Here is a 57,671-nt window from a genome sequence, read left to right as displayed (position 1 = left end):
ACTTTAGGAGGAATAACAAAATGAGCGAATTGTTTAATAAAAAAGATTATTTAAAGGATCTAATTATAAGATCCAAAAAAGATAATACAGATAGTATCAGAAAAGAGCTAAAAGAAGCTATAAGTAATCTCTCAGCAGATGAAATAGCTAAAGTTGAACAAGAATTAATTGAAAACGAATCTATAAATGTTGATGATATACAATCAGTTTGTGATGTACATTTAGAACTTTTTAGAGATTACATAAAACAAGAAGATATAAATGTTCCTGCTTGGCATCCAATTGATATTTTGATGAAAGAACATGATTTTTTGTTAGAAAAATCAGATGATTTAAGAAAAATAACTAAAGAAATTATCTCAAATAAAGCTGATTTAGATTTTAATAAATTAAAAACTCTTGGAAAAACCCTTGAAGATATTACAGATGCTGAAAATTATTTTATCAAAGAAGAAAACGTTCTATTCCCATATTTAGAAAAATATGGGATAGAACAACCCCCTGCAATAATGTGGAAAGAACATGATCAATTAAGAGAATTAATAAAAGAAATAAAAAGTATTTTAGACAAAAGAGAAATGAAATCATTAAACGATGATTTATTAAAAAAGATAGTTGTATTAAATGAAATGTTTGCAAACCACATTTATAAAGAACATTCTGTATTATTTCCTACTGCTTTAAAACTTCTAGAAGAACAAGAGTGGTACGAAGTTAGAAATCAGTTTGATGATTTTAAATACATAGCTCACAAACCAGAAAAACTTGATATAAAAAAAGATGAAGTAACAGAAGTTAACTCTGAAGGAATAAAATTACCTAGTGGTTCTTTTAGTGCAGAAGAATTAATGAGTATTTTGAATACAATACCTTTTGATATAACGTTTGTAGATGCTAATGATAGAGTTAAATATTTTTCTGAAGGAAAGGAAAGATTCTTTCCAAGAAGTAGAGCCATCATTGGAAGAAAGGTGCATAATTGTCACCCTCAAAAATCTGTTGATATTGTTGAAAAGATTGTTTCTGATTTCAAATCTGGAGAAAGAGATAACGCTGATTTTTGGATAAAATTGGGAGATAATTTTGTATATATAAGATATTTTGCAGTTAGAAATACAGATGGAGAATATTTAGGTACTGTAGAAATTACTCAAGATATAAAACCCATTCAAGAAATTGAAGGAGAAAAAAGAATTTATGATGAAAAATAATAATTTTGTGGAGGTGTTTTTATGAACATGTTTTGTTATCAATGTGAGGAAGCAGCGAAAAATGAAGGTTGTACAGTTGTTGGTATGTGTGGAAAACCAGCAGATGTAGCAAATTTACAGGATATGTTAATTTGGTCATTAAAGGGTCTATCATACTGGCTACAAAAAGGAAAAGATATTGGTATTGTTGATGAAGAAAAAGATCTTTATGTAGCTGAAGGTTTATTTTCGACAATAACAAACGCCAATTTCTCAGCAAAAAGAATTACAGAATATATAGAAAAAGCTTTAAGATTTAGAGATGAAGTTAAAGAGGAATTTTTAAGAAAATACGAAGAAAAAAATGGTTCACCTTTTTCTGAAGACGTCCCAGAAGCAGCAACATGGAATAAAAAGGGTGGAACTGAAATATATGAGTTAAAAGGTTCAGAAGTAGGAGTTCATGCAAAAGAGAATGAAGATATAAAATCATTAAAAGAATTTGTAACTTATGGTATAAAAGGTATAGCTGCATACGCAGACCATGCTTATGTGTTAAACTTTTCTAACGATGACATTTTGAATTTTATTGAAAAAGGATTAACTGAAACACTTAGAACAGATATTACAGTTGATGAACTAATTTCTCTTGTTAATGAAACAGGAAAAATTGCTGTTGATGTTATGGCACTGTTGGATGAAGCTAATACAAAGACTTATGGAAATCCTGAAATAACTAAAGTATTTACAGGAACACATAAAGCACCTGGTATTTTAATTTCTGGTCACGATCTTTTAGACTTAGAAGAACTTTTAAAACAGACAGAGGGAACTGGAATAAAAGTTTATACACATGGAGAAATGCTTCCAGCAAATGCGTACCCAGAGTTAAAAAAATATAAACACTTAGCAGGTAATTGGGGAGGATCTTGGTGGAGACAAAAAGAAGAGTTCGAAGATTTCGGTGGTCCAATATTAATGACTACTAATTGTCTTGTCCCTCCAAAAGAAAGCTACAAAGATAGAGTATTTACAACTGGTTTAGTAGGATTTGATGATGTTACTCATATTCCAAATAGAGCTGACGGAAAACCAAAAGATTTCTCAGCTGTAATAGAAAAAGCAAAAGAAATTGGAGATTTACCTGAAAGAGACGGAAAAGAATTAACAATAGGGTTTGCTCACAACCAAATAGCCCAAGTTACCGACAAAGTAATTGATGCAATTAAAAATGGGGATATAAAGAAATTCTTTGTAATGGCTGGATGTGATGGCAGACGTAAAGAAAGAGATTACTACACGGACTTTGCATCTCAATTACCAAAAGACAATGTAATTTTAACAGCTGGTTGTGCAAAATACAGATACAACAAATTAGATCTTGGCGATATAGGTGGTATACCAAGAGTATTAGATGCAGGTCAATGTAATGATTCATACTCATTAGCAGTCACAGCACTTAAATTAAAAGAAGCTTTTGAATTGGATGATATAAATGATTTACCAATAGAATACAATATAGCTTGGTACGAACAAAAAGCTGTTACCGTATTATTAGCTTTATTGTACTTGGGAGTAAAAGGAATAAAATTAGGACCTAAACTTCCAGCATTCTTATCAGAAAATGTTGCAAAAGTTGTTATTGAAAAATTTGAACTTTCAACAATAAATTCTGTAGAAGAAGATATAGAAACCATGACAAAATAAGAAACTATAACAATTGGAGCCTTAAATGGCTCCAATTTTTTAAAAGCTGTCCCAAAGATCTTTAATACTATTTTCTTGTTCTTTTATTATATCTAATATATTCGGATTAAAGTGTTTTTTATTTGTCCTATCTCCATCACTAAAAATTATCTCCATTGCCTTTTTATGGCTATAAGGTTCTTTATAAGGCCTTTTTGACCTCAAAGCATCATATACATCAACAACAGCAACGATCTGAGCTTCTATAGGTATTTCATCTTCTTTGAGACCATTTGGATATCCTGTACCATTGTACTTTTCATGGTGGTAAAGCGCTATATTCAAAGCAACCTTGAACTTTTCATCGCCCTCCAGTAGTTTTTTTGCATATACAGTATGTTTTTTCATTATTTCCCATTCTTCGTTAGTTAACTTTCCTTCTTTTATTAAAATAGAGCTTGGAACAAAAATTTTTCCTATATCGTGAAGAGGTGCAAAATCTTCAATTTCTAATATTTTTTCATTATCTAAACCAAGTTTATCGGCAATAAAAGAAGACAGCTTTCCAACTCTTAAAATATGGTTTCCAGTTACTTGATCATGAGCCTCTGCAACAGTTGCAAGTTTATTAGCAAAATTTTTATAGGATACCCTAATATCATCTCCATAATTTTTTGTTGATAAGTAAAGATCTATAATTTCATAAAAGAAATGAGCAAACTTTATGGTTTCTTCAGTAAACTCTTTATCCTTTTCTATTATATTTAAAATAATCGCTCCATATCTTTTATAATTTGAAATAATAGGTATGTAAAGAGAGTATTCTACGCGATAAATAAGACTTTTCAGTTCTTCATATTTTTCTTTTGGTATATCAGAATATTTTGTAGTTCTTGTTTCTTGATTGTTCCCTTGTATTATAGTAATAGTATCTAAACTCAAATATTTGTCTGAAACTATTTTCAAATTATTTATTTTTTCAATTTCATATCCTTTAGCATCTACAACTCTTATATATTCTTCGTCAGATCTAATTAATATACCTGTATCTGATTCAGGTATAAAATCAAATAATAAATTAAAAACTTCTGAAAATATTTCATCTTCTTTCTTATAATTTTTGAACTCTGTAACAATTTTTGTTAGTTTATTCATTCTCTCAATTAGAAGTTCGTTATTTCTATAGTATCCTTCAAGTTGTTCATTCATAATCTTTAAAACTTCAAAGCTTGAGTTTATCTCTTTTGTTAAATCTAAATATCTTTTAGAAATAGTATCTATTTCATTAATACCAGTATGCTCATAATTTAATTCCGAATTACTATCTTTGTTAAAGAAAGTCATGTCTTTTGCAATATCTGAAACAACATTACTCAACAAATTTATATTTTTATTAATTCTGTTCCTTAAAGTATTAAGATAAACTAAAAGTAAAATAAACGATAAAATTATAAAAAATAGAAAAATTATAATTTGATCGTTTTTAACAGTAAAACTTATGTATTTGTATCCATAATCTGATTCTATAGTGTAATAATAATCATCTTTTAAGACACCATTATTAATTACTATAGAATTATTTTCGATTGATCTTTTAAAATTATTTTTCATCTCTTCTGTTGGTTCTACATTTTCAAACAATGAGATATAATAAGAATTATAAATTGATATATCTGAAATTCGAAAATTCAATTCTTTCACTAACTCTTCATAAACTTCAGATATATTTTTAAAAGATATTCCAATTTCAAAGTAGTGCCCATTATCCAAATTCAAATAAGCGTAGAGTCTATTTCTACCAGTTCGAACTTCTTCTGCTATAGAATCGAGGTAAACTTCTCCAGGTTCAATTTGGTTTAGTTTTTCCCATAACAAAGATGTATTTGATATATCAACGCCTATATCTTGTTGATAATCAGATTCATAAATTATTCCATTCTCATTTATAAAATAGTAATTTATATCTTCAACTTTTAGATCCACTTCTGATTCTTTAACTTTAAACTTTATATCATCTATTAGATAGGCTATATTTGGAAAATTGTTATTATAATAATCATTCAAACTTTTTTCTAACAATTTATTGTAGTATTCTTCAGATTTGATAAAAATTTGATCTGTTTTTATAGATAAATAGTTTAAAAAAGTATTTATGTTTGATTTCTCCAATCTTTCATTCCTAATTATAAAAAAAAAGATCAAAGACATAATTATCAGGAAAAAGCTTACAATTAATATTACATTTATTTTTAATACTTTTGATTCTATAAATTTTTTTAAAGTCATGATAAAACCTCTTTTTGATTTTATATATAGTTAATTATATCATTTTTATAATCTCTACAAAGTTATTTGATATAATATTCCTAAAGGGGATGATATTATGGACGTTTTCTATAATTATCTTGAAACTAATGTTGGTGTTCCTACAGAAATAAGTGCTAATATTTTTTCTACCATACTTTTGTTTGTTATAATATTTTTATCAAAAGCAGTGATAGATAAAGTTATAGAAAAAAATGTTAAAACTATTAAATTAAAATATAACATTGAAAAAGGAATTAATTATTTGTTATACGGAATATCATTTATTGTTTTGATTAGAATTTGGTTTAATGGATTTCAAGGTTTTTCTACCTTTTTAGGCCTTTTTTCTGCTGGTTTGGCTATAGCTTTGAAAGATTTAATTGTTAATATAGCTGGATGGATATTCATTTTATGGAGATCTCCTTTTAGTATCGGAGACAGAATTGAAATTGATGACCATAAAGGTGATGTAGTAGACATAAGGATATTTAATTTCACTATAATGGAAATAGGTAACTGGGTTGACGCAGATCAACACTCTGGAAGGCTCTTGCACGTCCCAAATAAATTTATTTTTGATAAAACATTATCAAATTATGATATTGGTTTCAGTTTTATATTCCAAGAGAATAAAGTCTTAATAACTTTTGAATCTGATTGGAAAAAGGCAAAAGAAATTCTTTTGAATATTTTGAAACTTCATTTTAAAGAATTTTATGAAAATACTTCTGACCAGTTTAAGATAAGCGCAAAGAAATACTTTATAGATAATTCTAATTTCAAACCTGATGTTTTTACAACAGTTTTAGACTCAGGAGTTCTTTTGACTATGAGATACTACTGTAATCCAAGAGATAGGAGAAAAATGGACATGAAAATATGGGAATCTATTCTGAACGAATTTGAAAAGCACGAAGACATAGAATTAGCTTATCCAACATACAGAATATATAAAAAATAAAAGTAATGAGCCTTAAAGTGGCTCATTACTTTTAATATATTCCAAAAAATAATCTACTAATTTTGAATCAAATTGCTTATTTTTATTTTTTATTAACTCTTTTTTAGCGGAGTCTATACTTAAAGCTTTTCTATACGATCTATTTCTTGTCATAGCATCCCAAGTATCAACCAAGCATAATATTTTAGATTCTATTGGGATTTCTTTATCTTTTAGGTTATCTGGATAACCTTTCCCATCTATTCTTTCGTGGTGGTGTTTTACTATATAAGATATGTCTTTTAAATTATCAATCTCATTCAAGACCTCGAATGAATAAACAGGGTGATTTTTTATCAACTCATACTCTTCATAAGTTAACTTCCCTGGCTTATTTAAAATGTCTTGTGGAATAATTATTTTACCAACATCATGAACCATACCAGCCCAATAAATCCTGTTCAAAAACTCTTTATCATAACCTAAAAATCTACTGAAATCCTCTGCTAAATTGGCTACATTCTGAGAATGTCCTTTTGTATATGTGTCATGGTATTCCATCATTTTGATTAAAGATATTATTATCTGTCTTTGAACATTATTTTGAAATTCATTCATATCTTCAAATTTCAAGAATAAACTTATGAGTTTCGAATAGTAAACTGCTATTCTAAAAGACTCTTTGCTGAAAACATCATTTCCTGTTGTGTGAAAAATTAAGTTACCAACCTGTTTATTATTTCCATTTATAGGAATATAGAGAGACTCATTTTTTTTACTAAGTAAGCTATTTAAAGAGTTATTTTTTTCTTCTGATAAAGCATCTTGTTTAACAGTTTTTGTATTTTTTGATGTGAAAACATTATTATAAGTTATGTATTCATCTGTTTTTAGGTTTAAAGCATTTAATTTTTCTATATCTAGATTTTTTGATGATATGTATTTAACTCTTCCATCTTCTAAAACGCTTAAAACTCCAGAATAAGCCTCTGGTATTAAACTGTACAAATTATCAAAAACTTCTTTTAAGAAATCTTTTTCATTATCAAAATCAAGTATATCAGAAGTTTCATCCAACAAAAGGTTCATCTTATCTATTATCGCACTGTTTTCTGAATTTAAATTCTCTATTTCTTCGTTAAGCCCTTGAAGCTCTTCGATGTAAGCTAAAAGTTCCTCACTTAAATTATTAAAAGAGCTTTCAATTTCCGAAATTTCTTTTATTTTTGTACTGCAATCTATATTGGGAACTTCCATGTTGTTTGAAAAATGTTGCATTTTTCTATTCAATTTAAACAATGGGTTTGTTATTTTTTTATAAATATAGGAAACCAAAGGGATAATAATTAAAACTATCAAAATAGCTGTATATAAAAATGACTTTTTACTCTCCTCAAAATAAACCTTTAAATCTTTCTCATATGTTGTAGCTACTATCACCCAATCCCAAGGTTGAAAATATTTAACATAGCATATTTTCTTTCCAATTATTTCAGGGTTATTAGGATATTCCCAGTTATAATAATAATAACCTTCACCTTTGTTTTTTGCCAACTCTATCTGTTCTTGAACTATATAAACTGAATCATCTAACGAGTCTGTGACATTATAAACGTTTTGGCCTTCTAACCTTGGATGGGCTATTTCTTCACCTTCACTGGAATATATAATAAAATATCCATTTTCTCCAAGTGAATAGTTAGAGTCCATAGTTCTTGTACCATCTTCAAGTTTTTCTCCTAATAAAGCTTCTTTGACATGCTCTTTAGCCATTTCTTCATCTAAATCACGATTCAAAACAGCATCATACTTAATTTCGGCCAGAGTATAAGCATGCATTACTGCATTTTTTAAAATAAGTTCTCTTTGTATTTCCATCTGATTTTCTTGATATATGTTGTTAAATAATAATATTATTGTAAATAATATCGACAGTATAATGATAAAACTTCCAAATAAAATAGTTTTAATAGAAATTTTTTGTCTACTCAAGATAATCACCTTCAGAAAAAGTACCTTATATTAATATAAATTGTGGAAATAAAAAGAGTCATAAGCGTAATCATAAAACCATAAAAGAAGAACTTTTTAAAAGAAATATTATCTCCTTTAAATTGCTTTATCAGTGCAATTCCAATAATATTTGCAGATGCTCCGATTGGAGTTAAGTTGCCCCCCAAACAAGCTCCTAAAGCCAAAGAATACCACTGAGGGTTTAGACTGGTAAAAACTTCAGGGTTAATACTTTTTAAATTAGCTACTACGGGAATCATAGTTGCTGTATAAGGAATATTGTCTACAAATCCAGACAATATACCCGAAGTTACAATAAGAAAACTTGAAAACAACTGAGCAGATCTACCTGCAAAATCAACAAGCATCATAGATAGCTCATTCAAAACTCCAGTTTCTTCAAGTCCTCCAGTAACTACGAACAATCCAATGAAAAATAAAATACTTTCCCATTCTACCTCTTTTATAGTATTTTGTATGTCGTTCGGTTCCATTATCAAAAGAGCAAAAAAACCAGCAAATAAAGCTATTATAGAACTTTCAACTCCAAGTTGATGTTGAAAAATAAAAGCTATTATTACAGTTATAAGTAAAATTAAAGAAAGCCTAAACCTTTTCTTATCTTCTATTATCTTGGATTTATTCATATTATTTATAATTTCTGCTTGAAACTTTTTAATAAGCTGTTTTCGGAAGATGAAAATAAGAAGAATATCCATAGATATTAAATTAAAAACAGCTACTGGAAACATTACTCCAAAAAACTCACTAAATGAAAAATTAGCTGCAGAAGCAATCATAATATTTGGTGGGTCTCCAATAATTGTTGACGCTCCACCTATATTGGAAGCCATAATTTCCCCAAGAATATATGGGAAATAATCTATTTTTAGTGTATCTGTTATAGCAAGAGTTATAGGAATAAAAATAAGAATTGTTGTTACATTGTCAATTATTGAAGAAGTAATAGCTACTAAAGCCGTAAGTATTAGGAAAAGCCAAACTCCATTTTTCCCAAAGTAAGAAAGAGCCTTAATTCCAAAAAAAGTAAAGATTTTACTTTTTTTGATAGCATTAACAAAAACCATCATCCCAAGTAAAAGGAATATGGTATTGAAATCAAGATAATGTTCAAAGGGATACATCTGTGTTGGAAATATATTGAAAATTATTAATAATGTAGCTCCCAACATAGCCGCAATAGTACGGTTTATCTTATGAGATACAATCAAAATTAAAGTTATCAAAAAAACTAAAATTGATATTATTTGTTGCATGCTTTCACCTTGCTTTATCTTATATGTTTGGATTTCCTTTAGTATTAGTATAACACATTTAATCGATACATACTATATATCTTAAAAATTACTAAAAATTATAAATTATTAAGTAAAGATTTTTTTATTTTTTATTGTCTAAATGAATTCATTTTTGTTAATAATTACTATTTTATTTTTATTCTGTTACTATTTATTTCACATAATTTTTTTACTTTACATCTTTAACTTTCAACGTATCTAAAGCAATAAATAGCTTTTATGAGAAAATTATTAAATTAAAAAATTATTTTGTTAATATTATATTTCTTTAATTCATAATCCATATACTTACATATTTTAATACTAACGACATTCAAAATTTTATTAATAGTATATTAAACTAAATAATGTATTATGAAAATAGGGATATTAATTGATCTTGCTTTATTAAGTACGATTTAGATTGTTTACATACAAAAAGCTTCTTTTCTCATTTTCTTCTTTCTATAAGACAAAAATTATCAATAAAATAAAAATAAATCAACTTAAAAAATTTGATTCATGACCGAAGTCTTATGATCAATAATTTTTTAGTTAAGGGAGGTATATGATGGCCGAAGATAATGGTTACAAAATGGTGGTAAAAAATGTAATTAAAATATTCGGAAATAATCCTAAAAAAGTTATTCCTTTGTTGGAAAAGGGTATGTCTAAAGATGAAATTTTAAATAAAACTGGTAATACAATCGGTGTAAATAAAGTATCATTTAACGTTAAAAACAAAGAGATATTTGTAGTTATGGGGCTATCAGGCTCTGGTAAATCAACTTTAATTAGATGTTTAAACAGACTTATTGAGCCTACTTCAGGTGAAATATATGTAGACGGAGAAAATGTTCTTACAGCTAATAAAGAAAAATTAAGAGATATCCGAAGGCACAAAATGAACATGGTCTTCCAAAATTTTGCATTATTTCCTCATAAAACAGTTTCTGAAAATGTTCAATTTGGGTTAGAAGTTCAAAAAGTTGAAAAGGAAGAGAGAAGAAAAAAAGCTTATGAAGCGTTGGATATGGTTGGATTAAAAGGATATGAAGAACAATATCCAAAAGAACTAAGTGGAGGAATGCAACAAAGAGTTGGATTAGCGAGAGCACTTGCGACTGATCCAGACATTTTATTAATGGACGAAGCATTTAGTGCTTTGGACCCATTAATAAGGAGAGACATGCAAGACCAACTATTAGAGCTTCAAGAAAAACTACACAAAACTATTATTTTCATAACACATGATTTAGATGAAGCATTGAAATTGGGTGACAGAATTGCAATTATGAAAGATGGTCATATTGACCAAATTGGGACTGGAGAAGAAATTCTTACAAACCCATCAACAAAATATGTAGAAGAATTTGTACAAGATGTAGATAGAACTAAAGTAATAACAGCAGAAAATATAATGAAAAAGCCTATCGATAGGGCTTTTGTTAAAGACACCCCAAGAATAGCTGTCAGAAAAATGAGAAAAGCAGGTATTGATAGTATAGTAGTTACAGATAGAGATAGAACTTTACATGGGATAGTTACTATAGAAGATGCTTTAAAATATGTAGAAGAAGGTAAACAAGATTTAAAACCTATTATATCAGAAATTAAAAAAGTAAGCCCTGACACATCGATTATGGATATATTACCCCTTCACATTGACTACAATCATCCAATAGCAGTTGTAGATGAAGAAAACAAATTATTAGGAATAATAGTTAAAGTTTCTGTCCTTTCAGGAATCTTAGGGGAGGTAAACTAATATGATAGATTTAAAAATAGGATATTTTTTTGAGATAATAGTTAATTGGCTAAAAGATAATTGGGGAGTCTTTTTTGACGGAGTTGAAGCATTCATAAATTTCTTTATAGAAAATCTTGAAGGATTTTTCGGTTGGTTACCTTGGTATGTAACTTTAATTATATTAGCTTTGATAGCCTGGAAAATCGCCAGTAGAGGAGTAGCTATTTTTACAGCTGTTGGGCTCTGGGTAATATACAACATGAATTTGTGGCCAGAAACCATGGATACATTTGCTTTGGTTGTATCAGCTACTGTTATTGCATTGATAATTGGAATACCAGCAGGCATATGGGCATCCAAAAGTGATGGATTCTTCAATTTTATCAGACCTGTATTGGACTTTATGCAGACTTTACCAGCATTTGTTTACCTCATACCAGCTGTTCTATTCTTTGGTTTGGGTAAGGTGCCTGGTGCGGTGGCAACAGTTATATTCTCAATGCCCCCAGCAGTAAGATTCACTAATCTTGCTATAAGGCAAGTTCCCCAAGAAGTAGTAGAAGCAAGTGATTCATTTGGTGCAACCCCAATGCAAAAACTTTTTAAAGTTGAATTACCTATAGCAACTCCGACTATTTTTGCAGGTATAAACCAAACAATAATGCTCGCACTATCAATGGTTGTTATTTCAGCAATGATTGGAGCTGGAGGATTAGGTAAACAAGTATTAAACGGAATCACACAATACAAAATTGGCTTAGGTTTTGAAAGTGGTATAGCCGTTGTTATTTTAGCAATGGTATTAGATAGAATTACACAAGCTTTAGGAAAAAATAATAAATAGGAGGGATTTTGATGAAAAAGTTATTGGTATTATTAAGTGTTTTAGTTTTAAGTATTGCTATTTTTGCTGCAGGTACAGTTAAGATTGCTTATGTTAATTGGGCAGAAGGTATCGCAATGACAAACTTGGCAAAAGTTATTTTAGTAGATGAAATGGGATATGAAGTAGAAGATACTATGGCAGATCCTGGATTAGTTTACGCTTCATTAGCTCAAGGCGACCAAGATGTATTCATGGATGGCTGGCTACCAATTACTCATGAAAGTTACATGAACCAATTTGGTGACGAGCTAACAGACTTAGGATATAATTTTAAAGGTGCAAGAATCGGTTTAGTTGTACCAACATACGTTAATATTGACTCAATAACAGAACTGAATTCTGTTAAAGAAAAATTCGATTCACAAATAGTAGGAATAGACTCAGGTGCAGGCATAATGGCAGCAACTGAAAGAGCTATCGATGCATACGATTTAGAGCTTGAATTAAGAGAAAGTTCAGGACCAGTTATGACAGCAACATTGGCAGACGCAATTGACAACGACGAATGGGTGGTTGTAACAGGATGGTCACCACATTGGATGTTTGCAAGATTTGACGTTAAATTCTTAGAAGATCCTGAAGGCGTTTACGGTGCTGTAGAAAATATTCATTCTATTGCAAGAAGAAACTTCATAATTGACATGCCAGAAGTTGCACAATTCTTTACTCATTTCTTTATGACAGAATCTGAATTAGGAAGTTTAATGGGAGTTATAGCCGACAGCAACAACCCTGAAGAAGCAGCAAGACAATGGAAAGAAGAACATATGGATATTGTTGAAAAATGGATTCCTAATAAATAATTTATTTTTGATATGTCAAGAGCGGATGATAATTCATCCGCTCTTTTTTAATGTTCTGCTTAAAAATGCAATTATTAAAATTGTAAATATCGGTATTATATATGCAGCTCTAATGGCGTAATCTCCTAATAAGCCCATAAAATATGTAACTGCTATTCCACCTATGCCAGTTGAAAAATACATTATTCCACTGAATAAAGATATCTCTCGTTTTGGGATATTTCGATTTGAAGCTTTTTGAAGTGCTGGAAAAATAGGCCCCAAAAACAATCCTAAAAAAATATAAAATATCCAATTTTGAAAGGATAAAAGCATTATTAAAGAAACTAAAGCTGAAAAAGAAGTTAAGATTACAAGTTTTATCTCTCCAATTCTCTTACTTATTGTATCTGTAATAAGCCTTGCAAGTGTAAAAAATATCCAAAGCAATGAAATCAAAAACGCGGAAAAACCTTGACTGTATTCAAATCCATCAACAAAAAGATTTGAACTCCAAGTAACAATTCCTTTTTCTGTTCCTGCGTATAACAAAAAAATAATTATTGGAATTATTATCATCTTCTTCCCCATTATATTAGGTATCTCAGAAAAATGAATTGGATCGTATTCTTTGTTTTCAAATATCGCTTTTTTATAAACAATAAAACCTATGATAGCCATTATAAAAGCATGAAATATCAATAAATATTGTGGAGAAAAATCTCTATTTAAAAAAAATCCAATTATTATAGGGGATATTATTCCCCCAAATCCAAACATGCCATGAAAAAAACCATAATTTTGTAAATCATCCTCAAAATGTGTAAATATAGCGGTTAAAACCAATATAGTTGAACTCACGGACACGCCCAGAATAAATCCTGATAATGATAATAATACAAAAGATTTAGAATATGCAAACAAGAACATTCCCACAATACCCAATAGATATGAAAATAAAAAATATTTTCGAAAGTGAATTTTTGATAAAAGAAATCCTCCAAATATATTTGAAAACATAGCACCAGCTGAATTAAGAAGAGGTAATGCTGATGATTGAGAAATTGTAATATCGTAGTTTAACTGAAAATATTTCATCAATGGAGGTATGAAATTTGGTATCATTGAAGTAATTACCATTATAAACAACAAGATATTCCTGGTCTTTTTTTGAGTCAATAAATTCACCTTCCTTATTTTTTCGAAACTATTCTAAAATAATGAGATGTACTTAACAATAAGCAATTTTGAACATTTATTAAAAATTGTATGTTAAGTTTTTATTTTATAGATATATTTTAGCGTTTTTTATCTTATAATACAATTGAAATTTACATTTATAAAGTATTATATAATAATAATTTATAATTTTTGGGGGAGTTTATTTTGCAAAACAAAGACATTAGAAATTCTATAGCTGATATTTTTAAAAATATTAAAACCAAAAAAAAATTATCCAACATATTAAAAAGAAAGAATAACTACTATTTAAAAGACGATAGCAACGAAACAATATGTAAAATTTCTACATTAGATGAAACCTGTATGCTTTTTATAAAAGAAGGAAAAAATTGGTCGTTAATCTCAAAAGGGACTTTAAAAGAAATATTAAACTATTTTGATGAAAATAATAAAACAAGTAAGACAATTCTTTTCACAAGTGATCAAATAAAAAGATTAAATAGAGGAATTTATAGATATGTAGAATCAAAATGCCATTATATATCAAACAAAGATTTTGAAGCTAAAGCAAGGTTTGGACGAATCTATTTTGATTTCTATATTGATGACATTTTTAGAGTAAACATTTACGATAATGATTTCAAAGATTGTTCTTTATTCATACAAAAAGGCAAAGAATGGGAAAAATTAAAAACTGGAAATTTTGACAAAGTAATGAAATATTTAGATACTTATTTTAAAAATCATTATATCAATGATAAAATAATATAAGGCGATAAAATGAATAAATTTTATAAAACTACCCTTACAATAGCTTTGCCTGTTGCTGTTCAACAGTTTATTTCAACAAGTGTTAATTTCGTTGACACACTTATGATAGGCCAATTGGGAGAAAACAGTATTGCAGCAGTGGGATTATCTAACAAGATTTTCTTTTTATTCAACTTGTTATTATTTGGATTAGTTAGTGGGGGAGCTATATTTCTTTCACAATATTGGGGTAAAAGAGATGAGTTTAATATATCAAAAACAACATCTTTAATAACTGGTTTGTCAATTCTGTTCTCTATCATTTTTTTTATACCATCATTCTTTTTCACTGATAAGGTAATGGGAATTTTTACTCCTGATCATACAGTAGTTTTAATAGGTATAGAGTATCTTAGCATAATAGCTTTAACTTTTCCAGTCATGGCTCTTGTTTTTTCTTTTGAAGCGTGTTTAAAAAGTACAGAAAAAACTGTAATCCCTATGTACTCAAGTTTAATAGCAATGGGTACTAATATCTTTCTAAACTATATTTTGATATTTGGAAAGTTTGGATTCCCCACAATGGGAGTGAAAGGTGCAGCCATTGGGACTCTAATTTCGAGAATCCTACAGTTATTTATTTTAATTATTATAATGCTAAAAATAAATCATCCTGGCTTATTTAAAATTTATCATATAAAAGCTTTAGACCTTAAGTTTATAAAATATTTTTTTAGTTATACTATTTCCACAATTGGACAAGAATTCTTTTGGGGGTTGGGAATGACTACATACTCAATCGTTTATGCTCATATGGGAACTAATATAATAGCAGCAAGGAATGTTATGGAAACTATTGAAAATATTGCTTTTACAATATTAATTGCTCTTTCAAATGCGACGGCAATTTTAATTGGAAAACACCTTGGTTCTGACCATATAGAAGAAGCGATTTTAACAGCAAGAAAATTATTAAGACTGAATTTTATCATTTCATTTTTTGTTGGATTTGCAATCATTTTGTCTTCAAAATACATAGTTTTGTTATTTAATGTTTCTCAAGAAGTTGAAAAACTTATATTGACGTCTCTTTTAATAGCCGCTTTTTCCATACCCGTCAGAACGATGAATCTTATGAATGTAGTGGGAATTTTAAGAGCTGGGGGCGATACAAAATTTTCTTTTTTTGTTGAAGTTGGAACATTGTGGGGCATAGGCATTCCTCTGGTAGCAATAAGTGGCTTAGTAATAGGTTGGTCTTTCCCAATAGTATACACTATCTCTCTAATCGAAGAAATGGTAAAAGCCTTTATTTTTATGAAAAGATATTACTCGCAAAAGTGGGCAAGAAATATTGTTGATACAATATAAGGGAGCTGATTTAATGAAAGTACAAAAAATAGTAACCGAGCAATATGGAACAAATTCTTATATAATTGATAATAAATATGTCGTAGATCCAGGGATTGGAATCGGGAAACACATAAAAAATAAAGTTGATGTCATACTAACTCATGCTCACTTTGATCATCTATTGGGGTTAAACGAGTTAAATTATGATAAAATATACCTTCACCCTGGAGATTTTGAAATGATTAAAAACGCAGAAATTAACTTATCCAAAATAATTGGTGCTCCAATTGAAATAAGGGAAAATTTATATGACATACAAGATGCATTTGAAACTATCCATACCCCAGGACATACAGAAGGTAGTGTTTTAATTTTTATGAATAATCATATTTTTTCTGGAGACACCGTTTTTTATAATTCTGTAGGAAGAACTGATTTGCCAAGTGGTGATCAATATAAATTGGAAAACTCCATAGAAAAAATAAAGAAAATTTTTAAGACAAAAGACAAAAATATTATAATTCATCCAGGTCATATGGAAGAAACAAATATAGAAAGGATTTTAGAAGAAAATCCATATCTATTCTAAACAAAGGTGGTTTTTGTAATGGAACAACTTAATATAGAAAAATTGATAAACGGTGGTTATGGTTTGGGATTTAAAGACGGGAAAACATATATGATAGAAAACGCCTATCCAGATGAAATAGTTGAGATTGATATTCTAAAAAACACTAAAAACATTGTTTTTGGAAAAACTAAAAAAGTTGTCAAACAATCAAAAGATAGAGTTTCATCCGTGTGTAACCACTTTCCAAAATGTGGTGGTTGTCAATGGATAAACTATAAATACGACAAACAAATAGAGGCTAAACAAAACATAGTAAAAGAACAGTTAAGAAGAATAGCAAAAATCGATATGGATATTGATTCGATAGAGCCTTCATTATTACAATATCAATATAGAAATAAAATGGAATTTTCAGTTTCAAAAGAAGAGGAATTGAAAATTGGTTTGAATGAAAAAAATTCATCAAAAATACTTGATATAGAAAATTGTCCAATTTCCCCAAACATATTTGATAAGGTGAGAAACAAGGTAAAAGGAATTATCAACACTTTAAAAATACCTGTTTATAATTATCAAACTAAAAAAGGGGTTATAAAACATATTATTTTAAGAAAATCATTTTCTCAAAATAAAACAATGCTCATCATAGTTACAAACAGTGAAAACGTACCAAACGAAAATGAACTCAAATCAGAACTAAGAAAATTACCTGTTGACTCAATAATTCACGTTATGAATTCTTCTGACAAAGTTAAATTAAGAGGCCCTTACAAAACCTGGAAAGGAGAAGGCGTTTTAATAGAAGAATTTGATGGGTTCACTTATCAAATTCCACCAACTTCCTTTTTCCAAACAAACTATGAAATAACTTCTAAAATGTTGAAACATATTTTAGATTATTTAAAACCGAAAAAAACAGATAATAAAAGCTTATTAGATCTATATTGTGGTGTAGGGTTATTTTCAGTGTATTTTTCTCCTCTATTTAAAGATGTTAAAGGGGTCGAATTTTCAAAAATTTCCATAAAAGCTGCAAATGCAAACAAGAATATAAACTTTTTAAAAAACGCCACTTTTTACGTTGCAGATGCTATTCAATTCCTCAATAAATCAAAAAATAATTTTGATTATATCATAATAGATCCACCAAGAGCCGGTTTAGGTAAAAATGGAGTGGAACTGCTATCAAAAAAAGTAAATAATTCTCTCATTTACATATCTTGTGATCCTTCAACACTTGCTAGAGATTTAAAAGGTTTAACAGAAAAAGGTTTTAAAATCAAATCTATAAAATCTTTTGACATGTTTCCTAACACTTTTCATGTCGAAACGATAGTTATATTAGAAAAATAAAGTGATAAAATTTACAGAATAATAACTTCTTAAAAAAGACAGATCTTTTTAGATCTGTCTTTTTTTATATTATTTTAACTTTATATTAACTTTTATATACTAAAATTATTTTACCCCCCTGTGGGGGGTAAAATAATAAGGAGGTTTTATTATGGAATACCTAACTAAAGATATGTCCTTAAAGGAAATAATGGAAAAAGATGACAAACTTTTTAAACAAATAACTAAATTTGGATTTGATATTTGTTGTACGAAGATGGACACCTTAGAAGATAGTTGTCAAAAAAAAGGCATCAACCTTAATTTAGCTTTAAATAAATTAAATAATATTGTTGATGATATAAACTACATAGAAAAATTAATAGAAGAAAATCAATAAACTTTGGCCTCATTTATATGAGGCCTTTTTATTTGAATTAAAATAACATTAGTGATATTATCAATATACATGAAGAAAAGGAGAGAATATTATGAATATAAAAAAGAAAATTATGGAAGAAAAAGACATTAAAAGAACACTCATGCGACTTTCCCATGAAATAACAGAAAAACATAAAGGCGTTGAAAACGTAATTTTAGCTGGAATAAAAACTCGAGGGGCGTTCATTGCTGAAAGAATAAAAGAAAATTTGATTAAAATTGAAAATTTTGAAGTACCCGTTATTAAATTAGACGTTACTCCTTTTAGAGATGATGAAAAAAAATCTGATACGGATACTTCAGAATTTAATATTAATGTAAACAATAAAATTGTAATATTAGTAGATGATGTTCTTTTTACCGGAAGAACAATTAGAGCTGCAATGGATGCAATTATTTCAAGAGGAAGGCCTAGTCAAATAGAATTGCTTGTATTAGTAGATAGAGGACATAGAGAGTTCCCTATAAAAGCTAATTTTATTGGGAAAAATCTTCCTACATCGAAAGACAATGAAGCAGTAGAAGTGAAAATGGCTGAAATCGATGAATATCCTGAAGAAGGGGTATATATTTACGATAACGTTTAATTATCTCTGTATTAACTTGATTTTCACTATTTTTTTGATATAATGTATTGAAAGATATTCATAGAGTAATTATTTGGAGGGAGGATATCCTATGGATTTTTTAAACAAAGTTACAGTGGTCCCAAGTTTACCAGAGAAAATCAAAGGATTAAAAGATTTATCAAAAAATATGTGGTGGACTTGGAATTATGACTCTCAAGAACTTTTTGAGGAAATTGATTCTGATTTATGGAAAAAAGTAAACAGAAATCCAGTAATTTTTTTAAAACAAGTGAGTCAAAAAAAGCTTGAAGCAAAATCAAATAATAAAAAGTTTTTTGAAAAATATGAAAAAGTGATGAAAAAATTTAATCAATACCTCAATGAAAAAAACACATGGTTCAATGCAACCCACAAAGACTATCCACAGGGAGAAATTGCATATTTTTGTGCAGAATACGGTATTCATGAATCTTTACCAATCTATTCTGGTGGATTAGGTATTTTGGCAGGAGATCATGTTAAATCAGCAAGTGATTTAGGATTGCCTTTTGTTGCTGTAGGATTTTTATACAGAGAGGGCTATTTTATTCAACAAATAGATAAAAATGGGCAACAACAATCACATTATGAAAAATTTGATTTTTCAAATTTTCCAGTAGAACCTGCAAAAGATTCTAACGGAGACGAACTATACGTTAACATCAAGATATTAGGGAGATCTGTATATGTAAAAGTTTGGAAATTAAATGTTGGAAGAGTATCTTTATATTTATTAGACACAGATATAAAACAAAATGATCCAGAAGATAGAAAACTAACTCATAGATTGTATGGTGGAGACCATGAAATGAGAATCAAACAAGAAATGCTCCTTGGCATAGCTGGTGTTAGAGTTTTAAGAGAGATGGGAATAAACCCTTCCGTTTGGCATATGAATGAAGGCCACGCAGCTTTCTTGGGACTTGAAAGGGTAAAAGAATATGTTCAACAAGAAAATCTAACTTTCAAAGAAGCCTTAGAAGCAACGAGAGCTGGTTCAGTATTCACAACACACACTCCAGTTCCAGCAGGAAATGATACCTTTGATTTTAATTTAATAGAAAAATATTTTAGTGATTATTGGCCAACATTAGAAGCGACCAGAGATGAATTTTTTGACCTTGGTAGAGAACAAAGGCCTGATGGATCTCAAGCTTTTTCAATGACTATTTTAGCCTTAAAAATGGCTGGTAGAGCAAATGGAGTTTCTGAACTTCACGGAAAAGTATCAAGAGGCCTTTGGAAACATGTTTGGGATGGCCTTGAGGCTGTAGAAGTACCTATATCTCACGTAACCAATGGAGTTCACAGTGAAACTTGGATTGCAAAAGAGTTACAAGATCTTTTTGCTGAAGAATTAAACAAAAATTGGGTTTCTGAATTAGATGATCCAGACATGTGGGCAAAAATAGACAAAATCCCTGATGAAAAATTATGGAATACCCACGTTGAATTAAAAGGAAAATTAGTTGACTTCATACATGAAAGAGTAAAAGCTCAAAGAGCCAGACATGGTGAAACTGTTGAGCAATTACAAGAAATCAAAACAATAGGAGATAAAAATATCCTAACAATTGGATTTGCAAGAAGATTTGCAACTTATAAGAGAGCTACTTTGATATTTAGAGACTTGGAAAGATTGGAAAAAATTTTAAACAACCCTGAAAAACCAGTTCAAATAGTTTTTGCTGGTAAAGCACATCCAGCGGATAAACCAGGACAGGAATTAATAAAAAGAATTTATGAAATTTCAAGAATGCCTCAATTTAAAGACAAAATAATAATTTTAGAGAATTATGATATGAATATGGCTAGACATCTTGTTTCAGGGGTAGACATCTGGTTGAACAACCCAAGGAGACCTCATGAAGCTTCTGGTACTTCTGGAGAAAAAGCTGGAATGAACGGAGCTATGAATTTCTCAGTTCTTGACGGTTGGTGGGTAGAAGGATACAATGGTGAAGAAAAAAATAAAAATGGTTGGGCCATAGGTGATAATAGAGATTATGAAGATACCGACTTACAAGATAGAATAGATAGTGTTTCCATATACAATACCTTAGAAAATGAAATTATACCAACTTATTACTCAGAAGATAAATCAAAATGGGTAAAAATAATGAAAAATTCTATTTCTTCTGTTGCTGAATTCTTCAATACATCAAGAATGGTTAAGGAATACACTCAAAAATTGTACATGCCCGCTGCGGAGCAAGGAAATAAGTTTAATAAAGATGGATTCAGAGTTACAAAAGATTTTGCTCATTGGAGAGATTTATTGGAAAGAAATTGGCAGTCAATTAAGATTAAAGTATTAACCGAACATAATACCGATGAACAATTAGAAGTGGGTAAAGAATTAAATATAGAAGCAGAAGTTTATTTACCAGGAATTGGACCTGATTCAATTGATCCGGAAATTGTGTTGGCAAGAATTCAAGAAAACGAAGTTACTAATTTAAAAACATTTAAAATGAAACTCATTAAAGAAGCACAAAAAGACACCTATATTTTTAAAGGATCATTTGAAATTGATGAAAGAGGATACTATGGCTACAATGTCAGAATTTCTGCAAGCCATCCATACATGCCACATAAAAATTATTTAATGGGATTAGTTAAACACCCGGCATTTTAATCAATAAAATAAAAACGACCTTTCAAACTAAAATTTGAAAGGTCGTTTTTATTATTCAAAGATTGGAAACCTCAAACCTGCTATGTATTCGTTATCTTTTTCATATTCACCTGAATAATCATCTATCTGCTCGCCTGATTCATAGTCTAAAACACTCATATAACAACTTCCATCCGGAGCTTCAGTAAAAATCGAAGGAAGATAATCTAATTCTTCTTCTGTTTTGCCTTCATCATCATCCATCGCAACTTCAGAAAGAACCGAATAGGCGTGTACTTTAGAGATTTGAGCTATGTCGTGTAAAAATAAGCTCAAGTTTTTAAGTTCTTCTTCTGAATCAACTTCGAAAGGGAAATATATTGGGATAATGTTGGTTTCTATATCATAGTAATCCATGTATTCTCTCAATTCTTTTTCATAATCAGGATCATTTTTTTTAACAAAATTCAAAAACTCTTCTTTCTTTTCTTCATTATCAAAACTCATCCAAAGTAAAAATACTGGATGAATGTGGTCATCGTGTAAAAACCCTTCTTCTTTCACGTTGTTTAAAAAAGTGTCGTGAAACTTTTTATAACCTTTAAATTCTTCACTCATTATTCTCCTCCAATTTTAAGAACATTTAGACCAGCCACAAGTCTTACAAGAAGTACAACCCGATTCCATTATCAAAGAATTCTTGTTCAAACAACTTGGGCAATATGTATTTCCCTCAGAATCTATGTAAACACCTTTCTCATATTTAAGATCATTAACATGGACAAATTTTTCTATCTCTTCTTTTGTTTTTGGTTTACCTGTTTTATATACCTCGTATGAATCTACTTCTTCTTTCCAGAGTTCTGCAAAATCTTCGATGGCTTTTTTAACTTCTTCGGCCAAATTCTTACAATAACCACCTTTAACTTTCTTTAGTTGTTCAATTATTTCATCTGATGAGACTCCTGCCCTTAAAGCGATAGAAGATAATCTTCCTATTATCTCAGTTGTCTCTGTCCCATCAGACAAGAAAACTTCAATGGCCTCTCCGTTGTCATCAAAAGAAAGTGTTATGTAAATAGTACTATCGTCAAACTTGAATTTTCTTGTAACACTTCTTAGAGTTTCTTTTCTTGGCCTTGCCCTTAGCTTATGTTTTTCATCTAAAACAAAGAAAGTGACTTTTTTGTCTTCTTTTTTATCTTTATTCTTCTCAAGTACTTGAGTTTGTAAGCTTCCATCCCTGTAGATGGTTATGCCTTTTATATTTAAATCAAGCGCTTTCTCATATATATTGTACACTTCATCAACAGTAATTTCTTTTTTCATGTTAATTGTTTTAGAACATGAAGCATCTAAATAGCTCTGAATAACGTGTTGAGCTAAAAGATGATCTTCAGCGCTTATGTCCATGGATGTAACAAAAATTTTTTTGTATTCATCTGATACATTTTTAATGTTTGTCAAACTTCCTTGTTCTATAATCTCAGCTTCCAAGTCTTCTGTTAAATCATCACCCATTTTATCTACCAAAATTGAATTGATATACGGTAGAGGGACTCTGTTGCCTTCTTTATCAGTCATATATCTTATATAAGCAAGCATAAAATTTGGTTCAATTCCAGATGAAGTATCTGCCAAATTAGAAATAGAACCTGTTGGTGCTACTGTGTTAGTTTGAACATTCCTCTTATATTTAATAGCTGTATTCAAAAAATGATCTCTGAGTTTTTGATTCCATAATTTTATATCTTCATCAAAATCATCTTCTAAAAGCGGCATTGGTATGAATCCTTTTGGATATTTTGATTTTTTAAAGTCTGGGAAATTGCCCCTTTTTTCAGCCAATTTTGAACTGGCAACGTGCGAAAAATAAGCCAATGATGCTGTAACTTTAGCCATAAACTTTCTTCCTTCTACTGAATTATAAGCTAAAGATTTTTTGTATAAAGCATCTGCAAGCCCCATTATACCAAGACCAATAAACCTCTGATTTTTAGATATTTCATCTATTTGAGGCAAGGGATAAACATTCATATCAATAACATCATCTAAAAATCTTGAAGCCCAATATACTATGTCTTCAAAAATATCCAAATTTCTGTCTTTTGGATTTCCAATGTCCACAAAGTCTATTAATTTGGCTATATCTATAGAACCTAAATTACAGCTTCCAAATGGCGGAAGAGGTTCTTCACCACAAGGGTTTGTTGCTTGAACAGGAGTTTCGTGCCCCATTGCATAATAATGATTGTGTTTTCCTAAAAATAGCAAACCAGGATCTCCAGATTTCCAAGCATTTTCACTAATTTTTCTTAAATATTCTTTTGCATTTAATTTTGCAGTTTTATCAGATTCTGGATGTTCAAGTGTTATTTCTTCATCATTTTTCAACTTATTTTTGAAATTATTCACATCATCTATATTTATAGAAATATTGAAATAATTTAGTACACTATTACCATCATTATCTTTTTTAGAATTAATAAAGTCCAAAACATCTGGATGATCGTATTTCATAACCGCCATTTGTGCAGCTCTTCTTGCTCCACCTTGCTCAATGGTAGAAGCAGAAGTGTTAAATACATGCATAAAGCTAATAGGCCCTGATGATTTGCCCCCTGTCCCAGCTATAGAAGTTCCTTTAGGTCTTAAAACTGAAAAGTCATATCCTACGCCTCCACCATATTTCATAATCATAGCAGATTGTTTTACAGCTTCAAAAATTCCGTCCATTGAATCATCCATAGGAACAACAAAGCAAGCAGAAAGCATGTTATGTTTACTCTTTGAGTCAAATATTTTTTTATAATCATCAAAACCCATATCCTTAGCTTCTTTTTTAAAAAGCTCTAAAGGCATTGCCTTCCCTGAATTAAAAATTGTCGGGCTATTAGGTAAAAAGATCCTTGATTTGATCATATTATAATATTTTTTCTCAATCTCTTGAATTTCTTTAACATCTTTAGTATATTTGACTTCTGCTGAAGCAACATGTCTGGCAACTCTTTTACTGACATCGTCCCAAGTTTCTTCCAAGTATCTACCTTGTCCATCTTTCATCAAATACCTATCTTTCAAAATTGTATTTGCGTTTTTTGAAGGTTTTACATTCAAATATTTGTTTATAACTCTTTCCATGAAATAAATCCTCCTTTAATAAGCTAACCGAAAAACAATAACTATATATACACATCATATATGATATCACATCTATATCTTGTAGTATAGTTAAATTTTTATTAAGTAAAAAAGAGGAATTATTCCAATAAATAAAAGCTTTTTCTCTAAAAATAATCAATAATTCTATTTTTTACCAAAATTAATATATCAAAACTATTTCATAAAATTTTCTATTTCGTCTATTTCTTTAATTATATCTTTAGAAAGATTTTCACAACCGTTTTCGGTGATCAAAAGATCATCTTCTATTCTAACTCCTATGTTTTCTTCGGGTATATACAATCCTGGTTCATTTGTGATAACCATGCCTGGCTCTAAAACAGCTTCTCTATCTCCTACATCATGTGTATCCATACCCATAAAATGCCCAATAGAATGAAAATAGTATTCAAAAATATCTTCTTCTTTTTCAATCAATCCTAATTTTATAGCACCTTCAGATAACTTTTTCTTAGATAATTCGTGTAGTTCTTTCAAAGAAACTCCTGGTTTCGCTGAATTTTCAACTTCTTTCATAGTTTCTAAAACAACTGTATAAACTTCTTTTTGCCTTTCTGTAAATTTACCATTCAAAGGAAATGTTCTTGAAACGTCTGCAGAATAATAGTTCCACTGAGCACCAAGGTCGAAAAGGATCATATCTCCATCTTTGGTTTCGGCATTATTGTCTTCATAATGAAGGATGGCTGCATTTTTACCTGAAGCAGCAATTGTTTTAAAGGCATAGTCTCTTACACCACTTTGCTTAAGAACAAAATCAAAGAAAGCTTCTATTTCATTTTCTTTCATTCCTGGTTTCATATGTTTCAGCATATTATAAATACCATTTTTAGTAATGCTAATAGCTCTTTTTATGTTTTCTATCTCTTTTTTATCTTTTATAATCCTTAAATCTGCTATTTGATGGTAGATATTTTTTATTCTCATACTTGGATATTTGCCTTTTATATCTTTTGCAAGTTCTAATGAGATAGTTGTAATGGGGTCATTCCAGCTTTGTTTTTCCAGATCTAAATAAATTTTTTCAAATTTTTGGTTCATCACCATACCAAGATCTTTTTCAAAATCGTTAATATATTTTATATCTTTTATCCCAGAAATTTTTTTTGCCTTTTCAGCTGACATTTTGTGGCCAACCCATTTTGCAATTTGGGGATCATCTTTTTCAATGTATAGTGATTCTGTTATTTTTTCCCCATTTTTTTGAACAAGTAAAACCATATTTTCTTTGTCTAACCCTGTTAAATAAAGAAAATTTTTATTTGGCGTGAATTGATATTTTTCATCTTTGGACTTGTACGGTGCAACACCTGAAAAAATCACCATTACCGATTTATCATCCATTGAATAAAATAGTTTTCTTCTTCTTTCTTTTAGGTATTCTATCATCTTTACTCCTCCTTAATTGAATATACTCTTATATCATTATATAATAAAATGTTAGTATATAAAAAGATGTGTCTACTTACTTAGGAGTGTTTTAATGAGAATATTAGGAATTGACCCAGGATATGGCAAAATTGGCTATGGAGTATTGGATAAAATAGGAAACAAGTTTAAAACTATTGATTTTGGTGTAATATATACTGATAAGGACAAGGAACTTCCTTTGAGACTGTATGAAATAAAGCAAAAAATAACAACATTAATAGAAAAATACAATCCAGATGAATCTTCCGTGGAAGATTTATTTTTCTTTAGAAACGTAACTACAGCGATACAAGTCGGTGAAGCCCGAGGTGTCATATTAGTAGCCCTCGTTGAAAACAAAATACCGATTTATGAATATACCCCGTTTCAAATAAAACAGGCTGTAACTGGTTATGGCAGAGCAGAAAAAGGACAAGTTGCCAGAACTTTAAAGTTATTGTTGAACTTGAAAAAAAATCCCACCCCTGATGATGCAGCAGATGCATTGGCAGCTGCTTTTTGTCACGGGAATTTCAGAGGTGTTATTTAATGACTATAAAAGAGTATTTTATGGAATATATTGGATATGTACCATTCGATATCGATGGAGAAGTTGAAACTACAGAATCTACAGTAAAGATAAAGATCAAAAACAACTTCAACGAAAGTTTAGAATCTTCACTGAAAAAGTTTTTCATGAGAAATCTTAAAAGAACCGTCGAAATAGAACCTATTGGTGATAATGACCTTGAATTTATAGTCAATAATTGGCAGAAGATCATCATAGGCCATGAATTAGACGATTATTTGAGCTTGCTTTTACCTGAATTGAAAGGCGATGTTCTTATATTCAAATCACATTCTAAATTGGTTATAAATAAAATGAGAAGCTCAAAAAACATACTTCAAGATTTAATAGTCAGACATTGTGGAATTAAAGCTGAGTTTTTATTAGAAATGGATAACACATTGAAACCAGATTTTGATGATACTTTTGGGCATGATTATATGAGCTTTGATACTTATGAAACTACTGAAAATCAGAAAATCGATAAAAAGAAAAATAGTAACAATATAAATAAAAAAGGTGATGTCATTCTTGGAAGAGACTTTAAAAAAATCCCCATTGACTTGGATAATGTACCGACAGTTGAAGGGAGTATTTTAGTCGTTAAAGGACAAGTATTTTTCAAAGATTACAATGAAAAGTCAAATATTAGCACTATTTTTATTACCGACAAAAAAGATTCTATAGTAGTAAAACACTTCTTCGATAAAGGCGAAATTCTGCATAAAAACATCAAAGTTGGAGATCATATAATAGCTGAAGGATCTTTGTTTTATGATAATTTTATGAACGATTTTGCAATAAAACCTTTTAACTTAAAAAAAATTAAACCAGAATTATCTGTAAAAGATGAATCAGAAGAAAAGAGAGTCGAACTTCATTGCCATTCAAATTTGAGTCAAATGGATGGAATAATGGAAGTTAAGGATATCATAAAAAGAGTTAAAGAATGGGGACAGAAAGCTGTTGCCATTACAGATCATGGAGCAATTCAAAACATACCTCAATTTTATGATATTGCTACAAAAGAAGGTATTAAACCGATTTTTGGTTTAGAAGGTGATGTAGTAGATGAATATATTGATATTATAAATATTTTCGGAAATGGAGAGCAAAGCATAAAAGATACAGAATACGTGGTTTTTGATTTTGAAACAACTGGTACTCAACCAGATATTAATGAAATTATTGAAATTGGAGCAGCAAAAGTTAAAGACGGTGAAATAATTGATAAATTTCATTCTTTGATAAAACCTAAAGAAAATATTCCAGAAATAACAACTGAAATAACGGGAATAACTCAAGAAATGTTGAATGACAAGCCCCCTATAGAAGAAGTACTACCTAAATTTTTGGATTTTATAGAAGGAGCTGTACTCGTAGCACACAACGCTATATTTGATTTTAGGTTTTTGAGATCTTGGGTTTCAAAATTATACAACAGGGTTTTCGAACAAACCTATATTGATACTCTTTCAATGGCTAAATCTCTTTTAACTATAAAAAGATTTTCATTAGATAAAGTTGTAAAAGCTTTAGGCTTAAGTGATTTCAACCATCATAGGGCTGATGAAGATGCACATGTTACAGCCCTTGTATTTATAAAATTACTGGATATGGCTTCTAACAGAGGAATAAAAAGATTATCTGATTTGGATAAATTAAAAAAATTCATAGATTATAAGAGAATTTTTGCAAAACATATGACAATATTGATAAAAAATAAAGTTGGCCTTAAAAATTCATATAAATTAGTTTCAAATGCTCATATAAAATATTTTTATGTTCATCCAAGGATTTTAAAAAGTGAACTAGAAAAAATGAGAGAAGGGCTACTAATTGGTTCGGGGTGTGAAAACGGAGAATTATCAGATGCTTTCATAAGAGGAGCAACAAAAGATGAACTAAAAGAAATAGCTAAATTCTTTGATTACCTCGAAATAATGCCAATTGATACAGTTGAAACCAGGGACGATCTATCGAAAGAAAGAATAATAGAAATGTATCGCACTATATACGAAATTGGAAAAGAGTTGGATAAACCTGTTGTTATGGTGTCAAATGCACATTATCTTGATAAAGAAGACATGAAGTTTAGACACGCCTTAAAAGTTGCAGATAAGAAAAAAGTGTACTATTCTAACAGACATATGAGAACAACTGATGAAATGTTAAAGAATGCCATGGAAATATTCGAAGATGAAGCTGTTGCAAAACAAATAGTAATAGATAATCCAAATCTCATTGCAGAAAAAATCGAAGATATAGTTCCACTTAAAAAAAAGCTAAATCCACCTAATATTGAAAATGCGGATACCGAAGTAAGGGAAAAAACTTATAAGAAAGCTCACGAAATATATGGTGAAAAACTACCAGAAATTATAGAAAAAAGAATTGAAAGAGAACTTGATTCAATTATAAAACATGGTTATGCAGTCTTATACCTTATGGCTGAAAGAATAGTTAAAAAATCAAATGAAGATGGATATCTTGTAGGTTCAAGAGGTTCTGTAGGATCTTCTTTGGTTGCTTACTTAATGGGAATAACAGAGGTAAATCCAATGCCACCTCACTATATTTGCCCAAAATGTAAAAAATCAATATTTTTTACTGAAGGAGAATATGGTTCTGGTTATGATTTGCCCGATAAAATATGCGATGATTGTAATGAAAAAATGATAAAAAATGGACAAGATATATTATTTGAAACTTTCATGGGGTTTGAAGGGGACAAAGTCCCAGATATCGATTTAAATTTCTCGGGAGAATACCAATCAAGGGCTCATAAATATGTTGAAAAGATGTTTGGAGAAGACCACGTTTTTAAAGCAGGTACAATATCGACTGTTGCTGAAAAAACTGCTTTGGAATACGCCCGAAAATATGCTGAAACAACTGATTTTGTTAGACAATGTGAGCAACAAAGAATAGCAAATGCTATAACTGGCGTAAAGAGAACCACTGGGCAACATCCAGGTGGATTAATGATTGTTCCAAAAGAATTCGAAGTTTTTGATTTCACCCCTATACAATATCCTGCTAACGACACAAAATCCGATATTCAAACAACGCATTTTGATTATCACGTTATTCACGATGATTTAGTAAAACTTGATGCATTAGGACATGACGATCCTACATTTATAAAGATGTTGGAAGATTTAACTGGTATAGATGCATTAAAAATACCAATGGATGACAAAGAAACCATGTCCATTTTTTCAAGCACAAAAGCTTTGAAAATAGATTTAAAGTCTGAATTGGACACAACAGTTGGAGCTCTTGGTATTCCGGAATTTGGAACGAACTTTGTTAGAAGAATGTTGGAAGATACAAAACCAAGTACTTTTGCAGAATTAGTAAGAATATCGGGATTGTCTCATGGCACAAATGTTTGGACAGGAAATGCTAAAAATATAATAGATAGAGGGGACGCAACATTAAACGAGGTTATCTCGTGTAGAGACGATATTATGAACTATTTGATTCATAAAGGTGCAGACCCTAAAAAGTCTTTCTTCATAATGGAAAAGGTAAGAAAAGGTAAAAGTTTATCTGAAGAAGACGAAAAACTAATGAAAGACTTAAATGTTCCAAAATGGTTTTTAGACTCTTGTAAAATAATTACATACCTATTCCCAAAAGCCCATGCTGCTGCGTATGTTAGCATGGCATTTAGGATAGCTTGGTTCAAAGTTCACAAGCCTTTGGCTTTTTATGCAACATACTTCTCAGTTAAAGGAGATGAATTTAATTTGCCAGTTATTTTAAAAGGGAAAAATTCTATTAAAAGACGCCTTATGGAAATAAAAGGTGAAAGAGACATAAAATTAAAAAGAGAAAGAACTGTTTTGGAAATAGCGTATGAAATGATTTTGAGAGGTTACAAATTTTATAATGTTGATTTATACAAATCTCATTCAAAAAACTTTCTAATTCAAAACAATGGTCTTTTGATACCATTTATAACAGTACCAAACCTTGGTGAAAAAGCCGCTGAAAGTATAATTGAAGATAGGAAAAATGGTAAATTTCAATCAATCGAAGAACTGGTAGCGAGAACAAATGTTAATAAATCCAACACCGAAGTTTTGAAAGAACTTGGAATTCTTAATGGATTGCCTGATAAAAATCAAATGTCGTTATTTGGAGGATAAAGATGGAAGGTTATGTCACTTTTTCACATTTGAATAAAGTAACTGAATTTCTCGATAATTTTTGTGGAACTATAGAACCTTCCACAAGAAATGCGTACTTCTTTTACGATAATGGCCTCAAAATTTATGCTTCTGACAATTGTGGAAGTATGGTGATGAATTTTACAAGGGACTTTTTACCTTTTGAAGGTGTTGCGATAATACCTATACAATATTTAAAAGGCTTAACCAGGGGTAAAAATAAAAAATCTGAAGAAATAGTAAAAATAGCTATAAACAAAGATCACGTGCTATTTACATTTGAGGAGATGAACTTATCGACTGAAATTAAGAAAGAGTCTTCTGTCCCATCTGTAATAAAAGAATTTGATAGTTTAAGCATAGATTCCCTCAACGATTTAATAAAAAAGATTGATTTCGTATCAGCATCTGCTAATGAAGACGACCTTATAAACATATTCACAAGAAGTAAAATGATAAAATTCAGCTATGTATCTGATTATTATTACATAGAATCTGAATTTTCAGAATCAAAAAAAGATTTTTCTCTATCTATACCCTACGTAACCATAAGACATGTGGTAAAATCATTAAAAAAATTAAGAAAAGATTCTAAAATTTCGATTGGTGTTAAAAAAAATAAATTAGTGTTATTAGCTCCTGGCGTGATAATAAACTTATGTACTCAAAAATACTACAATGATGTTTTAAAACTTGAAACATTCAAAATAATAGAGGAATTAAGGATCAAATCAGATCAGATTAAAAAAGCCTTGGACAAAATGTATATTTCTTTCAAAAAAAACAACGTAGCGTTCATCGTTTTGAGTACTAACGGTTCTTACATTTACAAAGAAGAAAATGATTCTCATCTTTCTTGGAAACTTGATATAAAAACTGAACACAAATATTTGGTACAAATTCATATAAGAAAGTTGAGATCTATATTAACAAGGATGCCTGAAAACCTTCTTTTTAAAATAACAGAATCTAAATTAATAATTTCCGATCTTAAAAGTAAGAAATTAGCTATATTTCAGATTCAAAAAATTTCAAAGTAGTGAGGTGCTAAATGCAAAATAGGACAAAAGGGCTAATTTTTTTATCTATAACTGTTATTTTATGGGGGATATCTTTTGTTGCTACTTCTGTTGTTGTTCAATTTATTCCACCAATTATTGCTGGGTTCATTAGGTTTATAATCGCATCAATATTCTTAATGATTTTGGTGAGAAAAAATGTTAAATATTCTAAAAAAGATTTCTTTTATTTGGTTATGTCCGGTTTTTTTGGAATTACAGCCTATTTCATATTCGAGAACACAGCATTGATTTATACAACACCAAGCAACAGTTCTCTTATAATATCTTCTACACCAATATTTTTTCTTTTAGTAAATGATATTATAAAAAGAAAATTATCTAATAAAATCAGATATTTGGGAACTCTTATTGCTTTTACCGGCGTTACTTTGCTTGTTTTAAATGGAAAATATATACTAAAATTGAATCCTATCGGTGATTTAATGATGATGATTCCAGTATTCAGTTGGATAGTTTACACTATTTACCTTGAAAAACTACATAATAATCATTCAAATTTGATTATAACAAGGGATATGACTCTTTTAGGAGCTATATTTTTTGCTCCTTTTGCAATTTTTGAATTTTTAAAAACTGATATGGGGATGGTTTACAATACCTGGTTACAACCTAACGTCATAATTTCTCTCTTGTTTTTAGGAATTTTATGTTCAGCGATTGGCTATATATTTTGGAATTATTCTGTGAAGATGGCTGGATCACAAACTACTATGAACGGAATTTACTTTATACCTGTTGTAACGCTAATTGCAGATTCATTAATACTTAAAAATTTTCCAAATGCCTTTACCCTAATAGGCGCAATTTTAATCATATCAGGAACTTACATAGCTGAAAAGAAATTTTAACAAAATGAATATAATCATATTATTTTCGAAAACAAAATCATATATAATATAAACAGTTGCAATTGCAACTGTTTATATTATTCTATATTACGACAATATTTATCCTATTTTCTAAAGGGGGAATTGTATGAAAAAAGCAAATGTTTTTATTGAATTTATAAATATTTTTAAATCTTTAAAACAAGATATGAATATGTTTTTGAAAAAAGATCCAACTGCTACTTCAAGTTGGTTTGTTTTTTTCACATCAATAGCTTATCATGCTCTAATATCTTATAGATTTGCACATTTTTTTAACGCACACAAGATGAAATTCTTAGGATATTTTATTTACGTATTCAGCAAAATTTTTCACCATGTAGACATTCATCCTTCTGCAGAATTAGACCCAGGGATAGTTCTTGACCATGGATTTGGTATAGTGATTGGAGAAACTGCAAAAGTTGGTTCTGGAACTTTAATTTACCATGGAGCAACTTTAGGTGCAAAAAATGTCACAAAAGGGAAAAGGCACCCAGAAGTTGGGAAAAATGTCATGATTGGGGCTGGTGCGAAAATCCTTGGACCCATTATTATAGGTGATGATTCAGTGATAGGATCAAATAGTGTTGTTTTAATGGATATTCCACCAAAATCAGTTGCAGTTGGAATACCAGCAAAAATCAAAAAGTTCAATTGCCCATCTTATAAATTCATAGATATGAATAAAAAGATAAACAACGATTTCGTAATCTAATAGGAGGTTATAACTATGATTGAATCAGCAATAGGAAACACTCCAATAGTAACTTTATCGAATATTATAGAACCAGGAAGAGTTTTTATCAAATTAGAAAAAAACAATCCTGCTGGTAGTGTTAAAGATAGACCAGCTTATTTTATGATCAAAGACGCTGAAATCAAGGGACAATTAGGGGATCATCAAAAGATAATAGTAGAACCAACATCTGGGAACACTGGAATAGCTCTTGCAGCTATAGCCAGAAGTAAAGGGTATAAAATATATCTTACAATGCCAGAAAGTATGAGTGTTGAAAGAAGACAAATTTTAAAATTATTGGGAGCAGAATTAATATTAACTCCAGCAGATAAAGGGATGAAAGGGGCAATTGAAAAAGCTGAAGAATTGCAGAAAAAATACAACGCATTTATGCCAAATCAATTTGACAACCCTTCAAATCCTAAAGCTCACGAATATACTACAGGGCCAGAAATTCTAAAACAAATGGATTTCAACGTTGATGCATTTGTGGCTGGAGTTGGCACAGGCGGAACCATAACAGGCGTTGGAAAAGTTTTAAGAAAAACTTTTCAAGAATGCATAAAAATTTTCCCTGTTGAACCTGCTAATTCTTCTGTTATTTCAGGCAACCAACCTGGAAAACATAAAATTCAGGGAATAGGAGCTGGATTTATACCCGGTAACTTGGAATTATCTTTATTGGATGAACCTATAAAAATAACAGATGAAGAAGCTTATGAAATGACAAAAAGATTAGCTAAAGAAGAAGGCCTTTTCTTGGGTATTTCAAGCGGTGCAAACGTAGCAGCTGCAATAAAAGCAGCAGACATTTTAGGTGAAAATAAAAGAATTGTGACTATAGGTTGCGATTCTGGAGATAAATATATTAGTCTATTGGGTGAATAACTCTTTTGTAAAGTATTTGTTATTAAATATTACATAAAAGATGTTAGTATATTTTATTGTAAAGACAAATAACCCAATATAGGAGGAATTTTTTAATGAGTAATAAAGAGTGTTCATTTTGTGGGAAACCACAGTCTGAAGCCGATGCTTTAATCGCAGGTCCAAACGGAATATACATCTGTGACGAGTGTGTTGAGCTTTTTGATGACTTGATTGAAGAAAACAAACATAAGAATAATACTAAAGAAGGAAAAGAACAAAAGAAAGAATTTAAACTTCCAACACCCAGTAAAATAAAAGAGTACTTGGATCAATATATCATAGGACAAGAAAGTGCAAAAAAATCAATTTCAGTGGCAGTTTATAACCATTATAAGAGAATATTTTCATCTCACAAACTAAAAGACGTTGACTTAGAAAAATCGAATGTATTAATGCTTGGGCCAACTGGAGTTGGTAAAACTTTAATCGCAAAAACATTAGCAGATATTTTAGAAGTTCCTTTTGCTATCGCAGATGCTACTCCCTTAACCGAAGCTGGTTATGTGGGAGATGATGTAGAAAATATAATTTTAAGACTTTTACAATCAGCTGATTTTGATGTTGAAAAAGCAGAACAGGGTATTATATATATAGATGAAATTGATAAAATCACCAGAAAATCTTCTAACCCATCTATTACCAGAGATGTTTCTGGTGAAGGAGTTCAACAATCGTTGCTAAAAATTGTTGAAGGAACTATTGCAAACATTCCGCCACAAGGTGGGAGAAAGCATCCTTATCAAGAGTTTATAAAAGTAGATACATCAAAAATTCTATTCATAGCCGGTGGAGCTTTTGATGGATTAGTTGATCTAATAAAACAAAGAACTGAGACTTCTTCTCTTGGATTTGGAGCCGAGATAAAATCTAAAGAAAAAGTTAGAGATGGAGAAATACTAAAAAAGGTAACACCAGATGACTTGGTTCATTATGGCATGATACCAGAATTTGTTGGAAGATTTCCTGTAGTTTCAACTCTTTCTGATTTAAACGAAGAAGATCTCGTGACTATTATAAAAGAGCCTAAAAATGCAATACTTAAGCAATATGAAGCATTACTTGATTTAGATGGTATAAAACTCACAATTACTGACGAAGCTTTATACGAAATTGCAAAAAATGCATTAAAAAGAGGAACTGGTGCAAGGGGTTTGAAAAGTGTTTTTGAAGATATAACCCTTGACATAATGTATGAAGCACCAGATTTAAAAGATGAAATAGATGAAATAATTATAGACGAGGAAGTAGTAAGAGGCGAAAAAGAAGTTATAAAAAAATATAAAAAAACTGCTTAAACAAAGGAAGGTTCAGATGAATGACCCAATAATCTTATCAATAGAAACATCATGTGATGAGACAGCTGTTTGTATTCTACAAGGTAAAAATAAAATTTTATCAAATATTGTTCTTTCTCAAATAAATATACACAAAGTTTTTGGGGGAGTTGTTCCCGAAATAGCAGCCAGAAAACATATAAAATTTTTGAACAATATTACTAAAGAAGCTCTTAAAGAAGCTAAAATTGAATTAAAAGATATTAATGCAATTGCTGTAACTAAAGGTCCTGGTCTTGTTGGGGCATTATTAATTGGTTTGAATTTTGCAAAAGCATTATCATTAAATTTAAATATCCCATTAATTGGTGTAAACCATTTAATGGGACATATTTATGCCAATTTTCTTTCCTCTCCAGATTTAAAACCACCTTTTGTAACTCTTTTAGTCTCTGGTGGCCATACTATGATCTTGGATACCAAAGATTATATGGATTTTGAAATTGTTGGACAAACAAAAGATGATGCTGCAGGAGAAGCTTTTGATAAAGTTGCAAGGATGCTTGAACTTGGCTATCCAGGAGGTCCTATTATAGATAAGCTGGCAAAAGTCGGCAAGAAAATTTATAAATTTCCAAAGCCTCTTTTCAACAAGGGATATGATTTTTCATTTTCTGGTTTAAAAACCTCTGTACTTTATTTTAAAAAAGATAATCCTGAAGCAAAGATAGAAGATATAGCTGCATCTTTTCAGGAATCACTTGTGAGTACTCTGATTCATAAAACTGTTAAATATGCAAAAATAAATAACAGAAAGAAAATAGTGATAGCTGGTGGTGTTGCAGCAAATTCTACATTAAGAGAAAAACTTAATGATTATAAAGAATTTGATATCTACTTACCAGAAATGAAATATTGTACAGATAACGCCGCAATGATTGCTAGAGCGGGTTATGAGAAATACATAAGAAATGATTTTTCTGATTTTGATTTGGATGCTATACCAAATTTGGCATTAAAAGAATTATAATTTTTTTGATATAATATTATCAAATCAATTAATGGGGGTTAGAAAATGAAAAATTTTTTGAAAATTGTGGCAACGTTTTCATTTTTATTGATTATTGCAGTGACTACATTAAATGCTGCTGATTGGAGTAATGAAAAAATTTATTTCATCATGATCGACAGATTTGAAAATGGTGACCCTTCGAATGACGTCCAAACAAAAAGTGGAATAGACTTTGGAATAGTAAACTCGAAATATAATGGGGGAGATATTCAAGGCCTAATTGACAGATTGGATTACATTAAAGAAATGGGATTCACCGCAATATGGTTGACTCCACCAATTGCAAATCAATGGTGGGACGGCTGGACTAATTACGGTGGTTATCATGGCTACTGGGCTCGAGATTTCAAAAAAATTGATGAGCACTTTGGTAACGAAGAGTTATACAAAAAATTTGTCGAAGAAGCCCATAAAAGAGACATAAAAGTTATACAAGATATTGTTACTAACCATACTGCTAATTATTTTGAGTTAGTTGATGGAAATTATGTTGTGAATGATAAACTCGTTCCAGGAAAACCAGTACAATATCCGTTTAATAATTTTGATTACAATGATCCAGAACAGAGAAAAGTTAATGCTTTTCATTGGGCAACTGAAGTTGAAAATCCAGATGTTTATAACACAGCTTACAACGAACTTGATGATATTAACACTGAAAACCCTGAAGTAATTAAAGTGTTAAAAGATTCACACACATACTGGATAGATTATGCGGGGATTGATGGTTTTAGAATTGATACCGCAAAATATGTTGAACCAGAATTCTGGAGAGAATTTTTGAATGGAGAAGAAGGTGTTTTTGAAGTAGCGGAGAAAAACTCTAAAGAAAACTTTCTTGTTTATGGAGAAGCCTGGATAGGAAGCAACCCTTACGAAAACTACGGAGAAAAAGAAATAGCAAAATATTATGATTATGGATATAATTCTATGCTTGATTTTCCATTACAAACAGAACTGAAAAGAGTTTTTAAAGAAGGGAAACCAACCAACTATATAGGATACAGATTAGAACAAAGGCAAGAAATTTTCGATCCTTCTACTCTTGTTACTTTTATAGACAATCACGATATGGATAGATTTTTGAAAAACTCAAATATAAATTCTGTTAAACAAGCGCTGGGTATTATATATACAATTCCAGGTATACCAACCGTTTATTATGGGACAGAACAATCGTTCATTGAAACAAGAGCAACTATGTTTGCAGAAGGCTTTCAAGCTGGTGGAATAGATCATTTTGACACATCAGCTCCAATGTTCAAATACATAAAAGAATTAAATGAATTAAGAGACAATCATCCAACGTTCAGAAATGGAAAGATAGATGTTTTATACTCAGATAATCTTGGCCCAGGACCATTAATCTATTCGATTAAAGGTGAAAAAGACTATCTAATAATGATAAATACAAATTCAAAAAGAAAATATGCAACTGGAATAGACTTAGGTTATGAAAAAGGTACAGTCTTAGAACCGGTTTATTTGATGAATGTTATAGATAAACCAATTACTTATGAAGGCGAATTCAACCTTTTATTAAATGGAAGCTCTTTTGGTATCTATGAAATAACTAACGCGACAAAAAGTATTAAAGAAAATGAAATAAAAGCTGAAATAACAAATTTATATGAAAAAAACTCTTTTAAAGAAAACTTTATTATAACAGGTACTGCATCGAATTCTAAAAAACTTAAAATAATAATAGATGGAAAAGAGCAGGCATATAAAGAAGTTGAGCTTAATATGAAAGAAAATGAAGATTGGCAGGCAGCGATCAACATAGCAGATTTCACTCCTGGTAAACATACTGTTTTTGTTAAAGCTTATGGCAAAATTCCTATTTACTCAAATTACTCAGATACTTACGAATTTGAAGTCGATATACCTTCTGTTGAAATAATATCAGTTTCGGATCCTATAGGTGATGACAACGGTCCTAATGGTAATTATACATATCCAAAAGATTTGACATTCAAAAGACAGATGGATATAACTGGAGCCAAACTTTCAAAAGTAGGGCAATTGTTGAAATTGACTATGAAAATGAGAGAAGTAACTGACAACTGGTCTCCTTCAAAGGGTTTTGACCATGTTACTTTCCAAATATTTATAGATGATCCAGATCAAGAAGGGATGAAAATATTACCAAATCAAAACGCAAAAATGCCTGAAGGAATGGACTGGAATTATGAAATATACGCCACTGGTTGGGGAATAACACTCCACAACACCAACGATGCTTCAGAAGAAAGACTTGGAGAAGGGATAACTCCTTCACCTACTGCTGATGTAAATAAACAGCTGAGTGAAATAACATTTTCAATACCTTATAGTGTTCTAAATACCAACGATCTTTCTGGATGGAAATTTTATATAACAACTTATGATTATGATGGAATTGAAGCTGTTTTGAGGCCTATGTCTCCAGAAGCACAACAATGGTCTTTTGGTGGCGGAGACGAAAATTCACCAAAAATTATGGATGATTTAATAATTGAAATAAAATAAAAATATTACCCTCTTATAATTATAAGAGGGTTTTTTAATAAAGTTATATGAGAGGTGTAGTATGTTCTTTTTGAAAAACAAAGTTGGTCTGGCCCCTTTGGCTGATTATTCAGACTACCCATTTAGAAAAATAGCGAAAGAATTTGGTGCCGATTTTACTTTTACAGAAATGATTTCTTCTGATGCATTGGCTCAAGGAATTAAAAAAACTTACAAATATTTGCCCAGAGAAGATGAAAAAAATATTGGAGTTCAATTATTCGGTCATGAACCCAAGAATTTTTCTGATTCAGCACGACTTCTAAAGGATAAAGCAGAATGGATAGATATTAACGCTGGTTGCCCGGTGAAAAAAGTAGTAAGAAGGGGTGCAGGAGCTGCTCTATTGAAAGACTTAGAACGACTCAAGGAGATCATCTACGCAGTTAAGTCGCAGGTTGATGTTCCCGTTGGAGTCAAAATAAGAGTCGGTTATGAAGAAAACAACGTTGAAAACATTGTACACTCTTTGAATGAGTCTCAACCGGACTACATAATCATACACGGAAGAACTCGTGAAGAGTTTTATTCTGGAAATGCAAGAAAAGATTATTTTAAAAAACTAAATTTTTCTCCCTTGGGTGCTTCTGGGGATATCTTCACTCAAAAAGATATTGATTATTATTTTAACGAACAAAATGTAGATTTTATGGTTATAGCCCGAGGCGCTATTGGGAACCCTTGGATTTTCAACAACACAGCTCCAACTATAGGCGAAATATACGAAACAACTTTAAAACATTTGAGTCTTATGGTTAAAGAATACGAAGAGGTCATAGCAATAAACAAGTTCAAAAAGTTTTTAGTGGCGTATACCAAGGGAATTTATGGTGCAAAAGAACAAAGAAAAAAGCTGTCATCTTTGAAAAGTGAGAAAGATGTAATTGAATATATGGATGAACTTATTGACAAAAATAAAAAGCGAATTTAATATAAATTCGCTTTTTATTTTATCAAGCCTCTTCATCAAATAATATCCCCTCTAAATCATTTAATGCTTTAGCAAGCTTAACAGAAACCTCAGAAGGTATTTGTCTCACTACTTCTTCTGTTTCTTTATTAATGATTTTTACAACAATCATATCAGCTTCCCTGTTCACTTCGAATCTTGCTTCACCCGTGAATAGCTTTTGAATTTTATCTAATTTATTTTTGAGAACATCAGTGATCTTGTCCATATCAACTTGTTTGTTCTCAATTTCTTCATTAGATTTTTTAAAGTCATTAGCGTCCGCAGGCTTTTGCTCTTTTGCTACAACTGCTTTCCCATGTTGCAGTTGAGACTGTTGAACATAGTTGGAATTAACATCCTTGATTTCCATAGTTCACCCCTCCTTGGATAATCATCATCATATTTTATATCGGTTAATAAACTTTAATTCTTTAATCCCCATTCAATTTCATCGAAAGTATTTTCATTTATAGAATAACTCATATTAACAAATGGTTTATTAAACCCATGATAATCTGAACCATAAGATACTAATAAATTTTTTCTATTAGCCAATTCATATAAATATCTTGAATATTCCAAACTATGACTGTAATGCATGACTTCCATTCCATCTAATCCGTAATGTTTCAGCTCATCTAACAATTTTTCTAATTGAGTGTTTTGTATTCTTAATTTTGCAGGATGTGCTAATATCGCTTTGCCGCCAGCCTTTTTAATCATCTCGATACTTTCTTTTGGTGAATATCTAATTCTCTCCACAAAACATTTTCTATCTCTCGAAAGAAGGCCATTCATTAATTGGGAAACAGAATTTCCATAACCCTTTTGTATAAGAATTCTTGCTATGTGCGGTCTTCCTATGGTAGTAGAATCATACTTTTCTTCAAGTTCATCAAATGATATGTTGAACCCCTCTTCCTCCAGCAGCTCTACCATTTTCTTATTTCTCAACTTTCTAAACAATTTAATTCTATCTAAGAATTCAATTAGTTCTTCATCATAAATATCTATCCCATATCCCAATATGTCCATGAGCTGTGGATAGACTACATTTATCTCAACTCCAGGTATATAATTTAATCCTAATTCTGAGGATAATTCTACAGCTTCATATTGGGAAGTAATAGTATCATGATCGGTTATAGAAAAAAGTTGTATTCCCATGTTTTTAGCTTTTTTGATCAAACTATCCACTGAAAAAGAACCATCAGAATGGGTAGAATGTACGTGCAAATCAATAAGTTTCATATAAATAAAACACCTTTCAAAAATTATTCTTTATAAACTGTGATTTTGTCTTTACCAGTATTTTTTGAATTATACAACGCTTCGTCTGCAAACGCGATTATTTTCTTATAATCGTTATTTTTTATATATCTTGAACTACAAATACCTATAGAAGTAGTAATTTCATAACCCAAAAATTTTTTTGAGTTTTCTTTTACCTTTCCTTTGATTCTTTCCAGCACGGTTAACGCCTCTTCAAAAGTAATTTTTGGAAGGATTAAAACAAATTCTTCTCCACCATACCTACCCAAAATATCCAAATTTCTAATATTTTGATTTATGGTGTCTACAAAGAGTTTTAACACCCTATCTCCTTCTTTATGGCCATAGGTGTCATTGACTTTTTTGAAATCATCCAAATCAAACATTGCAACAGCAAAACGAGAATCTTCTCTTAAAGATTTTAGATATTCTTCTTCCAATCTCAAATAAAGGTATCTTCTTGAATAAGCACCTGTAAGATAGTCTTTGATACTATTTTGTTGATAGATAATTCTGCTCAACGTTGCAGATAAATATTCGTCCAACAATATAATGGTATCAAAAATGCTCTCAAAGTAATTCAAATTTATCATCAAATTTTCGTTTCTCATATAGTACTTTATAATAAAATCGTTATATTTGGAAACGTAAAAAATTCCCAATGGCTCTATTGAAAAGACTTCTTCTGAAGGTACTAAGAAATCGTAGGATGTAGAAGATTGAGATTCAAACATATCAGTCTCAACCCTAAGGAACACGCTCTTAACGGGGAACTTGTTCTTCAAAAAGTTCAATGTTTTATCCAAAATTTCCTGTATATTGTCCAAAGAAATTATCATAATAGATACATTTATTATATCATCATAAAAATGATTTTTAATTTTCTTTTCCCCATCATCGTACAATAATATAGAAGAGTTGTTCTTAATAACATTGTAGAACTCTTCTTCTAATTTCTTCACTTTTTCAATTAAACCAAGATTTCTAAAATTTATAATGGCAAGTCTAAAATATTTAAAAGATTTCAGATATTCTTTTTGTACTAAAAAAAAGTTGGATATACCTTCATACAATATAGAAAGGCTTAGCCTGTACCCATTGTCTTTTAGAAGCTTAATTAGGTCAACTGTTTTAGTAATAAAAAGACCTTTTAATTCTTTATTCATTAAAAATTTTTCATTTAAAAGGTATATCATTTCTTCAAGATTTATCTGATTTTTAAAAAGTTCTTCTGTGTTTTCTATTATGTAATCTGGATCGTTAGAAACGAATACTTTGTTCAATATGTTTATATGATTCAATTCTGGATAAGACTCATTTATCACATTAATAATATCATATATCTTTTGTTTGTCTTTAAGTCTCAAATAGTAAAGAGAACTAATGTAATAATAGTAGTAATTAGCACGATTGTGTAGTCGTTTATTTTTAATATCCATAAAACTCTCTATAATTTTAATTTGTGAAAATATGTTCTCCATATCGTCAATATAAAAATAGTAAAAAGCCTTAAAACCATAGCATCTTAATTCAACTAATTTGTTGTTCAAGATATTGGAGTATTTTATGGATTCATTTATATTCATGAAGAAATCATCTATATTACCTTTATATAAATGCATATAAGCTTTATTCATATATATTTCAGGTAATTTGCTTAAATCGTTTGAGCTCTTAGAAAGCGAAATTGCTTCTTCTGTCAAGCTCTCATACATATAAGAATTGTCCAAATAATCATGAGCCATTAAAAGCGATATGTTTAATATATGCTTTTTTAAATTCCAATTTTTTGCTATAGCAAGTGCCTCACTATTATTTATCTGAGACTCTTTCCTGTTTATGGATTGCAAATAATATCCATAATCTGTTGCAAAAGACAAGTACAAATCAACAAATGCCAAGTTATTTTTATACTTTTCATAAAGAACCTGTATTTCGTTCTTTAAAGTCATTACCGATTTAAAATCTTCTTTCTTTGAATTAACAAGGATATTTCCCTTGATTATTTTTAAGTAGAAAATTTCAAAAGGATTTTTGGTTTCTTTCAACAAAATATTTATTTCATCTATAGTTTTTTCTGGTTCTACTTCTGCCAAAATTCTCAATCTATAATAGTTCATCCATCTTTTATCTATATATTTCAGATACTTTTTAGCTTTTGAGAAATTTCCAGAAAAGATCAAATATTTTATGAAGTATATAAAAATTGTGTCACTTTTTATTCCCATGTTATCTATTTCTTCATATGATTTTTGGATTATGTCTATATTTGACCAGTTGTTGTAAGCATCCTTTATCCTTTTGATATAATCATGAACAATCTGCTTTTCTTTTCCAACTTGTCTAAGATGCCAGATTTTCTTCTGAAAGCTGTAAGTTTTTTCGTATAAATGGCAATGGTATTTTTCCAAGGCTTGTTTATCGAACTTACTGTGAAACTGCTCCCAGTATTCTCTGTTGAAAAATCTGTAATAGCTGTTTTCTTTTTGAATTATTTTAGTAGACAATATTTCTTCTAAGTCGTAGTTTTTTTCTGTAATAGCTGAAAGAATTTTTATATCAGAAGATGTGAAAGAATTTCCCAACAAAGAAAGCTCGGATATATCTTTTTTTATTTCTTTTTTAATATTTTTCAGCTTGAGGCTTACAAAGTCGTTGAAATTGGTCATTTTCATATTCTCGCTATCCACGTACCATTCACCATTTTTAAAATAAATGTATCCATTAAAATACAATTCATTTATCAGTTCTTCTATGTTTCCTGGTAAGCCTGCTGAAGAATGATATATATTTTCAATAAAAGACTGATTTTTTTGAACGAATTCTTTACTCATCATAGAAGAAATCATTTCTTCAACTTCTGAAAATCCAAACTTATCTATTTTGATCTTATTAAACTCCTCAAAAATATCTTTTTCTCTCAAATTAGCATCATGTGTAATTATGACCAAATTGAAGTTCAAAGAGAAATTGGCTTTAGAACTCAAATCAATGAAATTGATAAAGTCTTCTTGAACTTCTTGGTAGTCGTCAATAATTATGACTATATTTTTTTTGTCGCTTTCCTGTAATTGATAAATTTTTTCAAGAATACTAAGCTCAACACTTTTTTGCTTAGAATCTATATTAACATATTTAGAAAGCTCTTTATCTAAATCATCAAGAGTTCTGGCGTTAAATATGGTGAAATTCCCCAATGTTTTCAATTTATTGGAAATATTTCTTATAAAACTCGTTTTACCTACTCTCTGTTTACCATAAATCAAGAATTTTGACATAGACTTTTTTTTAATCTCTTTGGCCACTTTATCCATTAAATCGGACCTACCTATATAATATGGCTGTCTTATATTAATCTCGTTGTTATATTCAAAAAAACTTTCAAAGTATTTATTCATGTCAGATACACAAACTACTTTTTTTGAAGAGATATGTGTAAAAAAGTCTTTTAATTTACTATCAACATTCATATCTTTTAAATAATTAAAAATATTTTGAAGAACTATAATCAAACTTTCTTCATTATTGTCTTTCAAATTAAAAATATTTTGTTTTGTGAGGTTTTTAAAAATTGGTGCAATATAAAAATAATTCTTTTTATCGTCAACATAAAAATCTTCCAAATCAATACAGTTTGGAGCAAAATTAATGTTGTGTATAAAATTGTCGAAATTTTTAATTAAAAAAGAAGTAAAACTAACTGTTATATCTTCTTTCAAATCTATTTTGCCTTCATGAAAATATGGATAGTATAGTTCTGGTTCTTCTTTATTAAGATCTATAATTTCAGGAAACAGTATTCCTGATGAATTAAGTTTTCTGAATTCATTTTCGTGTTTGGATAAAAGTTCTATATCCAAATAATGAATATCGCCAAGTCTTCTTAATCTATAAAATTTTCCTTCTATGAGTATTAAGAAGTCAGTAAAATTTATATTTTGATTTAATTTTTTTACAATTGTATATTCCATAAAAAAATCTCCCTCTGAGATAAAAAGTCAATATCTCTATATTATATAATAAAACTGTTGAAAACTAAAAACATGACATAACTGACTACCGCTGCTGCAGGCACTGTTAATATCCATGACATGTTAAATAGTATTTTTGAAACACTCTACCCCACAAACTCATTTTTCCCCCACTTTTATTTTAATAACATTGCATCTCCAAATGAAAAAAATCTGTAATTCTCTTTTTTGGCTTCTTCGTACGATTTCATTATTATCTCTTTGTCCGAAAACGCTGAAACAAGAAGTAGTAATGATGATTTTGGCAGATGAAAATTTGTAATGAGTTTATCCACAATTTTAAATTTATAAGGTGGATAAATGTAAATCCCTGTTTTCCCCATTAATTTATCATCAAGAGCTATTGATTCTAAAGTCCTAACAACTGTAGTACCTACGGCTACTATATTGTTGCCTTCTTTTTTTGCTTTTTTTATTTTTTCATAAGTTTCTTGTTTCACTTCGTAAAACTCTTCATGAATTTTATGATCTCTAATATCTTCTACATCTATAGGCCTAAAAGTCCCCAGCCCCACGTGCAAGGTTACTTCTTCTATTTGAATTCCCTTATCTCTTATCTTTTGAAGCAACTCTTCTGTAAAGTGTAATCCAGCGGTTGGGGCTGCAACAGCTCCCTCCTTTTTTGCATATTTCGTTTGGTATTTGCTGTCATCATCTATTTTTTTCGTTATATAAGGTGGAAGAGGTGTTTCACCAATTCTGTTAATCTCGTTCCAAATATCTTCACCAACAAATTCGATTATCCTTGAACCGTCGTTATTATGGTGTGTTACAATACCTGTTAGCTTTTCAGAAAAGAGAATTTCTGTATTCACTTTTATTTTTCCACCTGGCTTAACAAGACATTTCCAACTGTTTTTCTCATCTGTTTTTTCTAACAAGAGTATTTCAACCTTTGCACCAGTTGTTTTTTGACCATAAATCCTTGCTGGGATGACTTTTGTATTGTTAACAACCAAAACATCGCCTGGTTCTAAATAATCTATCACATCTTTAAAAATCTTATGCTCTATATCCCCTGTTTTTTTGTCTAAAACCATCAATTTACACTTATCTCTTGGTTCAGCCGGAGTTTGGGCTATCATCTCTTTTGGTAAATCATAGTCATAATCACTTATCTTATACATTAACAAACCTCCGTATATCGAATAACTTGTTTTTATCGAATTGGTACTCACTAAATTTATCATTAGATATCATATAATAATCCATTTTATTAGAAAGATAGGTTATAAGCTCGTCAGCGGGAGAATTGTAATAGACTCTCTTCTTTTCAGACAACTTTTTTAATATTTCCCTATCTTCATAATCTAAATGGTATTCGATGTTTTTATCAAAAACTATAACTGCCGGGAAAAACACCAATTCGTCGACATAAAGTGAATCCATCATATCCAATAACAAATCTATCTTATTTCTATTTTCATATCTTATAACATTACTTCCGTCAATGATTATTCCTTTAGGATTTGAACTATTAATAAGTTTATAATGGTAAAAAGATATATTCTTCAATTGCAAATTCAGCAACTGTTTTTCGTAATCATCAAAAGCTACAAAAATTTCTTTTAGCTTTCTGTAGTAAGACTTCTTGGTTTCCAAAACATCTATTGACAAAATCTCGTCTAAAAATTCTTGAATAAAAGGGCTCTTTTTGTCTAAAGGAACATAGTTCATAAGTGCATATAGATCTGTGTAATCTTTGAATTTAAATTTCTTCAGTATCACTTTTGAATCATAGAATTCTACACCAAACTTTTTTAGATATTTGTTGTAATTTCCAGGCGGATACTTTTGTGGATACAATATAAATTTCAAGGTCTGAATGGTTTCATCTTTTAGCTTATAAAAATTTTGTAGATCTTTAAACCTATTATCAGAAGGTTTTTTTAAAATATGCATCAAAAGAAACTGAAAATCATTTATGTGTTTTCTAACTATTTTCCTTTCAGCGTCTCTGCCCAAAACCCTAAAAACCCAAAACATTTTTCTATCATTTAATGTTTTGGGGTTTTTTAAAACAGTTTTAGCTCTATTTACCATATTTTTCATTTTTTGTCTATGTGTTTCAAACTCTTTTTCGTTTAAAATATTGTTAATGGTGTTGATTGACATTATGGATTAGCCCTTATTTCTAAAATGTCACCATCTTCAACAATTTCGTCTTTTCCAGCCAACTTTACCAGCCCTTTATCCTTAAGAGTTTGTTCTGACTTGTACTCAATCAAATCTTTGTATTTCATAACTTGAGCTTTTATAAAATTTTTAGAAAGTGCAGTATGAATGGCTCCTGCTGCTTCTTTCATATTTGTGTTTTTCTTTATTGTCCAAGCTCGGACTTCATCTTCTCCCACGGTAAAGTAAGAAATTAGCCCTATATGGTCGTAAACAACTTTAGATAACCTATCTATACCAGGACTTTTTATGTTCAACTCTTCCATAAATTCTTTCTTTTCTTCTTCATCTAATCCGTTTATGTCAGCTTCTATCTTTCCAGAAATTTCCAAATAAGCTAAATCTAAACGCTTAACTATATCAAGAACTTCTTCTTTTCCGTCATAATCATCGTTCATAAATTGGTCTTCATCTACGTTTACAACGACTATCATTGGCTTTAAAGTGAATAGAGATAAAGAAGATATTAATTTTTCCTCATCATCTGAAAGCTCTACATCTTTGGCAAACTTTTCTTCGTTCAAAACTTCGCTAATTTTCGTTATGATCTCATACTCTTTTTGTTCTTCTTTTGAAGCCTTATTTTTCTTTATAGAATTGTTTAACCTTTCGATTCTATTTTCTACAACTTCAATATCTCTAAAAATCATTTCAGAAATCAAAGTATTTAACTGTTTTAAGGGAGTTTCGTTTTCTTCTGGAAACGGCACTTGCTCATTCTCAAAAGCTCTTAAAACCAAAACCATTGCATCTACATTCTGAATCATTTGGAGTATTCTTGATTTTTCTTTTGCATCTGCTTTTGAATCAAAGCTTGGTATATCCACCAAATTTATGGTTGCATAAGTTGTTTTTTTGGGATTGTACATCTTTGAAAGGTTCGTTATCCTTTCATCTTTTACGAGAGCTACTTTTTCTTCTGCATCTGATTTGTAGCTTGGATCGTAATCTTGCTCTGTAAGCAGAGAAAAAATAGTGGTTTTTCCACTCATGGGCAATCCAAAAATTCCTATTTTCATCCTTCTACCTCCTGGGTTATCGAATCGTATATATCGATTTCATCATTTATTTTAATCTTTAAATCTCTTTTGGTAATATCGGCTTTAGAATAATCTATCCATATTTCAATATTTTTATCTGGTTTTAAATAATCCAAATAATCGGCCCATTCAATTAAATATATATCATTTTTATCCGAGAAAAGGTCAATATATTCGATTTCGTAAGGATCCTGTATTCTGTATAAGTCAATATGATGTATTCTGGGGTTTTCACCATAAATGTTTTCAATTGCAAAAGTTGGAGAAGTTACTGTTGAGTTTTTTACCCTGCTGCCTATAAAATATTTTGAAAAAGTTGTTTTTCCTGTTCCAAGATCTCCGTATAATAAAATGACATGCCCATTTTCAAGATTATCTGAAAGAGCTTTTGCTATTTTTGATAACTTTAACTCATCAATATTTTTAAATTCTAAAATAGCTCTTCCCCCTCAACCTTTTACAACATTTTTAGCTTCTTTTCCAGATAAAACGGCATCTATATCTTTTGCAACCATCATAGACATCTCATCTCTTGTTTCTTTTGTTGCACTACCAATATGAGGAGCCACTACAACATTGTCCAATTTTAGAAGCTTTTCATTGACTTCTGGTTCAAACTCAAATACATCCAAACCAGCAGCAGCGATTTCTTTCTTTTCCAACTTCTCTGCTAAGTAAGCTTCGTCTATGACTTTACCTCTTGATGTGTTGACCAATACAGAGTTACTTTTCATCTTGTCTAAATTCTCTTTGTTGAGCAAGTGATCTGTTTCAGGAGTAAGCGGTACATTTAAAGATACAAAATCAGAATTTTCTAAAATCTCGTCTATTTCAGCATATCTAATTCCATACTCTTCTTCCTTTTCTTTTGATAAGGGAGTTCTTTTATTGTATAAAACTTTCATGTTAAAACCTTTTGCCCTTTTAGCAACTGCGAGCCCTATTCGGCCAAGGCCTATAACTCCCAATGTTTTACCAAATATATCCTGTCCCATAAGCAATTCTGGTTTCCAACCGACAAAATTTCCTTCTCTTACAAATTTATCCGCTTCAACAATTCTTCTTGCAGCTGACATCATCAATGCCCAAGCAAGGTCGGCAGTAGTTTCAGTCAACACATCTGGTGTGTTGGTAACAACTATTCCGTTTTTGCTGGCACTTTTTACATCTATGTTGTTATAACCAACAGCATAATTAGAAATTATTTTCAGTTTACCTTTTCCAACTTCGATTACTTCTTCATCTATTTTGTCACTGAGCAAAGTAATCATGGCATCGGACTCAGAAGCGACTTTTTTTAATTCTTCTTTGGACAAATTTCTCTCTTCTGTATTAACCCATACATCATAATTTTTCTTCAAAAATTCAATTCCTTTTTCAGGTATTTTATATGTAACTGAAACCTTCATCATATCCCTCCTAAATTTATCTGATTTATCATTTTATTATATCATGAACATATTAGTATTTATATAAGTTAATATAAAAACAATTTAAAACTTACTATATTTTAAAAAGAGATGCTTGGCTTCTTTTAAGTTCAGAAACCAAGCACCTAATTGCTTATAACTTTTATTTATTTTTTGTAATTTTTATTTATTCAGCCATTTCTAATGCAATTTTCATCATATTTGTAAATGATTTCATTCTTTCTTCGCTTGTTGTAGCTTCTTTAGTAACAAGAGAATCTGAAACAGTTAAAAGACAAGCAGCGCTTTTCCCTGTAACTTGTGCATTTGCAAATAATGCAAAAGATTCCATCTCTACAGCCAATGCATTGTGTTCTTTATATATCTTCTTATAATCATCAGAATTAACTCTATAGAAAACGTCAGAACTATGAATTGTCCCTTTTGTTATATCTATATTTAAAGATTTTGCAGCTTCTTCCAACTTTTTGTTTAATTCAGCAGATGGTTTCAAAGTATCTTCTTTTATACCTGCCATTGCTTCTGCAAAAGAAGATTCACTGTAAGCAGCTTCAGCTAAAATAACATCGTAAAGTTTAACGTCATCTGTGTAAGCCCCACAAGAACCTACTCTAACTATGTTTTTTACATCGTAAAATTTAAAAAGTTCATAAGAATAAATGCCAATACTTGGCATTCCCATTCCGCTCCCCATGACACTAATTTTTTTACCTTTGTAAGTGCCAGTATATCCAAACATGTTTCTTACTTTGTTGAATAATTTTGGATCTTCTAAAAAATTTTCGGCTATAAATTTTGCCCTCAAAGGATCGCCTGGCATTATAACTGTATCAGCAATAACTCCCTTTTTGTCTACTTCAATATGTGGCGTTGGTATCATAAAAAAACCTCCTTAAATCTTTATTTATCTCTTACATATTATATATTATAGTATATTTTTGAATATTAAAAAAAGGAGTTATTACATTTTAAACTCGTAATATAAACAACATTTAATAATAACTAATACTTAATTATATTCTCTTATTATAGTTATATCTAAAATTAATATAAAAAGGAGGCTAACCTTGACTTTCAAAACCATAAAATCTTATTTTTTAATTACCGTTGGAATAATTATCAATTCTTTGGGATGGACTGCTTTTCTTATACCTTCTAAAATAGTTGGTGGAGGATTCAGTGGTATTGGCACTATTCTTTATTATTCAATGGGTATTCCTGTTGGTGTAACCCTTGCTGTATCAAACGCAGTGTTGATTCTAATTGCCATAAGATTAATTGGTGCACACTTTGGTATAAAAACTATTTACGGAATATTTCTTTCTTCTGGAGCGATGCTATTGTTTCAATCTTTAATAACAGAACCTCTTGTAAACGATGCTTTCATGGCTACCGTCCTTGGGGGATTTTTAGCTGGTGCTGGGGTTGGTATCTTCTTTTATCAAGGGGCCAGTTCTGGGGGAACGGACTTAATAGCTCTTATAATATCAAAATTTAGAGATATAGCTCCAGGTAGATTACTTTTTATGATGGATGTTGTTATAATAGGTAGTTCCTATATGGTTTTTCAATCACTTGAGACTATTATTTACGGCTTTGTCGCAATGGCTATAGCTGCTTATTCTATAGATATGGTGATCGAAGGTAGAAAACAATCAGCACAAATATTCATTATTTCAGATGAATATGATAAAATATCAGAAAGATTGGGAAAAGAATTAAGACGTGGTGTAACTATTCTGAATGGGAAAGGATGGTACACTAATAAAGATAAGAATATTGTAATGGTAATAGTAAGAAAAAATGAAATTCCTTGGGTTCTTGGAATAGTTCACGAAACTGATGAAAAAGCATTTACATCTATTTCTAATTCTATGGGTGTCTACGGAGAAGGGTTTGAAACAATGAAAAGAAAAAAGAAGAGGAGTTAAAATAGTTGCTAAAGTTATTTTTTATATTCTTTAGAATATCTGCTTTAACACTTGGTGGCGGATATGCTATGGTTCCTGTCATGATGAAAAGCCTCTCTTCTTCTAATTTATTAGAAAAAGACCAATTTGAAAAAATATTAGTGCTGGCCCAATCTTTACCAGGGCCAATCGCTTTTAATTTGGCTTGGCTTTCCGGTAAGCAAATAAACGGAGTCAAAGGAGCTATTGTTTCTTCTATAGCCGTTCTTACCCCGCCTTTTTTCGGTATAGTTTTAATATCCTCTATTCTAAAACAATATTCAGATAACCCTTATGTTTCAGGGTTTATAAAAGGGGCTTATGCCTCTTTAATAGGCATGATTGCAGGTCTATTAATACAAATTATAAAGGGTACAAAGTTTAAATTTTACAATATTTTAGTTATAGTTCTCGCAATAATAGCCATCTTTTTTTATTCTGATTTCACCATATTAATATTCTTCTTATCAATACTTTTCTTCTATTTGACAAACAAAGGTTATGATAAAAATGATTAAAATGATCTTTATTTTCTTCAAATTGGGATTCATCTCTTTTGGAGGTGGTTGGGCATCCCTTGGAATAATAAAGCAACAGATATTGGATAATGAGTTATTAACCGAAAAAGCCCTTCAAGAAGCTATCTCTATTGCACAAATGACACCTGGACCGGTTGCTGTGAATGTTGCAACATATGTTGGGTATTTAAAATATGGCTTTTTTGGTGCATTTTTAAACAACCTTTTTCTCATAATTCCACCGATACTTTTATTCTTTTTAGCAAGATATATAATTCATAAACTAAAAATAGATAAAAAGAGAGTTACTCAAGCCCTAAAATACGGAACAATTATACTTATTTCAGTTACTTTTATATCTGTACTTAACCCTGTTATTTCAGAAAGAGATATTTTCAGCGGAATAATAGCTTCCCTTGCTTTGTTCTTATTTATGAAGACTAAATTAGATCCAATTTACATAATCCTTGGGAGTGCCCTTGTGGGAATGTTCATTTTTTCTTAATTATAAATAAATATATTATTGTTACATTTATATTTAGTAGTATATTATTAAATATAAATGGAGGCTATAATGAAAAACAAAACAGCTTATTTCGCTATTTTTACATCTTTATTGGTTATATTTTCTTGGATCAGTATCCCTTTACCAATTGGAGTTCCAATAACGCTACAAACATTTGGAATATTTTTGATTTCTCTGATATTTCAAAAAGATTCTTGGAAAATTTTGTTGCTGTACCTGGTTCTTGGTGCAATTGGATTACCAGTTTTTTCAAATTTCACTGGAGGAATTGGAATAATTCTTGGTCCAACAGGAGGTTTCCTTATTGGTTTTTTAGCAGCTTCATTGGTTATGTATATTAAGAAAGTACCAAATATAATCCTTATTCTTTTAGAACTGATAATAATATATTCATTTGGTATATTTTGGTTTATGATTTCAACTGGGAACGATATTATGAAAACAGTAAGCATACTTGTACCAACATTTATATGGTTTGATATAGCAAAACTCATCTTAGCATTTATTACATTCAAAATTTTAAATAGATATATAAACTTAACTCAGGCTGATTAAGCCTGAGTTTTTTATGCTAAAATATACTGGATAAGGGGGATGAAATATGACAATGAAAATAACCAGGCCAAAAAAAGAAGATGAAAAAGAGATTTTAGAACTGTTTGAAACCACAATTAAAAAAGCTTTTAAAGATGAAGGCATCAAAGAAGACGAACAGGGAATGAAAGAAGAAATAGTATCAAAAAAACAATCTTTGAAAAAAGATTTCCAAACAAATGGAAGAGAAAGATATTTTCTTATCGCAAAAAAAGATAACAAAATAGTTGGTACTGTCTCTTTTGGAAAAAGCAACGATCTAATAAATAAAATTACAAATAATGAATATAAAGATATTTGGGAGTTGGCAACTGTTTACGTACTTCCAGAATACCAAGGAAAGTCAATAGGCAAAAAACTGTTCAACTCAATTATCCTTTCAATGATGGCAAGAGGAATAGAAGAATTCTGTTTGGATAGTGGTTATAAAAAAGCTAGAGACCATTGGACAAAAAAACTTGGTGAACCTACAATTGTTGAAAAAAACTATTGGGGAAAAAACGCTCACCATATGATCTGGAAGAGAAAAATTGAAGATATTTCTATTGAAATTTAAAAGAATAATGAACAAATGTCACCCTGAGCTTGCCGAAAGGTCTAACAAATATAAATTTTCGTAGAAAATTGTTCAAGGTTTTAGAAACTTAATTTCATGAAGTGAAATTTACTGTTCAGATTTCTCCATGCGCTACCGCTTAGTCGAAATGACAGAGAGCATAGTTATTTAGCAATATTTTTTCATCGGACATACTTCATACTATTTACAAATCATAAAAATAATCTCCTATAAAGATTATATCAAATCATTTGACTTACCTGGTAAACTTATTATATAATTATATATGAATATTTGTTCATATATAATTATAAGGAGGTAAAAATATGCCTAAACAAATTATTAAACTCGATGGCCTTGATTGTGCTAACTGCGCAACTAAAATAGAAGAAAACATAAAAAATATAGATACTGTTAAAAATGCAAACCTTAATTTTGTTACTAAAACAGTTACCGTTGAATCTGAAAATGATGAGTTAGATGAAATCAAAAAGATAGTAAATAAATACGAACCAGATGTGAAAGTATACAGAAAAGAAGATAAAATCAAATCAAACAACAAAGAGATAAAAATGAAAATTATAAAATTTTCTATCTCTGCAATTCTTTTTATACTTGGATGGATTTTCATAAATAGAGAAGTTTCTACTTATTTATTTTTATCTTCTTATATACTATCTGGTTATACTGTAGTTTTCAAAGCAATAAAAAATATAATAAATGGAAACTTTTTCGACGAAAATTTTCTAATGACAATAGCAACAATCGGAGCCATCGGTATAAACGAAATCCCCGAAGCTGCCGGAGTTATGATATTTTACGAAATAGGTGAGCTTTTTCAATCAATAGCTGTGGATAATTCAAGAAAATCAATAGCTTCTTTGATGGATATCCGCCCTGATCACGCTAACCTTATAGATGGCCATAGTATAAAAACATTATCTCCAGAAGAGCTAAAAATAAACGATGTTATATTGGTAAAACCAGGGGAAAAAGTACCTGTGGACGGAATAATATTAGACAAAGAAACAAAGGTAAACACAACTGCTTTAACTGGTGAATCAAAACCAAAAACTCTAAAAAAGAGCGAAGAAATATTGAGTGGATACATAAACCTTTCACATACAATAAAAGTCCAAGTAACTAAACCATACTCAGAATCAACTGTATCAAAAATATTGGATATGGTAGAGAATGCAGCTTCTAAAAAAGCAAAAACTGAAAAGTTTATAACAAAATTCTCAAAAATCTACACACCAATTGTCGTATTCTCTGCTATTGCACTAGCGTTTATTCCACCTTTATTTATAGGGAATTTTTCAGAATGGTTCTACAGAGGACTTTTATTCTTAGTAATATCTTGTCCTTGTGCTTTAGTTGTATCAATACCTCTTGGGTATTTCGCTGGAATCGGTACTCTTTCAAAAAAAGGAGTTCTTGTTAAAGGCGGGAACTATCTCGAAGCTCTTAAAAATATACAAAAAATAGTTTTTGATAAAACAGGTACTTTAACACACGGTGTTTTTGAAGTAAACAAAATCATAACAAAAAATGATTTCACAAAAGAAGAAATAATAAAATACGCAGCTTATTCAGAAGAACATTCAAATCACCCAATAGCTCTATCTATAAAAAAGTTATATAAAGATAAAATTAAAACAGATAAAATTAAATCCAACGAAGACATATCTGGACATGGAATAATTTCAGAAATAGAAGATAAAAAAATAATAATAGGCAATGAAAAAATCATGAAAAAACATAATATAAAATATGAAAAATCAGACGATTTTGGAACTATAATATATATTGCAATAAACAATTTATTTGCTGGATATTTTGTTATTTCAGACAAAATAAGAAAAGAAGCAAAAGAAACTATTAACTATTTAAACAAAAATCAAATAAAAACAATAATGCTGACTGGTGATAACGAAATATCCGCAAAACATATAGCAAAAGAACTAAATATAGACTCATACCATTCAGAACTTCTACCAAATGACAAAGTGAATATTCTTGAAAAAGAACTAGGAAACAAAACAACTGCCTTTGTAGGAGATGGAATAAACGATGCACCAGTTTTAACCCGATCAGATGTTGGAATATCCATGGGTGGTCTAGGGTCAGATGCTGCAATAGAAGCATCGGATGTTGTAATCATGGATGACAAAATAAACAAAATAATAGATTCAATAAAAATATCCAAAAAAACATCAAAAATCATCTGGCAAAATATTGTATTCATACTTTTAATAAAAATAGTCTTTCTATCCTTAGGAGCTACCGGAAATGCAAACATGTGGCAAGCGATATTTGCAGATGTGGGAGTTGCTCTACTTGCAATTTTCAATTCTTTAAGAATAAAATATTAATAATTCGAGAGAGTATTATATATGGTATAATTTTATAAAAATAATCAGGAGGTGATTTTAATGGATAAGTATAAAATCATCAGTATATTAAGAGATAATATTTCATTTATCAAAAATAAATATGGAATATCAAAAATTGGTATTTTTGGTTCTTATTCTAAAAACACCCAAACAGATAATAGTGATATAGATTTGATAATTAAATTTGAAAAACCTATAGGTCTTAAATATTTTGAATTAATTGATTTCTTAGAAGAAAAATTAGGGAAAAATGTTGACGTTATAACTGAAAAAGGATTAGAACAAATAAGAATAAAAAGTGTTTCTGACTCCATAAGGAATGAAATTACATATGTCTAATATAAACTAAAGGAGTCTGTAAAATAAATTGTGTAAAAACACCAAATTGGTAGTAAAAAACAAATGAAAAATGACAAAAAACGTCCCAACAAAAAATTAAAACAAGAAACTACTAAAATTATAACTCTAAAACTCATAAAAAATACACAAAGCAAAATGATAGTATATTAACAGTGAAAACTGCTTAGAATAAGTATTATTAAGTTTTTAGATTAGGATTAGAAGATATAGTCTTTAAGTCTATCTTCGAAAACAATGGACAGTTCAGCTATAATGAGGTTCCAATTATTGTATCTGGCTGTCCATTTTTTTGTGGCTTTTTGAGTAGCAAG

General features: G+C 29.9%; 46 protein-coding genes and 1 pseudogene. 30 read left to right on the top strand and 17 right to left on the bottom strand.

What is annotated here, in order from left to right; all coding sequences use genetic code 11:
* Window positions 1-20: 20 nt before the first annotated feature.
* Both BLS00_RS02570 and hcp read left to right on the top strand, forming a co-directional pair.
* On the top strand, window positions 21-1,211 hold the full coding sequence (locus BLS00_RS02570) for a DUF438 domain-containing protein (protein WP_091402573.1): 1,191 nt from the start codon (window positions 21-23) through the stop codon (window positions 1,209-1,211).
* Between the two features lie 21 nt (window positions 1,212-1,232).
* On the top strand, window positions 1,233-2,897 hold the full coding sequence (gene hcp / locus BLS00_RS02565; protein ID WP_218119788.1) for a hydroxylamine reductase: 1,665 nt from the start codon (window positions 1,233-1,235) through the stop codon (window positions 2,895-2,897).
* A 39-nt stretch (window positions 2,898-2,936) separates the two neighbouring features.
* Here the strand turns inward: hcp and BLS00_RS02560 are convergent, their stop codons facing one another.
* The gene (locus BLS00_RS02560) at window positions 2,937-5,162 is read right to left on the bottom strand and encodes an HD-GYP domain-containing protein (protein WP_091402571.1); all 2,226 of its coding nucleotides are present in this window, start codon (window positions 5,160-5,162) and stop codon (window positions 2,937-2,939) included.
* Between the two features lie 97 nt (window positions 5,163-5,259).
* Between BLS00_RS02560 and BLS00_RS02555 the strand changes: the two genes are divergently transcribed.
* Complete coding sequence (locus tag BLS00_RS02555) at window positions 5,260-6,144, top strand: mechanosensitive ion channel family protein (protein WP_091402569.1); 885 nt, start codon at window positions 5,260-5,262, stop codon at window positions 6,142-6,144.
* Window positions 6,145-6,156: 12 nt separating this feature from the next.
* Here BLS00_RS02555 and BLS00_RS02550 read toward each other — a convergent pair whose 3' ends face one another.
* Window positions 6,157-8,115, bottom strand: coding sequence for an HD domain-containing phosphohydrolase (locus BLS00_RS02550; RefSeq protein WP_091402567.1), 1,959 nt, complete (start codon window positions 8,113-8,115; stop codon window positions 6,157-6,159).
* Between the two features lie 11 nt (window positions 8,116-8,126).
* Entirely contained in the window at window positions 8,127-9,413 is a 1,287-nt protein-coding gene (locus tag BLS00_RS02545; RefSeq protein ID WP_091402565.1) for an ArsB/NhaD family transporter, read from the bottom strand.
* Between the two features lie 592 nt (window positions 9,414-10,005).
* On the opposite strand from BLS00_RS02545, the gene BLS00_RS02540 reads away from it, so the two are divergent.
* Genes BLS00_RS02540 through BLS00_RS02530 form a run of 3 tightly spaced genes read left to right on the top strand, consistent with a single transcriptional unit; the run spans window position 10,006 to window position 12,873 of the window.
* Window positions 10,006-11,202, top strand: a complete 1,197-nt coding sequence (locus BLS00_RS02540) for a quaternary amine ABC transporter ATP-binding protein (protein WP_091402563.1) — start codon at window positions 10,006-10,008, stop codon at window positions 11,200-11,202.
* Between the two features lies 1 nt (window position 11,203).
* Window positions 11,204-12,028, top strand: coding sequence for an ABC transporter permease (locus tag BLS00_RS02535; protein WP_091402561.1), 825 nt, complete (start codon window positions 11,204-11,206; stop codon window positions 12,026-12,028).
* A gap of 11 nt (window positions 12,029-12,039) precedes the next feature.
* Entirely contained in the window at window positions 12,040-12,873 is an 834-nt protein-coding gene (locus tag BLS00_RS02530) for a glycine betaine ABC transporter substrate-binding protein (protein WP_091402560.1), read from the top strand.
* A 33-nt stretch (window positions 12,874-12,906) separates the two neighbouring features.
* On the opposite strand, the gene BLS00_RS02525 is transcribed toward BLS00_RS02530, so the two are convergent.
* A complete protein-coding gene (locus tag BLS00_RS02525) occupies window positions 12,907-14,031 on the bottom strand; it encodes an MFS transporter (protein WP_091402558.1) in 1,125 nt (374 codons plus the stop codon).
* A gap of 207 nt (window positions 14,032-14,238) precedes the next feature.
* Here BLS00_RS02525 and BLS00_RS02520 point away from each other — a divergent pair, with 207 nt between their 5' ends.
* From BLS00_RS02520 to glgP, 7 genes are all read left to right on the top strand, one after another.
* Window positions 14,239-14,805: a hypothetical protein gene (locus BLS00_RS02520; RefSeq protein WP_091402555.1), complete on the top strand. Its 567-nt coding sequence runs from the start codon at window positions 14,239-14,241 to the stop codon at window positions 14,803-14,805.
* A gap of 9 nt (window positions 14,806-14,814) precedes the next feature.
* Entirely contained in the window at window positions 14,815-16,155 is a 1,341-nt protein-coding gene (locus BLS00_RS02515) for an MATE family efflux transporter (protein WP_091402553.1), read from the top strand.
* Window positions 16,156-16,168: 13 nt separating this feature from the next.
* A complete protein-coding gene (locus BLS00_RS02510) occupies window positions 16,169-16,726 on the top strand; it encodes an MBL fold metallo-hydrolase (protein ID WP_143012932.1) in 558 nt (185 codons plus the stop codon).
* A gap of 18 nt (window positions 16,727-16,744) precedes the next feature.
* Window positions 16,745-18,061, top strand: coding sequence for a 23S rRNA (uracil(1939)-C(5))-methyltransferase RlmD (gene rlmD, locus BLS00_RS02505; protein WP_091402549.1), 1,317 nt, complete (start codon window positions 16,745-16,747; stop codon window positions 18,059-18,061).
* A 151-nt stretch (window positions 18,062-18,212) separates the two neighbouring features.
* Window positions 18,213-18,440: a hypothetical protein gene (locus BLS00_RS02500; RefSeq protein WP_218119787.1), complete on the top strand. Its 228-nt coding sequence runs from the start codon at window positions 18,213-18,215 to the stop codon at window positions 18,438-18,440.
* Window positions 18,441-18,531: 91 nt separating this feature from the next.
* Window positions 18,532-19,068 (top strand): bifunctional pyr operon transcriptional regulator/uracil phosphoribosyltransferase PyrR, encoded by a 537-nt coding sequence (gene pyrR / locus BLS00_RS02495; RefSeq protein WP_091402546.1) that lies wholly within the window; start codon window positions 18,532-18,534, stop codon window positions 19,066-19,068.
* A gap of 91 nt (window positions 19,069-19,159) precedes the next feature.
* The gene (glgP, locus tag BLS00_RS02490) at window positions 19,160-21,727 is read left to right on the top strand and encodes an alpha-glucan family phosphorylase (RefSeq protein WP_091402544.1); all 2,568 of its coding nucleotides are present in this window, start codon (window positions 19,160-19,162) and stop codon (window positions 21,725-21,727) included.
* 51 nt (window positions 21,728-21,778) lie between these two features.
* Here the strand turns inward: glgP and BLS00_RS02485 are convergent, their stop codons facing one another.
* The 3 genes from BLS00_RS02485 to BLS00_RS02475 all read right to left on the bottom strand — a co-directional run bounded on the left by BLS00_RS02485 (window position 21,779) and on the right by BLS00_RS02475 (window position 26,278).
* On the bottom strand, window positions 21,779-22,324 hold the full coding sequence (locus BLS00_RS02485) for a hypothetical protein (protein ID WP_091402543.1): 546 nt from the start codon (window positions 22,322-22,324) through the stop codon (window positions 21,779-21,781).
* Between the two features lie 15 nt (window positions 22,325-22,339).
* On the bottom strand, window positions 22,340-24,847 hold the full coding sequence (locus BLS00_RS02480; protein WP_091402540.1) for an adenosylcobalamin-dependent ribonucleoside-diphosphate reductase: 2,508 nt from the start codon (window positions 24,845-24,847) through the stop codon (window positions 22,340-22,342).
* A gap of 195 nt (window positions 24,848-25,042) precedes the next feature.
* On the bottom strand, window positions 25,043-26,278 hold the full coding sequence (locus tag BLS00_RS02475; protein WP_091402538.1) for an aminopeptidase P family protein: 1,236 nt from the start codon (window positions 26,276-26,278) through the stop codon (window positions 25,043-25,045).
* A 94-nt stretch (window positions 26,279-26,372) separates the two neighbouring features.
* Between BLS00_RS02475 and ruvC the strand changes: the two genes are divergently transcribed.
* The 10 genes from ruvC (at window position 26,373) to BLS00_RS02425 (ending at window position 40,492) form a co-directional block, all read left to right on the top strand.
* Window positions 26,373-26,849 (top strand): crossover junction endodeoxyribonuclease RuvC, encoded by a 477-nt coding sequence (ruvC, locus tag BLS00_RS02470; protein ID WP_091402537.1) that lies wholly within the window; start codon window positions 26,373-26,375, stop codon window positions 26,847-26,849.
* Complete coding sequence (locus BLS00_RS02465; protein WP_091402535.1) at window positions 26,849-31,024, top strand: PolC-type DNA polymerase III; 4,176 nt, start codon at window positions 26,849-26,851, stop codon at window positions 31,022-31,024. Before ruvC ends, BLS00_RS02465 begins: the two co-directional genes overlap by 1 nt.
* 2 nt (window positions 31,025-31,026) lie before the next feature.
* On the top strand, window positions 31,027-32,085 hold the full coding sequence (locus BLS00_RS02460) for a hypothetical protein (protein ID WP_091402534.1): 1,059 nt from the start codon (window positions 31,027-31,029) through the stop codon (window positions 32,083-32,085).
* Between the two features lie 11 nt (window positions 32,086-32,096).
* Window positions 32,097-32,975 carry a DMT family transporter gene (locus BLS00_RS02455; protein ID WP_091402532.1) on the top strand — a complete coding sequence of 293 codons (879 nt, stop codon included), beginning with the start codon at window positions 32,097-32,099 and terminating at the stop codon, window positions 32,973-32,975.
* Between the two features lie 127 nt (window positions 32,976-33,102).
* The gene (gene epsC, locus BLS00_RS10820) at window positions 33,103-33,711 is read left to right on the top strand and encodes a serine O-acetyltransferase EpsC (protein WP_091402531.1); all 609 of its coding nucleotides are present in this window, start codon (window positions 33,103-33,105) and stop codon (window positions 33,709-33,711) included.
* Window positions 33,712-33,726: 15 nt separating this feature from the next.
* Window positions 33,727-34,623: a cysteine synthase A gene (gene cysK, locus BLS00_RS02445; RefSeq protein ID WP_091402529.1), complete on the top strand. Its 897-nt coding sequence runs from the start codon at window positions 33,727-33,729 to the stop codon at window positions 34,621-34,623.
* Window positions 34,624-34,718: 95 nt separating this feature from the next.
* Window positions 34,719-35,960 (top strand): ATP-dependent Clp protease ATP-binding subunit ClpX, encoded by a 1,242-nt coding sequence (clpX, locus tag BLS00_RS02440; protein ID WP_091402528.1) that lies wholly within the window; start codon window positions 34,719-34,721, stop codon window positions 35,958-35,960.
* A 16-nt stretch (window positions 35,961-35,976) separates the two neighbouring features.
* On the top strand, window positions 35,977-36,969 hold the full coding sequence (gene tsaD / locus BLS00_RS02435) for a tRNA (adenosine(37)-N6)-threonylcarbamoyltransferase complex transferase subunit TsaD (RefSeq protein WP_091402526.1): 993 nt from the start codon (window positions 35,977-35,979) through the stop codon (window positions 36,967-36,969).
* Between the two features lie 45 nt (window positions 36,970-37,014).
* Window positions 37,015-39,522 (top strand): alpha-amylase family glycosyl hydrolase, encoded by a 2,508-nt coding sequence (locus BLS00_RS02430; protein ID WP_091402525.1) that lies wholly within the window; start codon window positions 37,015-37,017, stop codon window positions 39,520-39,522.
* 61 nt (window positions 39,523-39,583) lie between these two features.
* Complete coding sequence (locus BLS00_RS02425) at window positions 39,584-40,492, top strand: tRNA dihydrouridine synthase (RefSeq protein WP_091402523.1); 909 nt, start codon at window positions 39,584-39,586, stop codon at window positions 40,490-40,492.
* 22 nt (window positions 40,493-40,514) lie between these two features.
* On the opposite strand, the gene BLS00_RS02420 is transcribed toward BLS00_RS02425, so the two are convergent.
* From BLS00_RS02420 to deoD, 10 genes and pseudogenes are all read right to left on the bottom strand, one after another.
* Window positions 40,515-40,883 carry a flagellar protein FlaG gene (locus BLS00_RS02420; protein ID WP_091402521.1) on the bottom strand — a complete coding sequence of 123 codons (369 nt, stop codon included), beginning with the start codon at window positions 40,881-40,883 and terminating at the stop codon, window positions 40,515-40,517.
* Between the two features lie 53 nt (window positions 40,884-40,936).
* Window positions 40,937-41,764, bottom strand: coding sequence for a PHP domain-containing protein (locus BLS00_RS02415; protein WP_091402520.1), 828 nt, complete (start codon window positions 41,762-41,764; stop codon window positions 40,937-40,939).
* 23 nt (window positions 41,765-41,787) lie between these two features.
* On the bottom strand, window positions 41,788-45,756 hold the full coding sequence (locus BLS00_RS02410; protein WP_091402518.1) for a GGDEF domain-containing protein: 3,969 nt from the start codon (window positions 45,754-45,756) through the stop codon (window positions 41,788-41,790).
* Between the two features lie 176 nt (window positions 45,757-45,932).
* Window positions 45,933-46,943 carry a tRNA preQ1(34) S-adenosylmethionine ribosyltransferase-isomerase QueA gene (queA, locus tag BLS00_RS02405; protein ID WP_091402516.1) on the bottom strand — a complete coding sequence of 337 codons (1,011 nt, stop codon included), beginning with the start codon at window positions 46,941-46,943 and terminating at the stop codon, window positions 45,933-45,935.
* Window positions 46,936-47,931 carry a hypothetical protein gene (locus tag BLS00_RS02400; RefSeq protein WP_091402515.1) on the bottom strand — a complete coding sequence of 332 codons (996 nt, stop codon included), beginning with the start codon at window positions 47,929-47,931 and terminating at the stop codon, window positions 46,936-46,938. Before BLS00_RS02400 ends, queA begins: the two co-directional genes overlap by 8 nt.
* Window positions 47,931-49,010 carry a DUF933 domain-containing protein gene (locus BLS00_RS02395; RefSeq protein WP_091402513.1) on the bottom strand — a complete coding sequence of 360 codons (1,080 nt, stop codon included), beginning with the start codon at window positions 49,008-49,010 and terminating at the stop codon, window positions 47,931-47,933. The genes BLS00_RS02400 and BLS00_RS02395 overlap by 1 nt, the downstream gene beginning before the upstream one ends.
* Window positions 49,007-49,147 carry a hypothetical protein gene (locus BLS00_RS10770; protein ID WP_244885730.1) on the bottom strand — a complete coding sequence of 47 codons (141 nt, stop codon included), beginning with the start codon at window positions 49,145-49,147 and terminating at the stop codon, window positions 49,007-49,009. The genes BLS00_RS02395 and BLS00_RS10770 overlap by 4 nt, the downstream gene beginning before the upstream one ends.
* 3 nt (window positions 49,148-49,150) lie before the next feature.
* Window positions 49,151-49,426, bottom strand: a pseudogene (gene tsaE, locus BLS00_RS10895) (tRNA (adenosine(37)-N6)-threonylcarbamoyltransferase complex ATPase subunit type 1 TsaE); the annotation flags it as partial.
* Between the two features lie 54 nt (window positions 49,427-49,480).
* Window positions 49,481-50,443: a 2-hydroxyacid dehydrogenase gene (locus tag BLS00_RS02385; protein ID WP_091402510.1), complete on the bottom strand. Its 963-nt coding sequence runs from the start codon at window positions 50,441-50,443 to the stop codon at window positions 49,481-49,483.
* Window positions 50,444-50,627: 184 nt separating this feature from the next.
* Window positions 50,628-51,341 carry a purine-nucleoside phosphorylase gene (gene deoD / locus BLS00_RS02380; protein WP_091402508.1) on the bottom strand — a complete coding sequence of 238 codons (714 nt, stop codon included), beginning with the start codon at window positions 51,339-51,341 and terminating at the stop codon, window positions 50,628-50,630.
* A 187-nt stretch (window positions 51,342-51,528) separates the two neighbouring features.
* Here deoD and BLS00_RS02375 point away from each other — a divergent pair, with 187 nt between their 5' ends.
* The 7 genes from BLS00_RS02375 (at window position 51,529) to BLS00_RS02345 (ending at window position 57,339) form a co-directional block, all read left to right on the top strand.
* The gene (locus BLS00_RS02375) at window positions 51,529-52,392 is read left to right on the top strand and encodes a YitT family protein (protein WP_091402507.1); all 864 of its coding nucleotides are present in this window, start codon (window positions 51,529-51,531) and stop codon (window positions 52,390-52,392) included.
* 5 nt (window positions 52,393-52,397) lie between these two features.
* On the top strand, window positions 52,398-52,928 hold the full coding sequence (locus BLS00_RS02370; RefSeq protein WP_091402506.1) for a chromate transporter: 531 nt from the start codon (window positions 52,398-52,400) through the stop codon (window positions 52,926-52,928).
* Window positions 52,921-53,433, top strand: a complete 513-nt coding sequence (locus tag BLS00_RS02365; RefSeq protein ID WP_176759821.1) for a chromate transporter — start codon at window positions 52,921-52,923, stop codon at window positions 53,431-53,433. The genes BLS00_RS02370 and BLS00_RS02365 overlap by 8 nt, the downstream gene beginning before the upstream one ends.
* Window positions 53,434-53,502: 69 nt before the next feature.
* Window positions 53,503-54,009, top strand: coding sequence for a biotin transporter BioY (locus BLS00_RS02360; RefSeq protein ID WP_176759820.1), 507 nt, complete (start codon window positions 53,503-53,505; stop codon window positions 54,007-54,009).
* A gap of 46 nt (window positions 54,010-54,055) precedes the next feature.
* The gene (locus BLS00_RS02355; RefSeq protein WP_091402501.1) at window positions 54,056-54,604 is read left to right on the top strand and encodes a GNAT family N-acetyltransferase; all 549 of its coding nucleotides are present in this window, start codon (window positions 54,056-54,058) and stop codon (window positions 54,602-54,604) included.
* 326 nt (window positions 54,605-54,930) lie between these two features.
* Window positions 54,931-56,979 (top strand): heavy metal translocating P-type ATPase, encoded by a 2,049-nt coding sequence (locus BLS00_RS02350; RefSeq protein ID WP_091402500.1) that lies wholly within the window; start codon window positions 54,931-54,933, stop codon window positions 56,977-56,979.
* Between the two features lie 60 nt (window positions 56,980-57,039).
* Entirely contained in the window at window positions 57,040-57,339 is a 300-nt protein-coding gene (locus BLS00_RS02345; RefSeq protein ID WP_091402498.1) for a nucleotidyltransferase family protein, read from the top strand.
* Window positions 57,340-57,671 lie beyond the last annotated feature (332 nt).

The organism is Geotoga petraea (assembly GCF_900102615.1).
GTDB lineage: Bacteria > Thermotogota > Thermotogae > Petrotogales > Petrotogaceae > Geotoga > Geotoga petraea.
Note: the sequence above shows the minus strand (reverse complement) of the source record. Positions and strands in the feature narration are given on the sequence as shown.

What these genes read in the sequence shown, in the direction of transcription:
- BLS00_RS02570 (WP_091402573.1), top strand. Translation starts at nt 21, where the DNA reads ATGAGCGAATTGTTTAATAAAAAAGATTATTTAAAGGATCTAATTATA.
- hcp (WP_218119788.1), top strand. Translation starts at nt 1,233, where the DNA reads ATGAACATGTTTTGTTATCAATGTGAGGAAGCAGCGAAAAATGAAGGT.
- BLS00_RS02560 (WP_091402571.1), bottom strand. Translation starts at nt 5,162, where the DNA reads ATGACTTTAAAAAAATTTATAGAATCAAAAGTATTAAAAATAAATGTA.
- BLS00_RS02555 (WP_091402569.1), top strand. Translation starts at nt 5,260, where the DNA reads ATGGACGTTTTCTATAATTATCTTGAAACTAATGTTGGTGTTCCTACA.
- BLS00_RS02545 (WP_091402565.1), bottom strand. Translation starts at nt 9,413, where the DNA reads ATGCAACAAATAATATCAATTTTAGTTTTTTTGATAACTTTAATTTTG.
- BLS00_RS02540 (WP_091402563.1), top strand. Translation starts at nt 10,006, where the DNA reads ATGGCCGAAGATAATGGTTACAAAATGGTGGTAAAAAATGTAATTAAA.
- BLS00_RS02535 (WP_091402561.1), top strand. Translation starts at nt 11,204, where the DNA reads ATGATAGATTTAAAAATAGGATATTTTTTTGAGATAATAGTTAATTGG.
- BLS00_RS02530 (WP_091402560.1), top strand. Translation starts at nt 12,040, where the DNA reads ATGAAAAAGTTATTGGTATTATTAAGTGTTTTAGTTTTAAGTATTGCT.
- BLS00_RS02515 (WP_091402553.1), top strand. Translation starts at nt 14,815, where the DNA reads ATGAATAAATTTTATAAAACTACCCTTACAATAGCTTTGCCTGTTGCT.
- BLS00_RS02510 (WP_143012932.1), top strand. Translation starts at nt 16,169, where the DNA reads ATGAAAGTACAAAAAATAGTAACCGAGCAATATGGAACAAATTCTTAT.
- rlmD (WP_091402549.1), top strand. Translation starts at nt 16,745, where the DNA reads ATGGAACAACTTAATATAGAAAAATTGATAAACGGTGGTTATGGTTTG.
- BLS00_RS02500 (WP_218119787.1), top strand. Translation starts at nt 18,213, where the DNA reads ATGGAATACCTAACTAAAGATATGTCCTTAAAGGAAATAATGGAAAAA.
- pyrR (WP_091402546.1), top strand. Translation starts at nt 18,532, where the DNA reads ATGAATATAAAAAAGAAAATTATGGAAGAAAAAGACATTAAAAGAACA.
- glgP (WP_091402544.1), top strand. Translation starts at nt 19,160, where the DNA reads ATGGATTTTTTAAACAAAGTTACAGTGGTCCCAAGTTTACCAGAGAAA.
- BLS00_RS02485 (WP_091402543.1), bottom strand. Translation starts at nt 22,324, where the DNA reads ATGAGTGAAGAATTTAAAGGTTATAAAAAGTTTCACGACACTTTTTTA.
- BLS00_RS02480 (WP_091402540.1), bottom strand. Translation starts at nt 24,847, where the DNA reads ATGGAAAGAGTTATAAACAAATATTTGAATGTAAAACCTTCAAAAAAC.
- BLS00_RS02475 (WP_091402538.1), bottom strand. Translation starts at nt 26,278, where the DNA reads ATGATAGAATACCTAAAAGAAAGAAGAAGAAAACTATTTTATTCAATG.
- ruvC (WP_091402537.1), top strand. Translation starts at nt 26,373, where the DNA reads ATGAGAATATTAGGAATTGACCCAGGATATGGCAAAATTGGCTATGGA.
- BLS00_RS02465 (WP_091402535.1), top strand. Translation starts at nt 26,849, where the DNA reads ATGACTATAAAAGAGTATTTTATGGAATATATTGGATATGTACCATTC.
- BLS00_RS02460 (WP_091402534.1), top strand. Translation starts at nt 31,027, where the DNA reads ATGGAAGGTTATGTCACTTTTTCACATTTGAATAAAGTAACTGAATTT.
- BLS00_RS02455 (WP_091402532.1), top strand. Translation starts at nt 32,097, where the DNA reads ATGCAAAATAGGACAAAAGGGCTAATTTTTTTATCTATAACTGTTATT.
- epsC (WP_091402531.1), top strand. Translation starts at nt 33,103, where the DNA reads ATGAAAAAAGCAAATGTTTTTATTGAATTTATAAATATTTTTAAATCT.
- cysK (WP_091402529.1), top strand. Translation starts at nt 33,727, where the DNA reads ATGATTGAATCAGCAATAGGAAACACTCCAATAGTAACTTTATCGAAT.
- clpX (WP_091402528.1), top strand. Translation starts at nt 34,719, where the DNA reads ATGAGTAATAAAGAGTGTTCATTTTGTGGGAAACCACAGTCTGAAGCC.
- tsaD (WP_091402526.1), top strand. Translation starts at nt 35,977, where the DNA reads ATGAATGACCCAATAATCTTATCAATAGAAACATCATGTGATGAGACA.
- BLS00_RS02430 (WP_091402525.1), top strand. Translation starts at nt 37,015, where the DNA reads ATGAAAAATTTTTTGAAAATTGTGGCAACGTTTTCATTTTTATTGATT.
- BLS00_RS02425 (WP_091402523.1), top strand. Translation starts at nt 39,584, where the DNA reads ATGTTCTTTTTGAAAAACAAAGTTGGTCTGGCCCCTTTGGCTGATTAT.
- BLS00_RS02420 (WP_091402521.1), bottom strand. Translation starts at nt 40,883, where the DNA reads ATGGAAATCAAGGATGTTAATTCCAACTATGTTCAACAGTCTCAACTG.
- BLS00_RS02415 (WP_091402520.1), bottom strand. Translation starts at nt 41,764, where the DNA reads ATGAAACTTATTGATTTGCACGTACATTCTACCCATTCTGATGGTTCT.
- BLS00_RS02410 (WP_091402518.1), bottom strand. Translation starts at nt 45,756, where the DNA reads ATGGAATATACAATTGTAAAAAAATTAAATCAAAATATAAATTTTACT.
- queA (WP_091402516.1), bottom strand. Translation starts at nt 46,943, where the DNA reads ATGTATAAGATAAGTGATTATGACTATGATTTACCAAAAGAGATGATA.
- BLS00_RS02400 (WP_091402515.1), bottom strand. Translation starts at nt 47,931, where the DNA reads ATGTCAATCAACACCATTAACAATATTTTAAACGAAAAAGAGTTTGAA.
- BLS00_RS02395 (WP_091402513.1), bottom strand. Translation starts at nt 49,010, where the DNA reads ATGAAAATAGGAATTTTTGGATTGCCCATGAGTGGAAAAACCACTATT.
- BLS00_RS02385 (WP_091402510.1), bottom strand. Translation starts at nt 50,443, where the DNA reads ATGATGAAGGTTTCAGTTACATATAAAATACCTGAAAAAGGAATTGAA.
- deoD (WP_091402508.1), bottom strand. Translation starts at nt 51,341, where the DNA reads ATGATACCAACGCCACATATTGAAGTAGACAAAAAGGGAGTTATTGCT.
- BLS00_RS02365 (WP_176759821.1), top strand. Translation starts at nt 52,921, where the DNA reads ATGATTAAAATGATCTTTATTTTCTTCAAATTGGGATTCATCTCTTTT.
- BLS00_RS02360 (WP_176759820.1), top strand. Translation starts at nt 53,503, where the DNA reads ATGAAAAACAAAACAGCTTATTTCGCTATTTTTACATCTTTATTGGTT.
- BLS00_RS02355 (WP_091402501.1), top strand. Translation starts at nt 54,056, where the DNA reads ATGACAATGAAAATAACCAGGCCAAAAAAAGAAGATGAAAAAGAGATT.
- BLS00_RS02350 (WP_091402500.1), top strand. Translation starts at nt 54,931, where the DNA reads ATGCCTAAACAAATTATTAAACTCGATGGCCTTGATTGTGCTAACTGC.
- BLS00_RS02345 (WP_091402498.1), top strand. Translation starts at nt 57,040, where the DNA reads ATGGATAAGTATAAAATCATCAGTATATTAAGAGATAATATTTCATTT.